This window comes from Serratia sp. 22278, assembly GCF_052045405.1.
GTDB classification, from domain to species: domain Bacteria; phylum Pseudomonadota; class Gammaproteobacteria; order Enterobacterales; family Enterobacteriaceae; genus Serratia; species Serratia marcescens.
Genome location: NZ_JBQEOW010000007.1, coordinates 1 through 55,488 on the forward strand (window position 1 = coordinate 1; position 55,488 = coordinate 55,488).

The following is a 55,488-nucleotide window of genomic DNA, read 5'->3' on the forward strand; positions in this document are numbered from 1 at the left end:
AAGGTCAGCACCGCCAGCACGGCGCACAGCTTGCGCGCCAGCGAGGCGGCGGGGCCGCTGCGGGCGGCGCGGGCGGCGGTGAAACCGTTGGGGAACGCCGGGATGAGCGGCAGGCAGCACAGCATGATGGCCGCCAAAATCAGGTAGACCGCCATCAGGCCGAAGTGCGCGAATAGCGGCGGCAGCACCAGCAGCCCGACCGCGCCCAGCACCAGCTGGCCGAGCACCCAGAAGGCATAGACGCGGCTGGGATTGGCGGTGCCGGCGGCGCAGGTGATGCACAGGATCATCAGGGTACCGCCCGCCAGCGAGGCGATAAAGCGCAGCGGCAGCAGCAGGGTGAAATCCTGCACCAGCGCCGAAGCCAGGTTGCCGGCGATAAACACCAGCGCCGACAGCGTAGCGACCCGCCGCCAGTTGATGCGCCCGATCCACCACCACGCCGGCAGCGTGGCCAGGCTCATGGCACCGAGTTCGGTGGAGAACAGGTGGCCAATCTGCGCCGGACCGAGCTGCCACTGCGCGGCGAGCTGGGCGGCCACGGCGGGGGCGGTCATCAGAATGCCCGGCGCGATGGCGGCGAAGACGATAATGGCGGTCAGCAGCCGCGGCGGGCAGGGGAGCGCCGCGCCGACGGTGGGCGCGGAAACCGAATCACTGGACATAAACCTTATTCCCCAAGCGTTAAGTGACGATGAAATATCCCGCTCGGCCCGATTGCGGGCAGGGGGAAGCCGCGCCATAAATGGCGAATACGTTCTGGCGTTATTTTTCGGCCGTCGGCAGCGGCGGCCGCTATCGGGCGTTAACCGTGGGCGAGAAAACCGCCGGCGACCAGTTCGGTGCGGTTCACCACGTCGGTTTTGGCGAAAATATTGCGCATATGGGTTTTCACCGTGGACAGCGAAATGCCCAGCTTCAGGGCGATGCGCTTATTGCTGGCGCCTTCGCGCACCAGGTTGACGATCTCTTGCTCTTTGGCGGTCAGCAGCTGCGCCTCGCCGTCGGGCAGCAGATCGCGCGTCGCCAGCTCGATCAGCGGCAGCACCGCGCGCAGTCGGCCGCGCTCCGCTTCGGTAAACGGCGTATCGCGGATCAGCGATACCCCGGCGACGATGCGCTTGCGCTGGCGGATGAAGATCTCCGTCATGTCGCGCATGTCGTTCGGCAGCATAAAGTCGTGGTAATAGCGGCGGTTGCCGGCGATCGCCGCCGGGCTCATGCCGACCATGGTGATGTCCTGGCGATGGAAATTGGCCGGCTGCAGCGGGTCTATCTGCTGGAAGTGGTTCAGGTACTGCTGATGCGTTTTATCGGGCATGCCGTGCAGGATGTAGTGATCCGGCCGCAGGTCGCGATCGACCAGATAAAACACCCCGGCGGACACCGGGATCAGGTGCGTAATGGTCGCCAAACAACTGTTGATAAAGGCATCGGATGCGGTGCTGTGCATGATTCGTGTTCCTCCCTTTATCGTTCAACTGGAGAATGTTGGCGGTCAATATATGAACGATACAAGCATAGTTGTAGCAATTTGGCAACACAATAAAAACATATTAACAACGTGAGGCCGATTGCAATAAAACACATAAATAACAAGATGACACTGCGTTAGTCAGGGCTTTTCAGGCTGTATTCATCGCGATTTTCATTAATAGGTTAATGAAATAATTCACCGCTTTTCCCGCTGAATTTACAGCGCTTTTCAATGCTTGCCTGGGCGAGGCCCTCGCCGCTCTGCGCGTGCTACAACCGGCGCGACCGTCGCCGTCCCTCGTTCTTAAGAACGATAGCCAGGCTTTTCCACCGCTTCCTACACTGCGAATTGAAGATAGCGCCAGGCGGCGCCAAACGTATAAGACGAAAAAATGATGACCTTTCTCGGGCTGAGGCGTCGGGTTGTTCAGTCCACATGACCATACGGGGAACGAACGATGCAGAAAAAAACGCTGGCGGTGGCGTTGAGCGGCGCCTTATCGGGCCTGGCTCAGGGGGCGGACGCCGATCGCCCCAATGTGCTGATCATTCTGGTGGACGACATGGGCTACTCCGACATCAGCCCGTTCGGCGGCGAGATACCGACCCCCAACCTGCAGGCGCTGGCCGAGCGGGGCGTGCGCATGAGCCAGTACTACACCTCGCCGATGTCGGCGCCGGCGCGGTCGATGTTGATGACCGGCAACACCAACCAGCAGGCCGGCATGGGCGGCATGTGGTGGTATGAGAGCACCGCCGCGCAGCCGGGCTATGAAATGCGGCTGACCGACCGCGTGACCACATTGCCGGAGCGCTTTCGCGACGCGGGTTACGCCACCATGATGGCGGGCAAATGGCACCTGGGCTATGTCGACGGCGCCAAACCGACCGATCGCGGCTTCGAACGCGCCTTCGCTTTCATGGGCGGCGGCACCAGCCATTTCGACGATGCGAAACCGCTGGGCACCGTGGAGGCGTTCCACACCTTCTACACCCTGAACGGCAAACGCGTGTCATTGCCCAAAGATTTCTACTCCAGCAAGGCCTATGCCGATCAACTGGAACAGTGGATCCGCGAGACGCCGCAGAATAAGCCCGTCTTCGCTTATCTGGCGTTCACCGCGCCGCACGATCCGCTGCAGGCGCCGGATGACTGGATCGCCAAATTCGACGGCAAATACGACGCCGGCTACCAGCAGGCCTATCAGCAGCGCATTCAACGCCTGAAAGCGCTGGGGTTGATTTCCGATCGCACGCCGATGCCGACGCTGGCGCTGGATAAGGCCTGGAACGCGCTGACGCCCGAGCAACAAAAATATGAAGCCAAGACCATGCAGGTGTACGCGGCGATGATTGCCTATATGGACGATCAGGTCGGCGCGGTGCTGAACACCCTGAAGCAGACCGGTCGCGATCAAAATACGGTGATCGTGTTCGCCACCGACAACGGCGCCAACCCCGCCAGCGGCTTCTACTACGGCTCGAAGCCGGAGTATTGGCGGCAGTTCGACAACAGCTACGCCAACCTCGGCCGCAAGGGATCGTTCATCTCCTACGGGCCGCACTGGGCCAACGTCAGCAATGCGCCGTATGCCAACTACCACAAAACCACCAGCGCACAGGGCGGCATCAATACCGATTTCATCATCTCCGCGCCACAGCTGAAAGGGCGCGGCGGCATCGACCGCACGCCGATGGCGGTGTATGACATCGCCCCGACGCTGTACGACTATGCCGGCATCGATGCCAACAAACCGCTGAAGGCCAAACCGACGCTGCCGATGGTCGGCGTCAGCTTCAAGCGCTATTTCAGCGGCGAGGCCAACGGCGTGCCGCGCGCGACCTACGGCGTGGAGCTGCATAACCAGGCCGCCTATGTAGACGGCATCTGGAAGCTGCGGCGGTTGGTGAAGGCCGGGCCGACGGCGCAGATGGCGCCGTGGGGGCTGTTCAACCTGCATGACGATCCGCTGGAAACGCGCGATCTGGCCGCCGCTAACCCGGAACGGGTCAAACGGCTGAGCGAAGCGTATCGCCGCTTTGCGCAGCAGAGCATGGTCATTGAAGCCAAAGGCGCAGCGATCGACTATCTCGGCGTTGACGCCAGCACCGGTGGCTACATCGGCCTGGATCCGCAGACCCACAAACCGTTGCCGCAGGCGGCGCCATGAATCTGGCCCAGCTGCGCGCGCAGCAGATCCCGGTGGAGAGCGAACCGCGCGCGGCGGCGCCTTTTCATTTGCTGGTGAAGCCGATCGGCGCCGGCTGCAACCTGGGTTGCCGCTACTGTTACTACCCGCAGCGCCAGCAAGAGCGGACGCGCAAGATGGACGACGACCTGCTGGCGGAGTTTATCCGCGGCTACATCGCCGCCCAACCGCGTTACAGCCGCGAGATCAACTTCGTCTGGCAGGGCGGTGAGCCGCTGCTGGCGGGGATCGGTTTTTACAAGCGGGCGCTGGCGTTGCAGCGCCGCTATGCGCCGCCGGGCGTGCGGATCAGCAACAGCCTGCAGACCAATGGCACACTGCTGAACGACGCCTGGTGCCGGCTGTTCCGGCAGCATCACTTTATCCTCGGCGTCAGCCTGGACGGCGATCGCGAGGTGCAGGACGCCCACCGGCCGGACAAGCGAGGCGGCGCCAGCTATGACGCCGCGCTGCGCGGCATTGCGTTGTTGCAGCGTCATCAGATCGACTTCAACCTGCTGATGGTGGTGCACGACGGCGTCGCGGATCGCGCCGAGGCGATCTACGATCATGCGGTGGCGATCGGGGCGCGTTATTTGCAGTTCCAGCCGCTGATGCTGGAAGGGGATGCGCCCACCGCCGGTTACGGACTGAGCGCCGCCAACTGGGGGCGCTTCATGCTGGCGGTATACCGCCGCTGGCGCAGCCGCGGGCACGTCGGCCAGGTGTTTGTGATGAATATTGAGCAGGTCTACGCGCAGTATTTCACTCACGTCAGCCCCAGCTGCGTGCACGCCGAACGCTGCGGCGGCAATCTGGTGATGGAGCCGGACGGTCGCCTCTACGCCTGCGATCACCTGATCAATGCGCAGCACCTGCTCGGCCATGCCGATCGCCACACGCCGCTCGCCACCCTGGCGGCAAGGGCGGCGGAGATGCCGTTCGGCAAGAACAAAAGCCTGCGCCGCGAGTGCCAACGCTGCAGCGTGAAAAGCGTCTGCCAGGGCGGTTGCCCGGCGCATGTGGGCGAAGATCGCTACAACCGGCTGTGCGCCGGCTATTACGCCTTCTTTTCCGCGCTGCTGGCGCCGCTGCGCGCCTACCCGCGCAGCCCGCAGGGGGCAATGCAGTGGCGCGCCGCCGTGAGCGCGGCCGCAGGTTGAAAGCGTCTCGTCCTTAAGGACGATAGTCAGCATTTTCCTTTCCTCTCTATAGTGAGATGACCGCCGCTGGCGGTGAAAAACCTGCAAGCACCTGCATGCATCAGGCCAAAACTATAAGAGGAAATAACCATGAACCTGTCGTCGCGGTTGCACGCCCACCTGGCTCGAGGCAAGGTCGGCTTTCCCACCACCCTGGCCAGTTCGGTCGGGGTGATCATGGCCAGCCCGGTGATCCTGACGGTCACCAGCGGCTTCGGCATCGGCGGCGATACCTTCGCGCTGGCGATGCTGATCGCCTTCATCATGATGCAGGCGCAGCTCACCACTTTCTCCGAAGCGGCGGCGCTGTTGCCGACCTCAGGTTCGGTTTACGACTACATCTCCTGCGGCATGGGGCGCTTTTTCGCCATCACCGGCGCGCTGTCGGCCTACCTGATCGTGCACATCTTCGCCGGCACCGCCGAGACCATTCTCTCCGGCATCATGGCGCTGGTGAACTTCGAGCATCTCAACACCCTGATGGAAAGCCACAACGCCTCCTGGATGGTCGGCGTCGGGCTGGTTGTCGTGTTCGGCATGCTCAACGCGTTCGGCATCGAGGCCTTCGGCAAGGCGGAGATCGTGCTGACCTTCGCCATGTGGAGCACGCTGGTGTTTTTCGGCATCGTCGGGCTGCTGTCGCCGCATGCGGTGCCGCTCGAGGGCTGGTTCGGCAGCACGCTGAGCCTGAACGATCCCTTCGCGGTGTTCAGTCTGATCGGCATGGCGATGTTCATGTTCGTCGGCTGTGAGCTGGTGACGCCGATGGCGCCGGAGATCAAACGCTGCGATCGGGTGATCCCGCGGGCGATGGCGCTCGGGCTGTGCGGCGTGGCGGTGTGCATGGCGCTTTACGGCGCGGCGCTCAGCCACCAGGTGGAAAACGTGGTGATCGACGCCGCCAGCGGCACGCGCCTGCTGGAAACGCCGATGGCCATCCCGGCCTTCGCCGGCCAGGTGATGGGCCAGTTCGGCAAATACTGGCTGGGCGTCGGCCTGCTGCTGGCGGGCGCGGCGACCATCAACACGCTGATGGCGGCGGTGCCGCGCATTCTGTACGGCATGGCGCTGGACGGCGCGTTGCCGCGCATGTTCGCCTATCTGCACCCGCGCTTTAAGACGCCGGTGGTCGGCATTCTGGTGGCGGTCCTGATCCCCTGCGTACACGCCTTCGCCATTCAGGGCAACCTCGACAAGATCATTCCGCTGGTGCTGGCGGCGGTGTGCGCCTGGGGCGTGGCCTACCTGCTGGTGACCTGCTCGGTGGTGCTGCTGCGCCTGCGCCGCCCCGATCTGCCGCGCGCCTATAAATCGCCGTGGTTCCCGCTGCCGCAGATCGTCTCCAGCGTCGGCATCGTGCTGGCCATCGTCTACATCACGCCGCCGGGGATGAATCCGCGCGACGTCTACATTCCCTTCGGCTGGATGATCGGCCTGACCGCCGCCTATGCGCTGTTCTGGACGCTGTGCGTGCAGAAAGTGAATCCGTTCAAGCCGGTGCCGGTCGAACAGGTGCTGGAGAACGCGTTCGCCAAGGGTGAAAACGAGGAGGCGCAGTTTGATCGGCTTACTTCCCTCACTTAATCGCGCCTGGCGGCGAGCGCCGTCGGGCTATCGGCCGGGCGCCGCGCTGGATCGTCTGGCGCGCAACCTGGAACCCTACGCGTGCGAACGCCTGGCGCCGGGCCTGCTGCGGCTGACGCTGCCGCAGGGGACGCAGATCGAGGTCAGCGAACAGGTGCAGGGGCTGTTTATGGCGCATATCGTCAGCCACCGTTTTCGGCTGCAGGGCGCATGCGCAGCGCAGCCTCCGCTGACGCTGGACGTGGTGGCCGGCGGTTGGCTGCGGCGGCGCGGGGTGCGCTATCTGCTGCGTCAGCGCCATACGGCCGTGCAGCGGTTGCTGGCCGGCCTGCAGCGCTACCCGCAGATCGGCGAGACGCTGGCGCAGCTGGATTTTCGCCGCGTGCGGCTGACGGTGAACGACGGGCGCTGGCAGGTGGATATCGAGCATTTCGCCGCCTCGGAGGTGGTCAGCCGCGTGCCGGCCGGCCGCCGCTATCTGCGGCTGGATACCGAACAGCGGCGGCTGCTGTTGAGCAGTCTGCTGATGATCGGCCAACTGATGGAGAAGCTGAATCATGAATAGAGTGGTTGTGATTACCGGCGGCGGCACCGGCGTCGGCGCCGCCTGCGCCCGTCTGCTGGCGGCGCAGGGCGATCGGGTGTTCATCATCGGCCGCCGTCCGGAACCGCTGACGGCGCTGGCGCAAGAGATCGGCGCGCAGGCGCTGGTGGGCGACGCCGCCAGCGGCGAGAGCTGGGCCCACACGCTGCTGCCGGCCATTCTGCGCGACGCCGGGCGTATCGACTGCCTGATCGGCAGCGCCGGCGGCATGGGCTTCAAGCGCATTACCGAGATGACCGACGCGCAGTGGCAAGGGGCGATGGACAGCAACCTCAACAGCGCTTTCGCCAGTGCGCGCGCCTGCCTGCCGGAGCTGATCAAGAGCGGCGGCAACCTGCTGTTCGTGGCCTCGATCGCCTCGCTGGCCGCCGGGCCGGAGGTTTGCGGCTACGTTACCGCCAAGCACGCGCTGATCGGGCTGATGCGTTCCATCGCCCGCGACTATGGCCCGCTGGGCGTGCGCGCCAACGCGGTGTGCCCGGGCTGGGTGACCACGCCGATGGCGGACGAAGAGATGCAACTGCTGATGGACGCCCATCAGATTTCGCTGGAGCAGGCCTACCAAATGGTCTGTCGCGATGTACCGCTGCGCCGGCCGGCCAGCGCCGAGGAGATCGCCCGCGTCTGCCGTTTCCTCTGTTCCAGCGAAGCTTCCATCATTACCGGCGCGGCGCTGGTGGCCGACGGCGGCTCCACCATTGTCGATGTGCCGACCCTGGCTTTCACTTCCCTGTAAGGAGCATTTCCATGAGTTCAGAAGCGGTATTCATTCAGGTTGGCGCGCTGGCGGAAGGTTTTGCGCCGCACAGCAACACGCTGGAACGGCAGCACGGCCTGGCGGGCGCCACGTTGACGCTGCGCTTTAGCGACGGCGCGACGCAGCGCTGTCGGTTTACCGATGAGCAGACGCTGGAGTGGGGGGAACGGCGCGGTATCGCCTATCGCGCCACCAGCATTCGCCCCGGCGTGTTGTTCATCGATTTTCTCGATCCCGCCCGCGCCAACGCCAGCATTACGCTGGTGTACGACCGCAATCAGGGCAACTTCAGCGCGGTGTACGGCCAACTGCCGGACGAAGCGCAGGCGCGGCTCGACGCCTTCAGCCGGGTTGAGCAGGGGCTGCCGCTGACCGCAGTCGAGGCCGAATTCCGCTTCGGCACGCTGGATGACGCCGACGCGGCACCGCCGGGCTTTACCGATGAGCTGATCGGCATGCGCAACATGTACACCTACAGCCCGACCGAGCGCTACGAGCACATCTACCTGAACGACAACTTCTACGCCTGGCAGTGTCTGGACGGGGTGGAGAAAGGACTGGCGGACGTGGATCGCTGCCACTACGTGAAGGTGGCGGAGCAGCTTTATCTGTTTGTCTGGCGCGAGAAGATCATTCCGACGCTGGGCGTGGTGATGATCGATCTGCAGGGCATGCGCACCGACGGCAAGATCCTCGGTTATCAGGGCAGCGATTTCAGCGCGCTGAGCAACTTTGCGGTCGGCGCCCACGCGCAGGTGCTGAACACCACGCGCCACCCGCGAGGATAGGCCGATGAGCGCAACCTATGCGGCCGACGCCTTTGCCGGGCAGGCGGTGCTGGTGACCGGCGGCGCGCAGGGCATCGGGCTGGCGATCGTCAGCGCCTTCGCCCGGCTGGGCGCCGAGGTGACGATCGCGGACGTGCAGCTGCCGCAGGCGCAGGCGGCGGCGCAAATGCTGCGGGACGAAGGGCTGAGCGTGCAGGCACTGGCTTGCGATCTGGCCGAGCCGGGGCAGGTCGCCGAGTTGGTGGCGGCGGTGGGCGAGCGGCATCAACGGTTGGATGTGGTGATCCACAACGCTGCCTATTTTCCGCTGACGCCGTTCGCTGCCATCGACGCGGCCCTGTTGCAACGCACGCTGAGCGTCAATCTGATGGCGCCGTTCTTTCTGGCGCAGGCGGCGCTGCCGTGGATGCGCCGCGCCGGCGGCGGCAGCCTGCTGGTGACCTCGTCGGTGACCGGCCCGCGGGTGGCGTATCCGGGGCTGGCGCACTACGCCGCCTCCAAGGCCGGGGTGAACGGGTTTATTCGCGCGGCGGCGCTGGAGCTGGCGGCGGAGAATATTCGCGTCAACGGCGTGGAGCCGGGGATGATCCGCACGCCGGCGATGGCCAACCTGGGCGATGCGCAGGTGAATCAGGCGATCGCCGCCGCGGTGCCGCTCGGGCGGCTGGGGGAACCGGAAGACATCGCCGCGGCGATGGTGTTTCTCGCCTCGCCGGCGGCGGCCTATATCACCGGCCAGACGCTGGTGGTGGACGGCGGCGCGCTGTTGCCAGAAACGAATGCTCCGCTTGCTTGATGCAGCCACGCCCCCCAGTCGCTTACTTGAGTAAGCGACTGGGGATTTACGCCTTGGCCGCCTGGCTGCAACGCCAATTAATGTGAGAATTCCGGTGGGTTAAATCACTGCTTGGCGGGATGCGCGGTGACGTTGGCGGGCAGGCTGTCGCCTAGGGTGATCAGCTCGTCCAGCAACGTCATCAGCTGGTCCATTTTCTGCCGCGAGAAAGCGGCTTCAATCTCGGCGTAGCCCTGTTCCACCTGGTGGCGCGCCACTTCATACAGATCCTGACCCTGCTGGGTCAGCGACACGTACAGCTTGCGCTGATCGTTGACCGGCTTGAGGCGGAAGATCAGTTTGTCGCGCTCCATGCGCGACAGAATGCCGGTCAGGCTGGGGCGCAGGATGCAGGTTTCCGCCGCCAGTTCGTGGAATTCGATCGAGCGGCTGTTGGCCAGCACGCGGATGATGCGCCACTGCTGCTCGGTGAGATTGTGGCTTTTCAGGATCGGGCGGAAGAACCCCATGGCGGTTTCACGCGCCTGCAGCAGGGCGATGGTTAACGATTCATGCATAAGTTTGGCCTTAGCTATCAAGGTGTTCGCTGTTACGGCGCTCGTCATGGGGGCGCCTGCCCCGCAAAGCCCGATTTGTTAATAACTTAATAGTAGCCAAAGTTACCCGCAGGGATAAAGCAAAAATGTGTGGCGCAGCGAAAAATGGCGAGAAAAATGATTAATGCGTTGAATAATCACGCCAATGTTTGTTGTTTGTGAATATTTTGTTATCACGATCACAAATCATTCCAAGCGCGTTGCGTAAAAGCTGCACAGCGTATAAAAGTAATCATTAATATATTAATGAATGCCGGTTGTCATGTTTTGCCATTGGAGGAGTTCGCATGAAAGGCACCGTATTTTCCGTTGCGCTGAACCACCGCAGCCAACTGGACGCCTGGGATCAGGCGTTTCACCAGCCGCCGTACCAGACCCCGCCCAAAACCCCGGTGTGGTTTATCAAACCGCGCAATACCCACCTCGCCAACGGCGGGGCGATCCCGTTTCCGGCCGGTGAAACCGTGCAGAGCGGCGGCACGCTGGCGGTGATCATCGGCGACACCGCGCGCAAGGTGCCGGCGGCGCAGGTGAGCCGTTATCTGGCCGGTTACGCGTTGGCCAACGACGTCAGCCTGCCGGAAAGCAGCTTCTATCGCCCGGCGATCAAGGCCAAATGCCGCGACGGCTTCTGCCCGCTGGGAGAGATAGGCCAACTGGAGAATGCCGATCGGCTGGAGATCGTCACCGAGATCAACGGCGTGGAGCAGGATCGCTGGTCCACCGCCGATCTGGTGCGCTCGGTGCCGGAGCTGATCGCCGCCATCAGCGATTTCATCACCCTGCAGCCGGGCGATGCGGTGCTGATCGGCACCCCGCACCAGCGGGTGGCGATCAAACCGGGGGATGAGGTGACGGTGCGCGCCGCCGGCCTGCCCACTCTGAGCAACCGCGTCACCCAGGCAGGAGCCGCATCATGAAACATGCCCGTATTCGCCATCATGGCCAGATCGTCAACGTTCCGGTGGACGACCAGCTGCGCGTCACGTTGCCGAACGGCGAGGTGCTGCAGGAGCGCGAAGTGGAATGGCTGCCGCCGGCGCAGGGCACGGTGTTCGCCCTGGGGCTGAACTATGCCGACCACGCCAGCGAGCTGGAATTCAAGGCGCCGGAAGAGCCGCTGGTGTTCCTCAAGGCGCCGAACACTTTGACCGGCCATCGTCAGGTATCGGTGCGTCCGGCCGACGTGGAGTACATGCATTACGAAGCCGAGCTGGTGGCGGTGATCGGCAAGACCGCACGCAACGTCAGCCGCGAGCACGCCATGGAGTATGTGGCGGGTTACACCCTGTGCAACGACTACGCCATCCGCGACTACCTGGAAAACTACTACCGGCCGAATCTGCGGGTGAAGAGCCGCGATACCCTGACGCCGATCGGGCCGTATATCGTCGATCGCGACGACGTCGCCGATCCGCACCGGCTGGCGCTCAGCACCTACGTCAACGGCGAGCTGCGCCAGCGCGGCAGCACCGCCGACATGATTTTCGACATTCCGTTCCTGATCGCCTACCTGAGCGAATTCATGACGCTTCAGCCGGGCGACATGATCGCCACCGGCACGCCGAAAGGGCTGGCCGACGTGCGGCCGGGCGACGAAGTGGTGGTGGAGATCGAAGGCATCGGCCGTTTGGTTAACCACATTATCAGTGAAAAAGATTACGAGGAGAGCCTGCGATGAAAACCATCAACCACTGGATCAACGGCAAGAACGTCGCCAGCAAAGAGTATTTCACCACCACCAACCCGGCGAACGGCGAGGTGCTGGCGGAGGTGGCCTCCGGCGGCCAGCTGGAGATCGACCAGGCGGTGGCGGCCGCGAAAGAGGCGTTCCCCAAGTGGGCGAATACGCCGATGAAAGAGCGCGCGCGCCTGATGCGCCGTCTGGGTGAACTGATCGACCAGAACGTGCCGCAGATCGCCGAAATGGAAACCGCCGACACCGGCCTGCCGATCCATCAGACCAAAAACGTGCTGATCCCGCGCGCCTCGCACAACTTCGAATTCTTCGCCGAGGTGTGCCAGCAGATGAACGGCAAGACCTACCCGGTGGACGACAAGATGCTCAACTACACGCTGGTGCAGCCGGTGGGGGTCTGCGCGCTGGTGTCGCCGTGGAACGTGCCGTTCATGACCGCCACCTGGAAAACTGCGCCTTGCCTGGCGCTGGGCAACACGGCGGTGCTGAAAATGTCCGAACTGTCGCCGCTGAGCGCCGATCGCCTGGGCGAGCTGGCGCTGGAAGCCGGCATTCCGGCCGGGGTGCTGAACGTGGTGCAGGGCTACGGCGCCACCGCCGGCGACGCATTGGTGCGCCATAAAGACGTGCGCGCGGTCTCCTTCACCGGCGGCACCGCCACCGGCCGCCGCATCATCGAAAGCGCCGGGCTGAAGAAATTCTCCATGGAGCTCGGCGGCAAGTCGCCGGTGCTGATCTTTGAAGACGCCGACATCGAGCGGGCGCTCGACGCCGCGCTGTTCACCATCTTCTCGATCAACGGCGAACGCTGCACCGCCGGTTCGCGCATCTTTATTCAGGAGAGCATCTACCCGGAATTCGTCAAACGCTTCGCCGAGCGCGCCAACCGTCTGCGCGTCGGCGATCCGCAAGATCCCAACACCCAGGTGGGGGCGCTGATCAGCCCTCAGCACTGGGAAAAAGTTTCCGGCTATATCCGCCTCGGGGTGGAGGAAGGGGCGACCCTGTTGGCCGGCGGCCCGGATAAACCGGCCGGCTTGAGCCACGGCAACTTCCTGCGCCCGACGGTGCTGGCGGATGTCGACAACCGGATGCGCGTGGCGCAGGAGGAGATCTTCGGGCCGGTGGCCTGCCTGCTGCCGTTCAAATCAGAAGAAGACGGCCTGCGCATGGCCAACGACGTGGAGTACGGCCTGGCGTCGTACATCTGGACGCAGGATGTGAGCAAGGTTCTGCGCCTGGCCCGCGGCATCGAAGCGGGCATGGTTTTCGTCAACACCCAAAACGTACGCGATCTGCGCCAACCGTTCGGCGGCGTGAAAGCCTCCGGCACCGGCCGCGAAGGCGGCGAATACAGCTTCGAAGTGTTCGCCGAAATGAAGAACGTGTGCATTTCCATGGGTGACCACCCGATCCCGAAATGGGGCGTCTGAGCCTCAGGCCACAATAATAACGAAAGAGATGAGAACAATGACGACAAAACTGACCACTAATGCTGTCCCTGCTCCCGACGTCGTGCGCTGTGCCTACATGGAGATTCAGGTCACGAACCTTAAAGCCGCACGCGAATTTTACGTCGATATCCTCGGCCTGGTCGTAACCGCCGAAGATGACAAAACCCTCTACCTGCGTTCGATGGAGGAGTTCATTCACCATAACCTGGTGCTGCGCGAAGGCCCGGTCGCCGCCGTGGCGGCGTTTGCTTTCCGCGTGCGCACGCCGGAAGACGTCGATCGCGCCGAAGCGTATTTCAAGGCGCTTGGCTGCCGCACCGAGCGGCGGGTGAACGGGTTCGCCAAAGGCATCGGCGATGCGGTGCGGGTAGAAGATCCGCTCGGTTTCCCGTATGAGTTTTTCTACGATGTGCAGCACGTCGAGCGTCTGGCCTGGCGTTACGATCTGTATACGCCGGGCGCGCTGGTGCGCCTCGACCACTTTAACCAAATCACCCCTGATGTGCCGCGCGCCGTGGAATATATCCAGGGGCTGGGTTTCCGCGTGACGGAAGACATCCGCGATGAAGACGGCGTGGTTTACGCCGCCTGGATGCGCCGCAAGGCGACGGTGCACGATACCGCGATGACCGGCGGCGCCGGGCCGCGCATGCACCACATCGCCTTCGCCACCCATGAAAAACACAACATTTTGGCCATCTGCGACAAGCTCGGCGCGCTGCGCAAATCCGATTTGATCGAACGCGGCCCTGGCCGTCACGGCGTCTCCAACGCGTTCTATCTCTACCTGCGCGATCCTGATGGCCACCGTGTGGAAATCTACACGCAGGATTACTACACCGGCGATCCGGACAACCCGACCGTGACCTGGGACGTGCATGACAACCAGCGCCGCGACTGGTGGGGTAATCCGGTGGTGCCGAGCTGGTACACCGAAGGATCGCTGGTGTTGGATCTCGATGGGCAGCCGCAGCCGGTCATCGAACGCAGCGCGCCCAGCGAAATGGCCGTCACCATCGGCGCAGACGGTTTTTCCTATACCCGCGAGGGCGATACGGAAAAAGGTTTCAAACTTGGCAATACGCTGTAAATGCTGCTGCGCGGGCCTCGCCCGCGCCTATGCGCCGTGTGGAGAACGCTATGCCCCATTTTTACGCTGAATGTACCGACAACATCCGCCGCGAGGCGGATTTGCCCACCCTGTTCGCCAAGGTCAACGAGGCGCTGGCGGCGACCGGCATCTTCCCTCTGGCCGGCGTGCGCAGCCGCGCCATCTGGCTCGATACCTGGCAAATGGCCGACGGCAAGCAGGATTACGCCTTCGTGCACATGACGCTGAAGATCGGCCACGGTCGCAGTCTGGAAAGCCGGCAGCAGGTGGGCGAGATGCTGTTTGCGCTGATCAAGGAACACTTCGCCGCGCTGATGGCGCAGCGTTACCTGGCGCTCTCTTTCACCATGGAAGAGCTGGATCCGGTGCTGAATTACAAACAGAACAATGTCCACGCGCTGTTCAACAAGGCGTGAATAAGGGGTCGTAAATGCTGGATAAAGAGCAGGTTAACCGCGCCGTGCAGCGCCTGCATCAGGCGGAAAAGAGTCGTGAACAGATCCGCGCCCTGTCGCTCGATCATCCCGAGATCACCATTGAAGACGCCTATGCCATTCAGCGGCAGTGGGTAGAACTGAAGATCGCCGAGGGGCGCACGCTCAAAGGCCACAAGATCGGCCTGACCTCACGGGCCATGCAGGTGAGCTCGCAGATCACCGAGCCGGATTACGGCGCGTTGCTGGACGACATGTTCTTCAACGACGGCAGCGACATTCCGATCGATCGCTTTATCGTGCCGCGGGTGGAGGTGGAACTGGCGTTCGTGCTGGCCAAGCCGCTGCGCGGGCCGAACTGCACGCTGTTCGACGTCTACAACGCCACCGACTACGTCATTCCGGCGCTGGAGATCATCGATGCGCGCAGCCACAACGTCGATCCCGAGACGCAGCGGCCGCGCAAGGTGTTCGACACCATCTCCGACAACGCCGCCAACGCCGGGGTGGTGATGGGGGGGCGGCCGATCAAGCCGGATGCGCTGGATCTGCGCTGGATCTCCGCGCTGCTGTACCGCAACGGCGTGATTGAAGAGTCCGGCGTGGCGGCGGCGGTGCTCAACCACCCGGCCAACGGCGTGGCCTGGCTGGCCAACAAGCTGGCGCCGTATGAGGTGGAGCTGGAAGCGGGGCAGGTGATCCTCGGCGGTTCCTTCACCCGGCCGGTGCCGGCGCGGCGCGGCGATACTTTCCACGTCGATTACGGCCCGATGGGCTGCATCAGCTGCCGCTTCGTCTAATAAGCAGGCTCGGCGAACCGAGCCGCAATAACCGGGCGGGGGCCACGCGCCGCGCCCGCTTGTCAGGGAGAATGCGATGTTAACCAACCACTTCAAGCGAGCGCTGCAGGAAAAACGCCCGCAGATCGGGCTGTGGCTCGGGTTGTGCAGCAGCTACAGCGCCGAGCTGCTGGCCGGCGCCGGTTTCGACTGGCTGCTGATCGACGGCGAACATGCGCCCAACAACGTGCAGACGGTGCTGGGGCAGCTGCAGGCGGTCGCCCCTTACCCCAGCCAGCCGGTGGTGCGGCCGCCGTGGAACGACGCGGTGATCATCAAGCAACTGCTGGACGTCGGCGCGCAAACCTTATTGATCCCGATGATTCAGAACGCCGAACAGGCGCGCGACGCGGTGCGCGCCACGCGCTATCCGCCGCATGGCGTGCGCGGCGTCGGCAGCGCCCTGGCGCGCGCTTCGCGCTGGAACCGGGTGCCCGATTACCTGCAGCAGGCCGACGAGCAGATGTGCGTGCTGGTGCAGATTGAAACCCGCGAGGCGGTGAAAAACCTCGACGCCATTCTGCAGGTGGAAGGGGTGGACGGCGTGTTCATCGGCCCGGCGGATCTCAGCGCCGACATGGGCTTCGCCGGCAATCCGCAGCACCCGGAGGTGCAGCGCACCATCGATGACGCCATCGCGCGCATCCGCGCCGCCGGCAAGGCGCCGGGCATTTTGATGGCCAACAAGGCGCTGGCGCAGCGCTATCTGGAAGCCGGCGCGCTGTTCGTCGCGGTAGGGGTGGATACCACCCTGCTGGCGCGGGCGGCGGAAGCCCTGGCGGACGAGTTCAAACAGGGCGGGGCGCAAGCACCTTCATCGGGAGTCTACTGAACCATGAACCACGTCGATTCGCTGCCGCCGGCCAACCCGGCGCAGCAACATAAAGCGTTAACCGCCGCCGAGCAATCGGTGATTAAAAAGTTGTTTCGGCGCCTGATCATTTTCCTGTTCGTGTTGTTTGTTTTCTCTTTCCTCGACCGCATCAACATCGGCTTCGCCGGGCTGACGATGGGCAAAGATCTCGGCCTCAGCTCGACCATGTTCGGGCTGGCGGCGACGTTGTTCTATGTCACCTACGTGATCTTCGGCATTCCCAGCAACATGATGCTGAGCAGGGTCGGCGCGCGGCGCTGGATCGCCACCATCATGGTGCTGTGGGGCGTCGCCTCCACCTGCACCATGTTCGCCACCGGACCCACCAGCCTGTACGTGCTGCGCATGATCGTCGGCATCACCGAGGCCGGCTTTCTGCCGGGCATTCTGGTGTACCTCACCTACTGGTTCCCGGCGTTCTACCGCGCCCGCGCCAACGCCTTGTTCATGATCGCCATGCCGGTGACCATGGCGATCGGCTCGCTGGTCTCCGGCTATATTCTGGCGCTGGACGGGGTGATGAACCTGAAGGGCTGGCAGTGGCTGTTCCTGCTGGAAGGCATTCCGTCGGTGCTGCTGGGCGTGGTGGTGTGGTTCTACCTCGACGACACGCCGGCTAAGGCCAAGTGGCTGACCGACGAGGAAAAAGCCAGCCTGAAGGCGATGATGGAGGCCGACAAGCTGCAGCTGGTGCAGCCCAACGGGCCGAGCAGCCACCGCGCGCTGCAGCAGCGCAGCCTGTGGCGCGAGATTTTCACGCCGATTGTGTTGATGTATACGCTGGCCTATTTCTGCCTGACCAACACCCTGAGCGCGATCAATATCTGGACGCCGCAGATCCTGCAGAGCTTCAACCAGGGCAGCAGCAACGTGACGATCGGCATTCTGGCGGCGATCCCGCAGATCTGCACCATCGCCGGCATGGTGTGGTGGAGCAAACGATCCGACCGGCTGCAGGAGCGCAAGCATCACACCGCGCTGCCGTACCTGTTCGCCGCCGCCGGCTGGCTGCTGGCGTCCGCCACCGATCACAGCCTGATCCAACTGCTGGGGATCGTGATGGCGTCGGTCGGTTCCTTTACCGCCATGGCGATCTTCTGGACCACGCCGGATCAGTCGATCAGCCTGGAAGCGCGGGCGGTGGGGATCGCCGTGATCAACGCCACCGGCAACATCGGTTCGGCGCTCAGCCCGCTGTTGATCGGCTGGTTCAAGGACATGACCGGCAGCTTCAACTCCGGGCTGTATTTCGTCTCGGCGCTGTTGATCGTCGGTGCCGTGCTGGTGTGGCGCATCCCGATGAAGGATTCGCGCCCGAGAGCGACGCCTTGATACGCAGACAGGCAGGATTGCAGGAGGTCATGAGGTGCGGAAAAGTACCGGTTTTATCGCCAACATCGATATTTGCAAAGAGTATGACGCGCGCTACGCCGCCGACGAGGTGCACTACGAAACCTTCGCCGGGCTGGCGGCATTCTTCGGCCGCGACATGCAGGTGCACTGGCACGACTGCTTCTTCCAGGTGCATTTTCTGGAGACCGGCAAGATAGAGCTGCAGCTCGACGATCAGCACTATTCGGTGCAGGCGCCGCTGTTCATCCTCACGCCGCCGTCGGTGCCGCATGCGTTCTTCACCGAACCGGACAGCGACGGCCACGTGCTGACGGTGCGTCAGGAGTTGATTTGGCCGCTGCTGGAGCGCCTGTACCCCGGCAGCAACCTGGCGCTGGACATGCCGGGCATCTGCCTGTCGCTGGCCGACGCGCCGCAGGAGCTGACGGCGCTCAGCCACTATTGGGCGCTGATCCGCCGCGAGTTCGCGCAGAACCTGGCCGGGCGCGAACAGACGCTGGCGCTGCTGGCGCAGGCGGTGTTCACGTTGCTGTTGCGCAATACCGCGCTGGAAGACAGCGCCAACAGCGGCGTGCGTGGCGAACTGCAGCTGTTCCAGCGCTTCAACAAGATGGTGGACGAGCGTTTTCGCGAGCACCTGCCGGTGCCGGAGTATGCGCAGGCGTTGGGGGTGACCGAATCGCGGCTCAACGACCTGTGTCGGCGCTTCGCCAACCGGCCGCCCAAGCGGCTGATCTTCGATCGGCTGCTGCGCGAGGCCAAGCGCATGCTGCTGTTCAGCGCCTGCACGGTGCATGAAACCGCCTACAGCCTCGGCTTCAAGGATCCGGCCTATTTCGCCCGGTTTTTCAATCGGCTGGAAGGCTGTTCCCCCTCGACCTACCGCGCGGCGCAACACGCCCTTTCGTAACCGCGATCACAGTTTGCCGCGAAAGCGGCAAACTGACCTGAAAAGTACCGGCGATTGCCGCAAAAGTCTCTTCTCGAAACCGGCTTTGGCAGCTTCAATTAAGCAACCAAAAGAAAACATTATTTTAACAAATGGCCGACTCCACGGCCTGAAAAATGCCGATTACGAGGAAGACCCGATGAAACCAGAAGACTTTCGTGCCGACAGTAAACGCCCGTTCACCGGCGCCGAATACCTGAAAAGTTTGCAGGACAGCCGTGAAATTTACATTTACGGCGAGCGCGTGAAAGACGTCACCACTCACCCGGCGTTCCGCAATGCGGCGGCCTCGGTCGGCCAGCTGTACGACGCGCTGCACGATCCGGCCAGCCAGGATCGCCTGTGCTGGAATACCGACACCGGCAACGGCGGTTACACCCACAAGTTCTTCCGCTATGCCCGCAGCCCGGAAGAGATGCGCCAGCAGCGTGACGCCATCGCCGACTGGTCGCGCCAAAGCTATGGCTGGATGGGGCGCACGCCGGATTATAAGGCGGCCTTCGGCTGCGCGCTGGGCGCTTACCCGGAGTTCTACGGCCAGTTCGCCGACAACGCGCGCCACTGGTACAAACGCATTCAGGAAACCGGGCTCTATTTCAACCACGCTATCGTCAACCCGCCGATCGATCGTCATAAGCCGGTCAACGAGGTGAAGGACGTCTACATTCAGGTGGAGAAAGAGACCGACGCCGGCATCATCGTCAGCGGCGCCAAAGTGGTGGCCACCAACTCGGCGTTGACCCACTACAACTTCATCGGCTTCGGTTCGGCGCAGGTGATGGGCGATAACCCGGACTTCGCGCTGATGTTCGTGGCGCCGATGGACGCCGAAGGGGTGAAGCTGATTTCGCGCGCCTCCTACGAGCTGGTGGCCGGCGCGACCGGTTCGCCGTTCGACTACCCGCTGACCAGCCGCTTCGACGAGAACGACGCGATCCTGATCATGGATCATGTGCTGATCCCGTGGGAAAACGTGCTGATCTACCGCGATTTCGACCGCTGCCGCCGCTGGAGCACCCAGGGCGGTTTCGCCCGGCTGTTCCCGCTGCAGGCCTGCGTGCGCCTGGCGGTGAAGATGGACTTCATCACCGCGCTGCTGCAAAAGAGCCTCTCGTGCACCGGCGTGCTGGAGTTCCGCGGCGTGCAGGCCGATCTGGGCGAAGTGGTGGCCTGGCGCAACCTGTTCTGGTCGCTGAGCGACGCGATGTGCGCCGAAGCCACTCAATGGGAAAACGGCGCCTACCTGCCGGATTCCGCCGCGCTGCAAACCTACCGCGTGATGGCGCCGATGGCCTACACCAAGGTGAAACACATCATCGAGAAGAACGTCACCAGCGGCCTGATCTACCTGCCGTCCAGCGTGCGCGACATGAACAACCCGGAGATCGACAAGTACCTGGCGCGCTACGTGCGCGGATCGGACGGTATGGATCACGTCGAGCGCATCAAGATCCTCAAACTGATGTGGGATGCGATCGGCAGCGAGTTCGGCGGGCGCCACGAGCTGTATGAGATCAACTACGCCGGCAGCCAGGATGAGATCCGCCTGCAGTGCCTGCGCCACGCGCAGGGATCCGGCAACATGGATCGCATGATGCAGATGGTCGACAAGTGCCTGGCCGATTACGATCAGCACGGCTGGAAGGTGCCGCACCTGCGGAACAATGACGATATTAATCAGTTGGATAATCTGCTGAAGTAATTCAGGAGGAGGTTGTATGTCTCAGGAAAATGAACAGCGGCTGCGCTTTCGCGACGCGATGGCCAGCCTGTCGGCGGCGGTGAATATCGTCACCACCGACGGCCCGGCGGGGCGCTGCGGCATCACCGCCACGGCGGTGTGCTCGGTGACCGATACGCCGCCGACGCTGCTGGTGTGCATCAACCGCAACAGCGCGATGAACCCAGTGTTTCAGGAAAACCGCAGGCTGTGCGTCAACGTGCTTAACCACGAGCAGGAGCTGATGGCGCGCCACTTCGCCGGCATGACCGGCGTCAGCATGGAAGATCGTTTCCGGCTGGAAGAGTGGCAGCTCGGCGCGCTGGGGCAGCCGGTGCTGCGCAATACCCTGGCCAGCCTGGAAGGGGAGATCGAGCAGATCCAGAGCATCGGCACCCACCAGATGTACCTGGTGCAGATCAAGCAGATCGCGCTGAGCGAAGCGGGCAACGGCCTGATCTACTTCAAGCGCAACTTCCATTCGGTGATCCACCAGATGGCGGTGCCGGCCTGAGGCGCGGGGGCGCAGTTGGCTGCGCCCCTCATCTCAACTCTTGTTGGCCGCCAGATCGCTCACCAGGCGGTTGACCGGATCGCTCATGTTGGTGAACTTGCTCAGCTCCGAACGGGTCACCACCACGAACACCCCGACGTTTTTCGCCGGGATCATCGCCATGTAGGTAATGAATCCGCCGCCGCCGCCGGTCTTCTGAATGATGCCCGGCAGCCCGTCCTTCGGCGCCATATACACCCAACCCAATCCCAGCGCATCCGCTTGCCCCGGCACGTCCATGCCCTTCAGCGACACCAGATCGTGGCGCTGGAAGTACATGGTTTGCTCGCTGGCGGCGGTGGCTTTGCGCGGGCCGCTGGCGCTGGAGGAGAGGAACTGCTGCATCCAGCGCTGCATGTCGCGCGGGGTGGAGTAGACGCCGCCGCTGCCGGCTGCGGCGGTGGTGTCGCGACAGGCGCTCGGGCCGGCCGCCGCCACCATCAGGCGCGAGCACTGTTCGGGGCTCGGCGTCAGCGTGGTGTCGACCATGCCGAGCGGCGCGGTGATTTTCTCTTTCAGCAGCGCGCTGTAAGGCTTGCCCGCGGCGCGCGAGAGCGCGTCGGCCAGCAGATCGTACGCCAGGTTGGAATACGCGGCGCGCACGCCCGGCGGCACCGTGACGTTGGCATGCGCCAGCCATTGCCAGCGCTGAGCCTTGGTCGGCCAGGTGAATACCGGCGTTTTCGGCGGCTTTTTGCCCGGCTGCTCGCGCGGCAGCGCGCTGGTGTGGGTCGCCAGGTTCAATAAGGTGATCGGCTGGCCGGCGTTGTAAGACGGCACATAGGCGCCCTTGGGAGCGTACTTGCGCAGCGGGTCGGTCAGCTTGACCTGGCCTGCCGCCGCCATTTTCACCATCACTTCGCTGGTCATCAGCTTGGTGATCGAGGCGATGCGGATCAGCGAATCCGGGCGCGGGCGCAGGTTATTGCCGGGCTTGGTGTCGCCGAAGCTGCGGTTAACCACCTGATTGCCGTCGATCACCACCAGCGCCATGCCGGTGGCGCCGCTGTTGTAGAAAATATGTTCGGCATACTGGTCGACGATTTGCGAAGCCAGCTGCGGGGGCGCGGCCTGCACGGCCAGCGGCGCGGCGCACAGGCCCAGCGCCAGCAATAAAGCGGAGACAGAGTTCTTCAACGGTCGTTATCCATTTAACAATGCAGCGGGAAAGGGCGTAATCCATCGCCCAGTGTAATGTGCCCGCCCCCCCGCTGCATGTAGAAAAAAGAGCGGTGGCGATAAAATTTTTTCACCGCCGGCGGCTTACTGCGCGCGGGCGAAAATGGCGATCACTTCATCCAGGTGCGCCTTCATCGCTTTGCGGGCGCCGCGCACATCGCGCGCTTCGATCGCCGCCAGGATCGCCCGGTGTTCCAGCTCGGAACGGTGCGGCATGTCGTCCGGCGTATAGTGGCGCTGCAGCACGCGGAACATGCTGCCGTAGCGGTGGCCGAGCAGATGGCCGATGATGAACGCGTAAGCCGGGTTGCCGCTGGCCTGGGCGATACGGATGTGGAACAGTCGATCGCCGGGGTGGGTGGCGGAGCCGGCGCGGTTATCGCGGCAGTTCTGCTCATAGGCGGCGCGGATGCCCGCCAGCTCCTCGTCGGTGGCGTGGCGCGCGGCCAGCGCAGCGGTCTCCGGTTCAATCAGCAGGCGGGTTTGCAGCAGTGAAAACGGCGGCAGCTCGGCGTTGAAATCCAGCTCGATATTCAGTTCGTCGTCGATCTCCGCCCACTGGTTGCGGCCGGCCTGGGCCATCACCGACTCCTGCGACGCCGCCGGCGGCGTTTGCGAACGCACGATCACCCCGTTGCCCACCTTGACGTCCACCAGGCCGATCACTTCCAACGCGATCAGCGCCTCGCGCACCGACGCGCGGCTGACCTGCAACTGCTGGGCGAGATCGCGCTCCGAGGGCAGGCGGCTGCCCGGCGGAAATTCGTTGTTCTCGATAAGACGTTTGAGTTGATCGGCTATCTGCCTGTAAATCCTTGGGTTTTCCAGTCGGGTAATCGGCATTTTTGACCTTAGACGATTCGGCGTTCAGTGATTTGGCGCACAATTATGCGACAAGGCGCTTGAGTAATCGTTATTCAAGTGTAAAAAAATGGTTAATTGAAATGTGGTTTCAAGGCTGTTTTATTAACTTCTTCCCCCAACGATAACGCGTAAAGCGTCTTTTGTCATGTTAGAGGCCTGACCTTTAATCGCCCTTAGTGGCCTGACCATTAGACCTTTAGGCCGAGGAGTCAAGATGGATTTAACCGGGAAACGCGTACTGATCACCGCCGCCGGGCAAGGGATCGGTTTTACCACCGCCAGGCTGTTCGCCGCCGCCGGCGCCGAAGTGATCGCCAGCGACATCAACCTCGAGCGCCTGCAGGGCTGCGCCGGGATCCGCGCGCTGGCGCTGAACGTCACCGATCCGGCCGCCATCGCGGCGGCGGCGGAGGCGATCGGCCCGATCGACGTGTTGTTCAACTGCGCCGGCGTAGTGCACAGCGGATCGATCCTCGATTGCAGCGAAGATCAGTGGGCGTTCGCGCTCGATCTCAACGTGACCGCGATGTTCCGCATGATCCGCGCCTTCCTGCCGGGCATGTTGGCGCGCGGCAAAGGCTCGATCATCAACATGTCTTCGGTGGCCTCGAGCGTGAAAGGGGTGCCGAACCGCTTCGCCTACAGCGCCAGCAAGGCGGCGGTGATCGGCCTGACGCGCTCGGTGGCGGCGGATTACGTCACCCAGGGCATCCGCTGCAACGCCATTTGCCCCGGCACGGTGGAATCGCCGTCGCTGCGCCAGCGCATCGCCGAGCAGGCGCGCGAACAGGGGCGCAGCGAGCAAGAGGTGTATCAGGCGTTCGTCGCCCGCCAGCCGATCGGGCGCATCGGCACCACCGAGGAAATCGCCCAATTGGCGCTGTATCTGGCCTCCGACGCCAGTTCGTACACCACCGGCACGGTGCAGATCATCGACGGCGGCTGGAGCAACTGATCCGCCATTTTTGAGAGAGGAACGCATGAAACTTTTACGTTATGGGCAACCTGGGCAAGAGCGCCCCGGCATGTTGGATGCACAGGGCCGCCTGCGCGATCTGTCGCAGCATATTGCCGACGTGGGCGGCGCCGCGTTATCGCCGGCGTCGCTCGCCAAACTGCGCGCGCTGGACAGCGCCGCATTGCCGCTGGTCGAGGGGCAGCCGCGCCTCGGCGCCTGCGTCGGCGGCATCGGCAAGTTCATCTGCATCGGCCTGAACTACGCCGATCACGCGGCGGAAACCGGCGCGGCCATTCCTGAAGAACCGGTGGTGTTCAACAAATGGACCAGCGCGGTGGTCGGTCCCTACGACCGGGTGGAGATCCCGCGCGGCTCGCAGAAAACCGACTGGGAAGTGGAGCTGGGCGTGGTGATCGGCCTGGGCGGGCGCTACATCAGCGAAGCGGATGCGATGCGCCACGTCGCCGGTTATTGCGTGATCAACGACGTCTCAGAACGCGAATATCAAATTGAGCGCGGCGGCACCTGGGACAAGGGCAAAGGCTGCGACACCTTCGGGCCGATCGGGCCCTGGCTGGTGACCGCCGACGAGATCGCCGATCCGCACAGCCTGAATTTGTGGCTGGAGGTGGACGGCAAGCGCTATCAGGACGGCAACACCAGCACCATGATCTTCCGCATTCCGCAGATCGTCAGCTACCTCAGCCGCTTTATGAGCCTGCAGCCGGGCGACGTGATCTCCACCGGCACGCCGCCGGGCGTCGGCATGGGGCAGAAACCGCAGCCCATCTACCTGCGGGCGGGCCAGACGATGCGTCTGGGCATTGAAGGGCTGGGCGAACAGCGCCAGCAAACCGTACAGGCTTAACCGGGAGCGCCGCCATGACCACCATTACCGCACTGCGGGTTGAAGACATTCGTTTCCCCACCTCGCTGGGGCTGGACGGATCCGACGCCATGAATCCGGATCCCGACTATTCCGCCGCCTACGTGATCCTGGAGACCGATCGCGCGGATCTCAGTGGCCACGGACTGACGTTCACCATCGGCCGCGGCAACGAGATCTGCTGCGCGGCGATCCGCGCGCTGGAACATCAGATCGTCGGTGAGCGGCTGGAGACGATCGCCGCCGACATGGGCGCCTTCTGGCGGCGCTTCACCAGCGACAGCCAGCTGCGCTGGATCGGGCCGGACAAAGGCGCCATTCACCTGGCGACCGGCGCGGTGGTCAACGCGGTGTGGGATCTGTGGGCCAAATCGGTCGGCAAACCGGTGTGGCGGCTGGTGGCAGAGATGACGCCGGAGGAGCTGGTGCGCTGCATCGACTTTCGTTACATCACCGACTGCATCACGCCGCAGGAAGCGCTGGCGCTACTGAAACAGCGGGCCGAGGGCAAAGAACGGCGCCTGGAGCGGCTGCTGCAGGAAGGTTACCCCTGCTACACCACTTCGGCAGGTTGGCTGGGGTATCCGGACGACAAGCTGCGCCGCCTGTGCCAGGAAGCGGTCGACGCCGGTTTCTCCTACCTGAAACTGAAGGTCGGGCGCGATCTGGAAGACGACATTCGCCGGGTGCGCATCGCCCGTGAGGTGATCGGCCCGGATCGCCGGCTGATGATCGACGCCAACCAGGTGTGGGAGGTGGACGAAGCCATTCCGTGGGTGAAACATCTGGCGTTCGCCAAACCCTGGTTTATCGAAGAGCCGACCAGCCCGGACGACGTCGAAGGGCATCGCCGCATCCGCGAAGGGGTGGCGCCGGTCAAGGTGGCTACCGGCGAGATGTGCCAGAACCGCATCATGTTCAAACAGTTCATCATGCGCGGCGCGGTGGACGTGGTGCAGATCGACGCCTGCCGTCTCGGCGGCGTCAACGAAGTGCTGGCGGTGATGCTGATGGCGGCCAAATACCAGCTGCCGGTCTGCCCGCACGCCGGCGGCGTCGGGCTGTGCGAATACGTGCAGCACCTGTCGATGATCGACTACCTGTGCATCGCCGGCACCCACGAAGGCCGGGTGATCGAGTACGTCGATCATTTGCATGAACACTTTGTCGATCCCTGCGTGATCAACGGCGCGGCCTACATGCCGCCGAGCCGGCCCGGTTACTCGATCGAGATGCATCCGTCGTCGATCGAGCAATACCGGTTCCGCGGGTGAAGCGGGAGGATCGCATGCCGCGCATCGACGCTCACCAGCACTACTGGCGCTACCACCCGCAGCATTACCCGTGGATCGACGAGCGGATGCGCATGCTGCGGCAGGATTTCGATCCGCCCCGGCTGCGGCCGCTGTTGCAGGAACACGGTTTCGACGGCGCGCTGGCGGTGCAGGCGCGCCCCAGCGAGGAAGAGACGCTGGCCTTGCTGGCGCTGGCTGAACGGAGCGAAGGCGTATGCGGCGTGGTGGGCTGGTTGGATATCGCCGCGCCGCAGCTGGCGCAGCGTCTGGAGGCCCTGAGGCCGCGCGCTGCGCTGCGCGGGGTGCGTCATCAGGTGCAGGACGAAGCGGATCCGGCGGCCTGGTTGGCGCGGCCGGAGGTGGAACGTGGCATGCAAACGCTGCAGCGCGCCGGGTATGTGTACGAGATCCTGGTGACGCATCGGCATCTGGCGGCCGTGGCGTCGTTCGCCGCCCGCCATGACGAGCACTGGCTGGTGCTGGATCACCTCGGCAAGCCGGACATCGCGCGCGGCGCGCGGCACTGGGCGCAGCAAATCCGGCCGCTGGCGGCGCTGCCGCACGTGGCCTGCAAGCTTTCGGGCCTGATCACCGAGGCGCCGGGCGGCCGGTGGCGGGCGGAGGAACTGCTGCCGTTCTTCGACGCCGCGCTGGAGGCGTTCGGCCCGCAGCGGCTGATGTTCGGCTCCGACTGGCCGGTGTGCCTGCTGGCCGGCGACTACCGCCAGGTGGTGCAACTGTGCGAACGGGCGCTGTCGACGCTGGGGGCTGCCGAGCAGGCGGCGATTTGGGGCGACACCGCCTGGCGAATTTACGGTTTAACGGAGTCTGGTTATGGATTTGTATCTGCAAGATAAGGTGGTGCTGGTCACCGGCGGCGGTGCCGGCATCGGCGCGGCGATTTCTCATGTGCTGGCTGAAGAGGGGGCGATCCCGGTGCTGGTCACCAACGCCGCGCCGGAGGCGGCGCTGCTGGCCGATTTGCAGCGGCTGCAGCCGCGCACCGAGGTGATCCTCACCGAATTGTGCGATGAGGCGGCCTGCCGCCGCGCGGTCAGCCAGACGCTGGCGACCTTCGGCCGCATCGACGGACTGGTGAATAACGCCGGGGTCAATGACGGCGTCGGGCTGGAGGCGGGGCGTGAAGCGTTCGTCGGTTCGCTGGAAAAGAACCTGGTGCACTACTACCTGATGGCGCACCTGTGCCAGGCGGCGCTGCGGGAGAGCCGGGGCGCTATCGTCAACATCGCCTCCAAGACCGCGCTCAGCGGCCAGGGCGGCACCAGCGGCTACACCGCCGCCAAGGGCGCGGTGCTGGCGCTGACGCGCGAATGGGCGGTATCGCTGCGCCATGACGGGGTGCGGGTGAACGCGGTGGTGCCGGCGGAGGTGATCACCCCGCAGTACCAGCGCTGGCTCAACACCTTCGCCGAGCCGCAGCGGCAGATGGAGAAAATCACCGCGCGCATTCCGCTCGGGCAGCGCATGACCACGCCGCAGGAGATCGCCGATACCGTGGCGTTTCTGCTGTCGTCGCGGTCATCGCATACCACCGGGCAGTGGCTGTCGGTGGACGGCGGCTACCTGCATCTCGATCGGGCGCTGACGTGAGCGGCGCGGCGGCAGGGCGGCGCCGTTTCTGCCAGGCGCTCGATCTGATTGACTCACCGTCGCTGATTGCGGAGTACCAGCAGCATCATCAGCGCATTTGGCCGGGCATCGCCGCGCATTTGCGCGAGCACGGCATTCTGGACATGGAAATTTACCGGTTGGGCACCCGGCTGTTCATGATCGTGGAGGTCAGCGCCGATTTCGACGCCGCGCGCTTTGACGCCGCCAGCCTGAACAACCCCGAAGTACAGCGATGGGAAGCGCTGATGTGGCACTACCAGGCCGCCACCCCCTGGACGCCGCAGGGCGAAAAATGGGTGGAAATGGCGCGGATTTTCTCTCTGCAACAACAATAACGCCAACATCATCATCGCCAGACGATACGAGGGTATCACCATGCTTGCTGAAAAAAGTGCGGCCTCCGCGCAGCCGGGCGTCCCCGTGACCGCCAATCTGCGCTGGGCCTTTATCCTGGTCACCAGCCTGTTCTTCATGTGGGGGCTGTCCTACGGCCTGCTGGACGTATTAAACAAACATTTTCAGGAGACGTTGCACGTCACCAAGGCGCAGTCGGGGCTGCTGCAGGCGGCCTACTTCGGCGCCTATTTCCTGGTGGCGCTGCCCGCCGGGTACTTTATGGATCGCAAGGGTTATAAGGCGGGCATTCTGGTCGGGCTGTGCCTGTACGCGCTGGGGGCGCTGCTGTTCGTGCCGGCGGCGTCGGCCAACAGCTTCGGCGTATTCCTGTTTGCGCTGTTCGTTATCGCCAGCGGCCTGGGCTGCCTGGAAACGGCGGCCAACCCGTACGCCACGGTGCTGGGCGACGCGCAGGGCGCCGAACGGCGGCTCAACCTGGCGCAGTCGTTCAACGGCCTCGGGCAGTTTATCGGCCCGCTGATCGGCGGCACGCTGTTCTTCTCCGCCAGTCAGTCCGCCGGCGACGGCGATCAGAGCGCGGTGAAGATGACCTATGTGGCGATCGCCGCGCTGGTGCTGCTGATCGCGCTGTTGTTCAGCCGCACCCGGCTGCCGGCGATCCGCGAAGAGGAAAAGCCGGTGCATGGCGTGATAGCGCAGGGATTGTGGCAGCATCCGCATTTCGTCGGCGGGGTTATCACACAGTTCTTCTACGTGGCGGCGCAGGTGGGCGTCGGGGCGTTCTTCATCAACTACGCCACCGAGCACTGGCGCGAGGTGTCTAACCAGAGCGCCTCTTACCTGCTGTCGATCGCCATGATCTGCTTTATGGTCGGGCGCTTCTTCAGCACCTGGCTGATGGGGCGAGTCAAACCGGCGACGCTGCTGGCGGTCTATGCGCTGATCAACATCGCGCTGTGCGGCGTGGTGATGCTGAGCGTCGAAGGCGTATCGGTGGTGGCGCTGATCGCGGTGTTCTTCTTTATGTCGATCATGTTCCCGACCATTTTTGCCCTGGGGGTGAAAAATCTGGGCAAGCACACCAAGCGCGCCAGCTCGTTCATGATCATGGCGATCGTCGGCGGCGCCATCATGCCGTACTTTATGGGGGCGCTGGCCGACCGTTACAGCACCGCGCTCTCTTATCTGCTGCCGCTGCTGTGCTTCGCGGTGGTGCTGGTTTACGGCCTGCGGCAGCGCCGCGCCTGATTCAACCCGGCGGCGAATCGGCCTTCGCCGCCGTTGTCAGCGTCTGCGGGCGGGTTCGCATCAGGATCGCCAACGCCAGCAGCAGCACCATGCCGGACAGCACGCCGTTTATCGTCAGGCCTCCGGCGTCCACCACCAGCCCGCCCGCCAGCGAACCGCAGGAAATTGCCAGATTAAACAGCGCGATATACAGCGAAGAGGCGACCTCGACCGCATCGGGCGCCGCCTTGAGCATCCACGCCATCAACGCAACGGAAACGCCGCCGTAGGCGATGCCCCACAGCAGGAGGAAGGCGCCGCCGCTCAGCGGCGCGTGGCCCAGCAGCGGCAGCAGCAGGACGGCGAGCGCCAGCCCGAGGGCGATCAGCGCCAGGGTGCGGCGCAGCCGTTTGGCGGCGGCCTGGCCGGCGATGAAATTCCCGGCGATACCGGCGACGCCGTAGGCGAACAGCAGCGGCCCCACCCAGCGGCTCTCGATGCCGGCGACCGTCTGCAGCAGCGGGCGGACAAAGGTGTAAGCCATAAAGTGGCCGGCGACCAGCAGAAACGTCAGCAGCAGCCCGGTCAGCAGCCGGCGATTCGTGCGTTGCGCGGTGAACGACCGCCAGCTTATCGCCTGCGTGACCGGCAGCGGCGGCAGCACGTACATTAGCAGCAGCAGGGTCAGCGCCGCCAGAACGGCGACCGCCAGAAACGCCATGCGCCAACCCAGCGCCTCGCCGAGGAATACCCCGAGCGGCACGCCGAACACCGAGGCCGCCGCTACGCCGCCGAAGATGACGGACAGGGCCAATCCGACGGAGGCCGGCGGCACCAGGCGTTCCGCCAACCCGCCGGCGATGGCCCAGATACCGCCGATGCAAAAGCCCAGCAGGATGCGCGCGGCGAACAGCAGGGCCAGGGAGGTGGCGGCGGCGGCCAGCAGGTTGGCGGCGATCAGCAGCAGCAGAAAGCCCACCAACAGGCTGCGGCGATCCGTGCGCCGGGCGCCCAGCACCACCAGCGGGGCGAACAGCGCGGCGAACAGGGCCGGCAGGGAAATCAGCAGCCCGGCACGGCCTATCGATGCGTTCAAGGTGCTGACGATCGGAGTCAGCAGCCCGACGGGCAGCATTTCTGCGGTGACGACGGTAAAGGTGGACAGGCCGATGGCGAAGGTCGCCAGCCAAGACTTTGCGCCGCCGCCGGCGTGTAAGGCACTCATAAGGATCCTCCCAACAGATGAAGAACCTCAGTGTATCCGCGCCAAAATGGCTGATAAACTGGCCTAATTGCGCAACATTGGGGACAAATCGTGGCTAATTTACCGTCTATGCCGTTGGATAATCTGACTGACCTGCTGGTGTTCATCCGCGTCGCCGACGCCTGCAGCTTCACGCTGGCGGCCGAGAGGCTGGGCATCTCCCGATCCGCGGCGGGAAAATGCGTGAACCGATTGGAGGCGCGATTGGCGACCCGGCTGCTGCAGCGCACCACGCGCAGCGTCAGCCTGACCGAAGACGGCGCGGTGTTTTACGAGTATGCGCAGCGCATCCTGTCGCAGGCCGAAGAGGCGGAAACGGCGCTCAATACGCGGCGGCAAACCCCGCGCGGGCGGCTGCGGCTGGATCTACCGGTCTCGCTGGGGCGGTTGCATATCTTGCCGATTTTACGGGAGTTTTTGGCACAGTGGCCGGAGGTGGACGCCGACGTCAGCTTCTCCGACGATTACAGCGATCTGGTGCGCGACGGCATCGACGTGGCGATCCGCGTCGGCGGCAGCGACGACAGCCGGCTGGTGCGGCGAGTGCTCGCGCCGCATCGCCTGATCACCTGCGCGGCGCCGGATTATCTGGCGCGGCACGGCGCGCCTGCAAAACCGGAGGCATTGGGCGATCACGAGACGCTGGTCTTCAGCCACCAGGGATTGCCGGCGCCTTGGCGCTATCGGGTTAACGGCCAACTACACGAACAGCCGGTGCGCGGCCGGATGCGTTTCAACAACGTCGAGGCCTTGCGGGATGCCGCCGTCGCCGGGGCCGGTCTGTGTCAGGTGGGGGCGTTTCTGGTCGGCGAGCAGATTGCGGCCGGCACGCTGGTGCCGGTGCTGGAACGCTATTGTCGCCCTGGGCCGCCGATCTGCGCCGTCTATCCCAGCCGGCGCCATCTCTCCCCCAAGGTGAAACTGTTCCTGGCGGCGATCGAACGGCGCTGGCAGGGCAAGGCGATTTGGGAAAGCGCTTAGTGTGTCAATTCCTGCGGTTGCAGCAGAGCGGGCTCGACGTTTTGCGCCAGCTGAATATTGTTGCGGCCGCTGTGCTTCGCCAGATAGAGCGCGGCGTCGGCCGCGCCGATCGCTGATTCGACGTCCAGCTTTTCCAATGCCGAGATGCCCGCGCTGAGCGTCAGCGTGCCGCTGTGCTGCGGGCTGGCGCCGTGCGGGATATTCAGTTCCGCCACGCGTTGACGCACCCGTTCGGCCAACTGCGCCGCATAGCCTTCGTGCACGTTGGTCAACAGCACCAAAAACTCTTCCCCGCCGTAGCGCACCACGATGTCGCGCGAACGCACCGCATCGCGGATGGCGATCGCCACCTGCACCAGCGCCCGGTCGCCCATGGCGTGGCCGTAGCTGTCGTTGTAGACCTTGAAGTGGTCGATATCCAGCAGCAGCACGTAGTGGCGGCCGGTTTGCGGTTCCAGCAGCATAGTGATCTTATTCTCCAGCCCTCGACGGTTATAAAGGCCGGTCAGGGGATCGAGCATGCTCAAATTATTGAATTTGTCCCGCTCGTTATACAGGTTGGCCACCAGCGCGTGGGTAAAGATTTCACTGCGTTTCAACATCAGGTGATGAATGGAGAAAGCGATAATAGGTAATAGCGTGGTGAATAATATCCGCAGGGTATTATGCATACCGTCTAAAGCCAGGATCATCATTGCGGAAGGTACGGCGTGTAAACAAAAGGCGGTAAAGTTATCCGTCAGAGAAATAGCGCTGATAAAAAAGATGCTAAACAAACTAATTAATAAAAAATCTTGGTTATTCGGTAGGCAATATTGACTTTTAACGTAAATATGTGCGGCCCAGAGCAGGCCGAGCACGCTGGCGAACAGGTTGAGTTTACACAAATATTTACGTGGCGTTTGCAGAGAAAATAGCGCTGCTACCAGACAAAATAGCGGTATACATAATAAAGGTAGGGTAAATGCGGGCGTATCCCTAAAAGGGAACAATAATGTAAATACGGAAGAGGCGGCATTCATTATCAGAAAAAGAAATAATGCCAGGCGCTGCTTGCTGTTCAGTAATTCCTGATAAGAACGGGCGTTCATACGGAGGTCACTCTTTGCAAAGTCGTTCTGTCGAATAATTAAGGTTGAGAAGCATTCCCTTGGCGCGAATATCCACTTGAATTGCATGGTTGAGGGTTGTGATTATTATCATGCAAACAGGACTAGGAATTTTCTTATGTCAAATTATCATTTTTTCCTGCTGGTGTCATCTGAGTTTGGTCAGCGCAGTGAAAATGATGCGGCGGCCAAAAAAGTGTTATATGATATTGGTTATCATTATCACTTAAGGAGGTTGTCATGCTCACTGCCATGATTGCCGCGTGCGGGCTGTGGGGCGTCAGTTGGTGCCTCGGGGATCGCCTGGCCAGCGCCTGGGGCGTTTTGCTGCCTTGTGCTTTGATGCCGCTGCTGGCCCTGATCAACCTGGATATGCTGCAGTTGCGCACCCTGATCGTGATAGCGATGTTGGCCACGCTGGTGATGCTGTTCAACAGCCGGCTGCGCCACTATCTGCTGTTGCCTTCCTGCATGGCGCTGGCGGGCGGCCTGGCGGCAGTCAGCCTCAACTTCAGCTTTGGGTGAAACGCCAGAAACGGCAAAACCACGCTTAAGCGTGTTTATCATCAATGCGTTGGGATTTTTTCGAAGGAACCGCCGAAGAGATCATCAATTGGTGCGAAGAGAGGGACTTGAACCCTCACGTCCGTAAGGACACTAACACCTGAAGCTAGCGCGTCTACCAATTCCGCCACCTTCGCACAGTCGATGTTGTTGCTTTGATTTATATTACGTCGCCAGCTTGGTGCGAAGAGAGGGACTTGAACCCTCACGTCCGTAAGAACACTAACACCTGAAGCTAGCGCGTCTACCAATTCCGCCACCTTCGCATCGATGCTGAGTGCAATATAAATCATGTGGTTATTTGGTGCGAAGAGAGGGACTTGAACCCTCACGTCCGTAAGGACACTAACACCTGAAGCTAGCGCGTCTACCAATTCCGCCACCTTCGCGTACCAGAAACATTACCGGAGTAACGTTACCACGGAGGCGAATTCTAGAGATTTTGGCGGGCACGTCAACAGTTATTTCCCCGCTTTGCGGGCGTTTGCTGGAAAAACAGCCATATCGCCGCTTTTCTGCTGGTCAAACAGCCAAATCAGCCAATCAATCAACACCCTGACCCGTGGTGCCAGGAAACGGCCGGGTGGATACATGATGTAAATCGGCATCGGCGGGGGCGGTGTGTCCGCCAACACTTCCACCAGTTCGCCCTGTTCCAGCCAGGGGGCAAGCGAATAGCGCGCCGCCTGAATCAATCCCATGCCGGCCCGCGCGCCGGCGATGTAGGCGTCGGCGCCGCTGACGCTGAGCCGCGCGGGCAGCTCGCGCAGTTCCAGCTTGCCGCCGCGGCAGAATTCCAGCGGGTAATCGCGGTTGTTGGCCAGGGAAAAATACCCCACAGCGCGATGCGGCTCCAGGCGATCGATGTCGAGCGGCGTGCCGTGGGCCTGCAGATAAGCGGGGGAAGTGCAGGTGACCTGCGGCAGCTGGGCGATGCGCCGCGCTACCAGACTGTCGTCTTCGGTTTCCCAGGCGCGCAGCACGCAGTCCACGCCTTCGCGCAACAGATCGACGTGGGTGTCGTTGGCGCCCAGTGCCAGGGTGATGTCGGGATAACGCCGGTAAAAGTCGTCCAACGCCGGAATGACGATCTGGCGCGCCAGCGAATGGGGCATATCGATGCGCACCTTGCCGGACGGCTGCAGCTTATGGTGACTGAACAGCGTGTCCGCCTCCTCCAGCGCCCCCAGCAACTGCACGCAGCGTTGATAGTAGAGGCTGCCTTCACTGGTCACCTGCACCTGGCGGGTGGTGCGGATCAGCAGGCGCACGCCCAGCCGCTGTTCCAGCCGTTTCAACGCGTTGCTGACCGTAGCGCGCGGCAGCTGCAGGCGTTCGGCCGCTCGACTGAAACTGCCCAGTTCGACGATGCGGGTAAAAATGCGCATGGCTTGAACCTGATCCATGTCCACTCCGGATTGTTGGTGATTTTTGAACAGTGATGTGCAATCTGCATTATTTATCTTTGTCGCGTAAACAACCAGACTTTGCTGCGTTATCCATTCACCGCATGAGGGCAGCACAATGCAACAACGTAAACTCGGTTCCAACGGTCCCGTCGTCTCCGCCCTGGGGCTGGGGTGCATGGGCATGAGCGACTTCTACTCCACCGGCGCCGATCGGCAGGAAGCCATCGCCACGCTGCACCGGGCGCTGGAGTTGGGCGTCACGCTGCTCGACACCGCCGACATGTACGGGCCGCACACCAACGAAGAGCTGGTGGGGGAGGCGATCAAGGGCAAGCGGCAACAGGTGTTCCTGGCCACCAAGTTCGGCATTCTGCGCGATCCGGCGGATCCGTCGGCGCGCGGCGTCAGCAGCCGGCCCGAGTATATCCGGCGCTCGGTGGAAGGCAGCCTGCGGCGCTTGGGCGTGGAGGAGGTCGATCTCTATTATCAGCACCGGGTCGATCCGCAAGTGCCGATCGAAGACGTCGTGGGCACGATGGCGGATCTGATCCGCGAAGGCAAGATCCGCCACATCGGCCTGAGCGAGGCGTCGGTCGCCACGCTGGAGCGGGCGCACAAGGTGCATCCGATCACCGCGCTGCAGACCGAGTATTCGCTGTGGACGCGCGACGCCGAGCAGGGCGTACTGGCGGCCTGCGAGCGCCTGGGCATCGGCTTTGTGCCTTACAGCCCGTTAGGGCGCGGTTTCCTCACCGGCGCTATCCGGCGGCCGGAGGATCTGGCCGAGGACGATTTCCGCCGCGGCAACCCGCGTTTCCAGGGGGAAAACTTCGCCCGCAACCTGGCGCTGGTGGAGAAGGTGGGCGAGCTGGCGGCGCAGAAGGGCGTCAAGCCTTCACAGCTGGCGCTGGCCTGGGTGTTGGCGCAGGGGGAACACATCGTGCCGATCCCCGGCACCAAACGCCGTCGCTATCTGGAAGAGAACGTCGCTGCGGCGGAGATCGCGCTGAGCGCGGCTGAACTGGCGGCGATAGAAGCGGTGTTTCCGCTGAGCGCGGCGGCCGGCGATCGCTACGGCGCGGAGTCGATGACCTACATCAACGGCTAAAAAAAAGCGCGGCCTCGGGCCGCGCTCTGTCGTTTTCCGCCAACGGCGAATTATTTCTTCTTCGGCGCGCGCGGCGGGCGGCCGACGGTGGCCTGGTACACCTTGAAGCGGCCGTTTTGCGCCAGTACTTCGTGGCTGCCGAAGGTGGCGTCCAGAATGTCCGGGTATGGCAGGAAGGCGTTGGCGACGATGCGCAGCTGACCGCCGATCGGCAGGTGCTTCACCGCGCCGCGGATCAGGGTTTCGGCGGCGGTCAGGCTGGTCTGCAGCCCGTCGTGGAACGGCGGGTTGGAGATGATCATGTCGAAACGGCCGGTGATGTCGGAGTAAACGTTGCTGACGATCACTTCGCCTTCGATGCCGTTGGCGGCCAGCGTCGCGCGGCTGGACTCCACCGCGGCGGCGTTGACGTCGCTGAGGGTCAGTTTCACCTTCGGCGACAGCTTGGCCATCACCGAGGCCATCACGCCGGCGCCGCAGCCGATGTCCAGCACCTTGCCTTTCATGTGTTTTTCCAGCGTCGACAGCAGCAGCGAGCTGCCGACGTCCAGACCGTCGCGGCTGAACACGCCCGGCAGCGTTTTCACTTCCAGATCGTGCAGCTGATAGCTGTCCCACCAGTCGTTCAGGTCGAACTCGGTCTGCGCGTCCAGGCGGCCGTGATACAGGCCACAGCGGCGTGCGCTGTCGATTTTCACCAGCGTGACGTGGCCTTCCAGCGTCGGCTCGGCGCTGCGCACGCCGCTGCGGTTTTCACCGACCACGAACACGTCCGCGCCCACCGGCAGCAGCGCCAGGAGGTTGCACAGCTGGAATTGCGCTTCCTGTTTGCTCTTCGGCCAGTAGTACACCAGCGTGTCGCAGTCGGCGACGAAAGCGGGATCGACGGTCAAACCGAACTGCACGTTATCGCCCATCGTCCGGTTCAGTAACTGCCAGTGATGGTATTGCTGAGTGTGGACGCGCACGTCCGCGGCCTCGAATTGGGCCGGCAGGCTGTCCTGCAGGTCGCCGGCAAACAGCACGCGGCGTTCGATAAATTCATCACTGTGGCGCAGCATGACTTCACTGGCGGGGGTTAATGCAGACATCAGATATTGGCTCCTGGAAATGAGACCGGGGATTATAGAGCTTTGTGGCGATATGTTCGACGGGTTTGTTGGCGCGGGCTGCGCGGGTTTGTTAGCATAGCGCGGCGCATGGCAGGCATGGCGCACCACAACGGGTAGGAATCGGCATGGCATCAAAACGCGACTGGCTGTTACAACAACTGGGTATTACGCAGTGGACATTGCGCCGCCCGGGCGTGTTGCAGGGCGAAGTGGCGGTCAGTCTGCCGCCCGAGACGCGCCTGCTGGTGGTGGCGCAGACGCTGCCGGCGCCCGACGATCCGCTGTTTTGCGACGTGCTGCGCAGCCTGGGGCTGACGCCGGCGCAAACTTACAGCCTGACGCCGGAACAGGTGGCGATGCTGCCTGCAGAGACCGCATGCAACAGTTGGCGGATGGGCGTGGCGGAGCCGCTCGCGGTCGCCGGCGCGCAGCTACACAGCCCGGCGCTGGCCGAGCTTTCTCAAGACGCGGGGGCCAAACGCGCCCTCTGGCAGCAGATTTGTCATCATGAACACGATTTCTACCCTGACGGCGGCCGACCTGGCCACGGCCTTCACCATTGAGCAAGCCAGCCACGCTTTCCCCTGGACGGAAACCACCTTTGCCAGCAATCAGGGCGATCGCTACCTTAACCTGAAGCTGAGCGCCGATGGGGAGATGGCGGGGTTCGCCATCACGCAGATCGTGCTGGACGAAGCCACGCTGTTCAACATCGCCATTCATCCGCAGCACCAGCGCCGGGGCTTTGGCCGCCTGCTGCTCAACGCGTTGATCGAACAGCTGGAGAGCCGCGGCGTGGTCACGCTGTGGCTGGAAGTCCGCGCCTCCAACCAGGCGGCGATCGCGCTGTATGAAGATCTCGGTTTCAACGAAGTCACCGTGCGCCGCAATTATTACCCGAGCGCCCACGGCCGCGAAGACGCGATCGTGATGGCGCTGCCGCTGGGGTAATCAGCCCGGTCGGAAAAAGCATTGATTGTCACCGGTTGGCAAATCGGCGAAAATGCCCGGCTGTTATCTTTTATTCACCGCTTTGCCCGGCGCCGCGATCGGCGCGTTCTGATGATGTCGCAGGGCGGACTAACCGTAGAACCTGAAAACCATGTCTCCTAGTGAATTTGCCCGCGAAGTCTCCAAAAGAAGAACTTTCGCCATCATCTCGCACCCCGATGCCGGTAAAACCACCATTACCGAAAAAGTGCTGCTGTTCGGACAGGCGATCCAGACCGCCGGTACGGTAAAAGGCCGCGGCTCCAGCCAGCACGCCAAATCCGACTGGATGGAAATGGAAAAGCAGCGTGGGATCTCGATCACCACCTCGGTGATGCAGTTCCCGTATCGCGACAGCCTGGTCAACCTGCTGGACACCCCGGGGCACGAAGACTTCTCCGAAGATACGTATCGCACCCTGACCGCGGTCGACTGCTGTCTGATGGTGATCGACGCCGCCAAGGGCGTTGAGGATCGCACCCGCAAGCTGATGGAAGTCACCCGCCTGCGCGACACGCCGATCCTGACCTTCATGAACAAGCTGGACCGCGACATCCGCGATCCGATGGAGGTGATGGATGAAGTCGAACGCGAACTGAAGATCGCCTGTTCGCCCATCACCTGGCCGATCGGCTGCGGCAAGCTGTTCAAGGGCGTTTACCACCTGTACAAGGATGAAACCTACCTGTACCAGACCGGTAAAGGCCATACCATTCAGGAAGTGCGCATCGTCAAGGGCCTGAACAACCCAGAGCTGGATGCGGCGGTGGGTGAAGATCTGGCGGCGCAGCTGCGCGATGAGCTGGAATTGGTGCAGGGCGCTTCTCACGAGTTCGATCAGGAGGCTTTCCTGAGCGGCGAGCTGACGCCGGTGTTCTTCGGTACCGCACTCGGCAACTTCGGCGTGGATCATATGCTGGATGGCCTGGTGGCCTGGGCGCCGGCGCCGATGCCGCGCAAAACCGACACCCGCGAAGTGACGGCGGCGGAAGAGAAATTCACCGGCTTTGTGTTCAAGATCCAGGCCAACATGGATCCGAAGCACCGCGACCGCGTGGCCTTTATGCGCGTGGTTTCCGGCCGTTATGAGAAGGGCATGAAGCTGCGCCAGGTGCGCACCGGCAAAGACGTGGTGATCTCCGACGCGCTGACCTTTATGGCCGGCGACCGTTCGCACGTGGAAGAAGCCTACCCGGGCGACATCATCGGTCTGCACAACCATGGCACCATTCAGATCGGCGATACCTTTACCCAGGGTGAAGACATGAAGTTCACCGGCATCCCGAACTTCGCGCCGGAACTGTTCCGCCGCATTCGCCTGCGCGATCCGCTGAAGCAGAAACAGTTGCTGAAGGGGCTGGTGCAGCTGTCCGAAGAAGGCGCGGTGCAGGTATTCCGCCCGATCGCCAACAACGATCTGATCGTCGGTGCGGTCGGCGTGTTGCAGTTCGACGTGGTGGTGGCGCGATTGAAGAGCGAGTACAACGTGGAAGCGTTGTACGAGTCGGTTAACGTGTCGACCGCTCGCTGGGTCGAGTGCGACGACGTGAAGAAGTTCGAAGAGTTCAAGCGCAAGAACGAGATCAACCTGGCGCTGGACGGTGGGGACAACCTGTCCTACATCGCGCCGACCATGGTGAACCTCAACCTGACGCAGGAACGTTATCCTGACGTGACCTTCCGCAAAACCCGCGAACACTGATCAATCGGCAGGGCGCCCGGTGCGCCCTGCACGCTCCTCCCACCCTAACCGCGCTAATTAATAAACCTTACTCATATTTTACCCTGCGAACCGATGTCGCCAGGCGGCGTTCGTTCGGCCTGCATTTTCCGTCTGATGGTCTATCTTTAACAGGATGTTCGCACATTGCTTGAGAGTAAATCACTGAAATACGTTGCTTGTTTGGTGAGTTATTCTGATGTGTTGCCGATAGGAGACAGTTAGTGTCTTTAAATATCAATAAGATAGGTATGTTTCAGTTTTGTGTGGCTTAGTCTGTCGTCAATAGACGACAGTTTGTTGATTAAAAATCCAACTGAAAAATTTTTATCTTTGATAAATAAGGTGTTTTTTGGATTGGCACGGCCGTTGCAAGACTCCTGTCGTGAACGCTTAATCGTATAGCGATGATGAAGTATTTACCGAGAGGCCGCGTGAAGGCGGCTGAAGGGTTCCGGCGCTCTGGCGCTGCGAGCCCCCAACAAAAGGAAGAGATCGATGAAAAAGACCAAATTTGCACACTCGCTGATGGCTGTTGTTTTGGGTTCTGCTCTGGTGAGCGGCACTGCACTGGCCGAAGACAGCCTGTTAAACAAGGCGTCTAACGCCGCGGATAGTGCCGGTGCCAAAATCGATAGCTCCATGAAAAAAGTTGACGGTTACATGGATGACAGCGCGATAACGGCTAAAGTTAAAAGTGCGTTGGTGGAAGATAAGACCATCAAAAGCGCTGACATTTCGGTGAAAACCGAAAAAGGCGCCGTGATCCTGAGCGGCTTTGTCGGCAGCCAGGCGCAGGCGGAACATGCGGTCGCGGTTGCCGGTAAGGTGGAAGGCGTCAAGACCGTCAGCGACAAGCTGCACGTGAAGGACGAAGCCAACCAGTCGATCAAATCGTATGCCGGCGACACTGCCACCACCAGCGAGCTGAAAGCCAAGCTGCTGGCCGATGACATCGTGCCGTCGCGCAATGTGAAAGTGGAAACCACCGATGGCGTGGTGCAGCTTTCCGGTGAGGTGAAAACGCAGGCGCAGTCTGAGCGTGCCGAAAGCATCGCCAAGGCCATCGACGGCGTGAAAAGCGTGAAAAACGACCTGGTGGTCAAGCCGTAATCCCGCCAGGCGCCCGTAACAAGTAACAACAAGCCGCATCTGTCGGGCCGTGAAGGCGGCCCGACGTGTACCACCAAAAAAAGAAACTGATTTGCCGTCGACGTCCCGCTGTCGGGGCGGCAGACAGCAGAGAATTTTTTCACAATGGTAAGGAGAAGCTTATGTTTCGTTGGGGCATTATCTTTTTAGTTATCGCGCTTATCGCTGCGGCACTGGGATTCGGTTCGCTGGCGGGCACCGCCGCCTGGGCCGCCAAGGTGGTGTTCGTTGTCGGCATCATCCTGTTCCTGGTCAGCCTGTTCACCGGCCGTCGGCGCCCTTAGCCGGCCGGCATTTTCCCGTAAACTGTAACAAAGCTTAATTCCTTTTCTCACCTCGGGGAGGGCCGGCCATGAACAGCGACATCATCGTCGGGCGCTGGAAACAGCTGAAAGGCCAGGTATGGCAGGCGTGGGCCGAATGGTCCGGCAGCGATTGCGCCTGGCTGGCCGGCAGCAACGATTTCCTCGCCGGTGTACTGCAAGAGGATTACGGAAGAGAGCGAGACGCGGTATCCTCGGAGAAAACGTCTCACTGAGGATGCCAAGTTGGGATACAGAATACCCATCACGCTCGGCAATATAGAACCGCTGGCGTCTAAACCCTTTCGGCCAGGCAAGATGGCGCTGGTCTGCGAAGGCGGCGGCCAGCGCGGCATTTTCACCGCCGGCGTGCTGGACGAGTTTCAGCGCGCGGGCTTTAACCCTTTCGATCTGCTGATCGGCACATCGGCCGGCGCTCAGAATCTGTCTGCCTATATCTGTGGGCAGATGGGCTACGCGCGCCGGGTGATCACCCGTTACACCACTTCGGCACAGTTCTTCAATCCGCTGCGCTTCGTGCGCGGCGGGCATCTGATCGATCTCGATTGGCTGGTTGATACGGCGGCGGCGCAGATGCCGCTGGCGATGGACGTGGCGGAACAGCACTTTATCGACGGGCGCGAATTCCTGCTGTGCGCCTGCCGCAGCGACGATTTCGAACCGGCCTATCTGCCGGCGCAGCGCGAACGCTGGCTGCCGGCCATCAAGGCGTCCAGCGCCATTCCCGGCTTCTACCGTCAGGGCGTGGAGTTGGACGGCGTCAGCTATCAGGACGGCGGCATCAGCGATGCGATTCCGGTGGAAGAGGCCTATCGCCGCGGCGCCGACACCATCGTGGTGATCCGCACCGTGCCTTCGCAAATGTACTACACCCCGCAGTGGATGAAGCGTATGGAGCATTGGCTGAGCGACAGCAGCCTGCAGCAGATGGTGCGCATCCTGCAGCATCATGAGCAAAGCTATCACCGCATCCAGCGCTTTATCGAGAAGCCGCCGGGCAAGCTGCGTATCTTCGAGATCTTCCCGCCTAAGCCGCTGGCCAGCAATGCGCTGGGCAGCCGACTGGGGGCGCTCAATCAGGATTATCACCTGGGGCGCCGCTGCGGCCGCTACTTCCTGGCCACCGTCGGCCAGTGGATGGCGCAGCAGGAACCGGACGGCATAAAGGTGCGAAAATCGCTGTCGCGCCGCCTGATCCAGCCCGAGAATGTCAGAATGCCTTCGCCGATCGTGACCGACATCGCCATGTCGCCCGATCTCACGGCGCAGCCGGAGGCTGCGGTGGCGGCGCCGAAACTCATTCTGCCGGGCGATCTGCCGCCGGGTGAAGGGGGCGCGCTGTGAGCTACGCCTTTACCGACACCCACTGCCATTTCGATTTCCCACCCTTTACCGGACACGAGGCCGAAAGCCTGACGCGGGCGGCAAGCGCCGGCGTGCAGCGCATCATCGTCCCGACGGTCACTGCCGATCGCTTTGCGCGGGTGCTGCGGCTGGCGCAGGATCACGCGCCGCTGTTCGCCGCGCTGGGGCTGCACCCGCTGTATATCGCGCAGCATCATGAGCCGCAGCTGGAACAGTTGGCGGCGCTGTTGGCCGAACGGCCGCGCAAGCTGGTGGCGGTGGGGGAGATTGGGCTCGATCTGTATATGGACAACCCGCAGTTCGAGCGCCAGCAAAGCGTGCTGTTGGCCCAGCTGAGGCTGGCGAAACAGCATGACCTGCCGGTGATCCTGCACTCGCGCCGCACCCACGATCAGCTGGCCGCGGCGCTGCGGCGCATGCAACTGCCGCGCCGCGGCGTGGTGCACGGCTTCGCCGGCAGCCTGTCGCAGGCGCAGGCGTTTATCCGCCTCGGCTATTACATCGGCGTGGGCGGCACCATCACCTATGAGCGGGCGCAGAAAACGCGCGGCGTGATGGCGCAACTGCCGCTTGAGGCGCTGCTGCTGGAGACGGATGCGCCGGACATGCCGCTGGCCGGCTATCAGGGGCAGCCGAATCGCCCCGAGCGCGCCGCCGAGGTGTTTCACACGCTTTGCGCGCTGCGGCCGGAACCGGCCGACGAGATCGCCGCTCACCTGCAACGCAATACCCAGTCACTGTTTGCCATGCCGGATTGATGGGTTTATAACGTGACCTGCGTCACGTTATAAGATTTTCATTTGCGTCTCGTTGTATACATTTGTGACATAAATCGGTGCGAGGGTGACCTCGCTCAGTATAATCCCCCCGAAACTCTCCAATAGCAGACCTCTCTTCATGAGCAGGGATGTATTTTATTTTTTGCAACAGGGAAACTTTGCATGCAACTCATCATGAGTCTGGTCGGTATGGCGGTGCTGATCGCCATTGCGGTGCTGCTCTCCAGCAACCGTCGGGCCATCAAATTGCGTACCGTCGTGTGGGCGTTCATCATTCAGGTCGGCATCGGCGCGCTGGTGCTGTACGTGCCGCTGGGCCGCAGCATCCTCGGCAGTATGTCTAACGGCGTGGCAAACGTTATCGCCTACGGCAATCAGGGCATTTCGTTCATTTTCGGCGGGCTGGTGTCCGACAAGATGTTCGAGGTGTTCGGCGGCGGCGGCTTCGTGTTCGCGCTGCGCGTCCTGCCGGTGATCGTGTTCTTCTCCTCGCTGATTGCGGTGCTGTACTACCTCGGCATCATGCAGTTGGTGATCCGCGTGCTGGGCGGCGGCCTGCACAAGCTGCTGGGCACCTCGCGCACCGAATCGCTGTCGGCGACCGCCAACATTTTCGTCGGCCAGACCGAAGCGCCGCTGGTGGTGCGCCCCTATATCGCCACCATGAGCCAGTCAGAACTGTTCGCCGTGATGTGCGGCGGCCTGGCTTCGGTAGCCGGTTCGGTGTTGGCGGGGTACGCGCAGATGGGCGTGCCGCTGGAATACCTGATCGCCGCATCCTTCATGGCCGCGCCGGGCGGGCTGCTGTTCGCCAAGCTGATGGTGCCGGAAACCGAGCAGACCCACGATAAAGACGATGCGATGAAGCTGATCGCCGAAGAGGATCGTCCGGCCAACGTGATCGATGCGGCGGCTTCCGGCGCGGCTTCCGGCATGCAGCTGGCGCTGAACGTCGGTGCGATGCTGCTGGCGTTTATCGCGCTGATCGCCTTGCTTAACGGCATTCTCGGCGGTATCGGCGGCTGGTTCGATTATCCGCAGCTGTCGCTTGAGCTGATCCTCGGCTGGGTGTTCTCACCGATCGCCTTCCTGATCGGCGTGCCGTGGAGCGAAGCGATGACCGCCGGTTCGTTCATCGGACAGAAGATCATCGTCAACGAGTTCGTCGCCTACATGAACTTCGGCGCCTATCTGCGCCCGGATGACGTGGTGGCGGCGGAAGGCCTGCAGGTACTGTCGACGCACACCAAGGCGATCATCTCCTTCGCGTTGTGCGGCTTCGCCAACCTCTCCTCGGTGGCGATCCTGCTGGGTGGTCTGGGCAGCATGGCGCCCAACCGTCGCCACGACATCGCGCGCTTCGGTCTGAAGGCCGTGGCGGCGGGCACGCTGTCCAACTTGATGAGTGCCACCATCGCCGGCTTCTTCCTGGCGCTGTAAGCCATCACGGAGCCCGCGACGGCGCGACCGATCGCGGGACTCCGCCTATACTCTAAGCAACGCGGGTGCTTGCCGCATCCGCGATCTTCAGCCGCTTCTTTAGCGAATTTGTGAACGATATCGCGTTATTTTGTGATGTTCTTCACATATAATTCCGGTCTGTTACAGTGCTATTTCATATAGTGTGACGATGAACGCGAATCGCCTGCGGCATTCGTGTTCAAATAGCTATTACTGGCCGGCCGCAAGGCGGGTGGCCATGTGCGGTGAGAAGGATCTCAGTTGCCGCCGCGGGAACGCCGTTCCCCAGCGCTATCTTCATGGAACCAAGTCCGCTCGCCAACACCCAGGTACTCAGTTGGAGAGTTTTATGACCGAATTAACCGCAGCAGCGCAACGTGCGCTGAACTTGATGGATTTAACCACGCTGAATGATGATGACACCGACGAGAAAGTGATCGCGCTCTGTCGTCAGGCCAACAGCCCGGCCGGCCACACGGCGGCCATCTGCATCTACCCGCGTTTTATCCCGGTGGCGCGTAAGGCGCTGCGCGAGCAAGGCACGCCGGACATCCGCATCGCCACCGTGACCAACTTCCCGCATGGCAATGACGATATCGACATCGCGCTGGCGGAAACCCGCGCGGCGATCGCCTATGGCGCGGATGAAGTGGACGTGGTGTTCCCATACCGCGCGCTGATCGCCGGCAACGAACAGGTCGGCTTCGAGCTGGTGAAACAGTGCAAGCAGGCTTGCCAGGCGGCCAACGTGTTGCTGAAAGTGATCATCGAAACCGGTGAGCTGAAACAGGCCGATTTGATCCGCAAGGCGTCCGAGATCGCCATCAAGGCCGGGGCGGACTTTATCAAGACCTCCACCGGCAAGGTGCCGGTCAACGCCACCCTGGAGAGCGCCGAGCTGATGATGTCGGTGATCCGCGATATGGGCGTGGCGAAGACGGTGGGCTTCAAGCCGGCCGGCGGCGTGCGCACCGCGGAAGACGCGCTGCATTATCTGCAACTTGCCGATCGTATTCTGGGCGAAGGGTGGGCCGATGCGCGGCATTTCCGCTTTGGCGCTTCCAGCCTGCTGGCCAGCTTGCTGACCGCGCTGGGCCACCAGACCCAGACCGCCGGCGGCGGCTACTGATCGATTTCGTTGGCGGGCGCCAGGCGCGCCCGTCTGCACCGACTCTCGGCGACACAGGGGGATGCCTTGTTCCTGGCTCAAGAAATTATTCGTAAGAAACGCGACGGCCAGCCGTTAAGCGAAGCGGAAATCCGCTTTTTCATCAACGGCATTCGCGACAACGTGGTGTCGGAAGGGCAGATCGCCGCGCTGGCGATGACCATTTATTTCCATGACATGAGCATGCCGGAGCGCGTGGCGCTCACCATGGCGATGCGCGATTCCGGCACCGTGCTGGACTGGAAGAGTTTGGCGCTGAATGGCCCGATCGTTGACAAGCATTCGACCGGCGGCGTGGGTGACGTGACCTCGCTGATGCTCGGCCCGATGGTGGCGGCCTGCGGCGGCTATGTGCCGATGATCTCCGGCCGCGGCCTGGGGCATACCGGCGGCACGCTGGACAAACTGGAAGCCATTCCGGGCTTCAATATTTTCCCGGACGATAACGCCTTCCGCAAAATCATTCAGGACGTCGGCGTGGCGATCATCGGCCAGACCAGTTCGCTGGCGCCGGCGGACAAGCGTTTTTACGCCACCCGCGACATCACCGCCACCGTGGATTCGATCCCGCTGATCACCGCCTCTATTCTGGCCAAGAAACTGGCGGAAGGGCTGGATGCGCTGGTGATGGACGTGAAGGTTGGCTCGGGCGCCTTTATGCCGACCTATGCCCTGTCGCAAGATTTGGCGCAGGCGATCGTCGGCGTGGCCAACGGCGCGGGCTGCAAGACCACCGCGCTGCTGACCGACATGAACCAGGTGCTGGCTTCCAGCGCCGGCAACGCGGTGGAAGTGCGCGAAGCGGTACGCTTCCTGACCGGCGAATACCGCAACCCGCGCCTGCTGGAAGTGACGCTGGCGCTGTGCGTGGAGATGCTGCTGTCCGGCGGCCTGGCGCAAGACGAGGCCGATGCGCGCGCCAAGCTGCAGGCGGTGCTGGACAACGGCAAAGCGGCTGAGGTGTTTGGCCGCATGGTGGCGGCGCAGCAAGGGCCGATAGACTTCGTCGAACGTTATGATAGCTATCTGCCGGCGGCAACGCTGAGCAAGCCGGTGTATGCTGAAAAGCCGGGCATCATCAGCGCCATGGATACCCGCGCGCTGGGTATGGCGGTGGTGTCGCTGGGCGGCGGCCGCCGCCGGGCGAGCGACGCCATCGATTACAGCGTTGGCCTGACCGAGGTAGCGCGTCTGGGCGATAAGGTGGATACCCAGCAACCGCTGGCGATGATCCACGCCAACGATGAAGAGAGCTGGCAGCTGGCGGCCGATGCGGTGCGCAGCGCAATGACGCTGAGCGACAAGGCGCCGGAGGCGACGCCGGTGGTGTATAAGCGCATCACTCAAGCGTGATGACCCTCGTCTTTCAAGCCGTAGCGTTGTTGGCTGCACGCGTGCACCCCAGTCACTTACTTGAGTAAGCTCCTGGGGATACACGCGCTAGCCGCCTAGCTACAACTTGAAATCCATTGGGTATAAATTTAGAGAATAAGGGCGATTGCAGTTTTGCGGTCGCAATAGCGTGAGAACACGCAGGAGAGCACAGATGAAACGCACATTTATTATGGTATTGGACTCCTTCGGCATCGGCGCCAGCGAAGACGCCGAACGTTTTGGCGACCAGGGGTCCGACACCCTGGGCCACATCGCCGAGGTTTGCGCGCGCGGTGAAGCCAACGTGGGCCGCCAGGGCCCGCTGACGCTGCCTAACCTGAGCCGTCTGGGCCTCGGCAAAGCGGCGGAGGAGTCCACCGGCAACTTCCCGCAGGGGCTGGATCGCAACGCCGACATCATCGGTGCTTACGCTTACGCCAGCGAGCTCTCTTCCGGTAAAGACACGCCGTCGGGCCACTGGGAAATCGCCGGCGTGCCGGTGCTGTTCGACTGGGGCTACTTCAAGGACGAGCACAACAGCTTCCCGCAGGCGCTGCTGGACAAACTGGTCGAACGCGCCAATCTGCCGGGCTACCTGGGCAACTGCCACTCATCCGGCACCGTGATCCTCGATCAGCTGGGCGAAGAGCACATTAAAACCGGCAAGCCGATTTTCTACACCTCCGCCGACTCGGTGTTCCAGATCGCCTGCCATGAAGAAACCTTCGGCCTGGATCGTCTGTATGAGCTGTGCGAAATCGCGCGTGAAGAGCTGACCGAAGGCGGTTACAACATCGGTCGCGTGATCGCGCGTCCGTTCGTCGGCGATAAGCCGGGCCACTTCCAGCGCACCGGCAACCGCCACGATCTGGCGGTAGAGCCGCCGGCGCCGACCGTGCTGAAAAAGCTGGTGGACGAGAAGGGCGGCGAAGTGGTGTCGATCGGTAAAATCGCCGACATCTACGCCAACGTCGGCATCACCAAGAAGGTGAAGGCGACCGGCATCGATGCTCTGTTTGACGCGACCCTGATTGAAATGGAAAAGGCCGGCGACAACACCATCGTGTTCACCAACTTCGTGGACTTCGACTCCTCTTACGGCCACCGCCGCGACGTGGCGGGCTACGCCGCCGCGCTGGAGCTGTTCGACCGCCGCCTGCCGGAGCTGCTGAAGCTGGTGAAAGACGAAGATATCATCATCTTCACCGCCGACCACGGCTGCGACCCGACCTGGCCGGGCACCGACCACACCCGCGAGCACATCCCGGTGCTGGTTTACGGTCCGAAAGTGAAACCGGGTTCGCTGGGCCACCGCGAGACCTTCGCCGACATCGGCCAGACCGTCGCCAATTATTTTGGCCTGTCGCCGATGGATTACGGTAAGACCATGTTCTAAGCCCTGTCTTTCAAGCCGCAGCGTTGTTAGCTTCACGCGTGAACCCCAGTCGCTTACTCAAGTAAGTTCCTGGGGATTCACCCGCTAGCTGCCTGGCTGCAACTCGAAATTCAAGGCTTGGATGTTTGACGTTTTTATTAAATAAGATTTCTAAAGGAAGAAAATTATGGCTACGCCGCACATTAATGCTGAGATGGGTGATTTCGCTGACGTAGTACTGATGCCGGGCGACCCGCTGCGCGCAAAATACATCGCCGAAACCTTCCTGGAAGGCGCGGTGGAAGTGAACAACGTGCGCGGCATGTTGGGCTTCACCGGCACCTACAAAGGCCGCCGCATCTCCGTAATGGGCCACGGCATGGGCATCCCGTCCTGCTCCATCTATGCGCGCGAGCTGATTGCCGAATTCGGCGTGAAGAAGATCATTCGCGTGGGTTCCTGCGGCGCGGTGCGTGACGATATCAAACTGCGTGACGTGGTGATCGGCATGGGCGCGTGCACCGACTCCAAGGTGAACCGTCTGCGCTTCAAGGATAACGACTACGCGGCGATCGCCGACTTCGACATGGTGCGCAACGCGGTCGACGCGGCGGCGGCGCAGGGCATCCCGGCGCGCGTGGGCAACATCTTCTCCGCCGATCTGTTCTACACCCCGGATCCGGACATGTTCCAGGTGATGAAGAAGTACGGCATCCTGGGCGTGGAAATGGAAGCGGCCGGCATCTACGGCGTGGCGGCGGAGCTGTACGAAGAGTTCGGCTGTAAGGCGCTGACCATCTGCACCGTGTCCGACCACATCCTGCGTCACGAAGCGACCACGGCGGCGGAACGCCAGACCACCTTTAACGAAATGATCGTTATCGCGCTGGAATCCGTGCTGCTGGGCGACAAAGCGTAATACCGCGGCGGGCGTCGTCATGGCGCCCGCCCGTCAATCTATTCATTCCGCACGGCCGTTTTTGGCTAACGCTTTACCTTTCAATTGATTATGGGTGTAGCCGTTACGGGCAATCTATTCACTGAAAGGACAATAAAACGGCGAGAACGCATTCAGCGCCTGGCCTGAGTTACTCCTTCTTCGGCGCTTCCTGCTTTATCTCCGGCGCATCCTCTTCGTCGTCTTCCACCGTATTGCCTTCTTCCAGTGGCGTGTTGGCGGTCAACAGGTACGGCGACTGCTGCCAGCGGCTGCGGCGGTGTTGCAGCAGGGTACGCGCCAGAATGATGCCGATCGCCAGCGCCAGCAGGATCATCAGGCGCAGCAGGTTGGTGGTGTTGTCCACCTGCTTGGATTCGGTCGCCAGCACGTGGGTGTCGAGGGTGATGCGGATAAAGCCGATCGGGCCGTCTTTGCCCTGAATGGATTCGACCAACTGGTGGTTGAAGTAGCTGCCGGCGCGTTTGCCGTCGAGCGACAGGCGGTCGCGTATACTTATCTGTTCCCCGGCGTGGGAGACCAGCGTGCCGTCAAGCTGATACACGCTGACGTCGAGAATGCGGCTGTGATCGGTGAGCTGCTTGAGGATGGCGTCGATGCGCGGGTTGTTGCCGTCGTCGTCCAGCAGCGGCGCCAGGCTGTAGGCGACCTGTTTGGTCAGCGTCTGCGCCAACTCTTCCACCTGCTCGGATCGCGCCATTTGGTGACTCAGGCTAAAATAAGAGGCGCCCTGCATCAGCAGCACCAGCAAAGCCAGGCAAATCAGGATAATAGCGGTGCGGTGCAGGCGAAATTTCAGTTTAGCGCGAGCCATGCAGGTTCCTTGGGCATCGGGGACACTTTATGTTGCCAGAACCGCTGGCGATAGGATAGCTTGATGCGTCGTTTTATCATGCAGCGTTTTTGTCCATTCAGGAGTCAATGATGTCAAACAGTCTGACCTATTGCGATCTTCCGGCGGAGATCTCTCAATGGCCGGGTCTTCCCCTTTCGCTCAGCGGCGACGAAGTGATGCCGCTGGACTACCGGGCGGGCAATACCGGGTGGCTGTTATACGGCAGAAAGCTGGACAAGGCGCGGATTACGCAATTCCAACGCAAGCTGGGCGCGGCGATGGTGATCGTCACCGCCTGGGGCGTGGACGACTATCAGGTCGTGCGCCTGGCGGGCACCTTGACGCCGCGCGCCAAGCTGCTGGCGGCGGAGAGCGGGCTGGACGTGGCGCCGCTCGGCAAGATCCCGCACCTGCGCACGCCGGGGCTGCTGGTGATGGACATGGATTCGACGGCGATCGAGATCGAATGCATCGACGAGATCGCCAAATTGGCGGGCGTCGGCGAGCAGGTGGCGGAAGTCACCGAACGCGCGATGCGCGGCGAGCTGGACTTTACCGCCAGCCTGCGCCAGCGCGTCGGCACGCTGAAAGGGGCCGATGCCAACATCCTCAAGCAGGTGCGCGACGAGCTGCCGTTGATGCCGGGGCTGACCAGCCTGGTGGGCAAGCTGCAGGCGATGGGCTGGCATGTGGCGATCGCCTCCGGCGGCTTCACCTACTACGCCGAATACCTGCGCAACCGGCTGCGGCTGGTGGCGGCGGCGGCCAATGAGCTGGAGATCCGCGACGGCAAGCTGACCGGCGAAGTGCTGGGGCCGGTGGTGGACGCGCAGTTCAAAGCCGACACGCTGCTGCGGCTGGCGGAGAAGCTGGAGATCCCGCTGGCGCAAACCGTGGCCATCGGCGACGGCGCCAACGATTTGAAAATGATGCAGGCGGCGGGGCTGGGCATCGCCTACCACGCCAAGCCGAAAGTGTATGAAAAAGCGCAGGTATCGATCCGGCATGCGGATCTGATGGGCGTGCTGTGTATTCTCACCGGCAGCCTGAAACACGAAGTGCGATAACGAAAGATTGAGGTAAGACGTGGCAAAAGCGGCAAAACGGGCATTTGTGTGCAATGAGTGCGGGGCGGACTATCCGCGTTGGCAGGGGCAGTGCAGCGCCTGTCATGCCTGGAACACCATCACGGAAGTGCGTTTGGCCGCGTCGCCCGCAGCGGCGCGCAACGATCGCCTCAGCGGCTATGCCGGCGACGCCGGCGTCAGCAAGGTGCAGAAGCTGTCGGAAATCAGCCTGGAGGCGCTGCCGCGCTTCACCACCGGCTTTCTCGAGTTCGACCGCGTGCTGGGCGGCGGCGTGGTGCCCGGCAGCGCCATTCTGATCGGCGGCAACCCCGGCGCCGGCAAGAGCACCCTGTTGCTGCAGGTGCTGTGCAAGCTGTCTGAACAGATGAAAACCCTGTACGTCACCGGCGAGGAATCGCTGCAGCAGGTGGCGATGCGCGCCCACCGTCTGGGGCTGCCGACCGGCGGCCTGAACATGCTGTCGGAAACCAGCATCGAGCAGATCTGCCTGATTGCCGAGCAGGAACAGCCGAAGCTGATGGTGATCGACTCGATTCAGGTGATGCACATGGCGGACATTCAGTCTTCGCCGGGCAGCGTGGCGCAGGTGCGGGAAACCGCCGCCTACCTGACGCGCTTCGCCAAGACGCGTGGCGTGGCGATCGTGATGGTCGGCCACGTCACCAAAGACGGCTCGCTGGCCGGGCCGAAAGTGCTGGAACACTGCATCGACTGTTCGGTGCTGCTGGACGGTGACGCCGATTCCCGCTTCCGCACCCTGCGCAGCCACAAGAACCGCTTCGGCGCGGTCAACGAGCTGGGGGTGTTCGCCATGACCGAACAGGGGCTGCGCGAAGTCAGCAACCCGTCGGCGATCTTCCTTAGCCGCGGCGATGAAGTCACTTCCGGCAGCTCGGTGATGGTGGTGTGGGAAGGCACCCGGCCGCTGCTGGTGGAGATCCAGGCGCTGGTGGATCACTCGATGATGTCCAACCCGCGCCGCGTGGCGGTGGGCCTGGAGCAGAACCGGTTGGCGATCCTGCTGGCGGTGCTGCACCGGCACGGCGGGCTGCAGATGTCGGATCAGGACGTGTTCGTCAACGTGGTCGGCGGGGTGAAGGTCAGCGAGACCAGCGCCGACCTGGCGCTGCTGATGTCGCTGGTCTCAAGCCTGCGCGATCGGCCGCTGCCGAACGATCTGGTGGTGTTCGGCGAAGTGGGGCTGGCGGGGGAGATCCGCCCGGTGCCGAGCGGCCAGGAGCGCATCTCCGAAGCGGCCAAGCACGGCTTCAAGCGCGCCATCGTGCCGCACGGCAATATGCCGAAAAAGCCGCCGGCCAACATGCAGGTGTTCGGGGTCAAGAAGCTGGCGGACGCGCTGGACGTGCTGGAAGGGTTTTATTAATGTCGCCGACGGCGAGCAAGATATGCTATTTTGTTTAGCATATTAAACGGAGGTGGCCATGCCGCAATTTGATTACCTGAAGACGTCCATCAAGCAAAAGGGCTGCACGCTGCAGCAGGTGGCGGATGCCAGCGGCATGACCAAGGGCTATCTGAGCCAGCTTTTGAACGACAAAATCAAAAGCCCGAGCGCGCAAAAACTTGAGGCGCTGCACCGTTTTCTCGGGCTGGAGTTCCCGCGTAAAGAGGTTAAAGTCGGCGTGGTGTTTGGTAAATTTTACCCGCTGCATACCGGCCACATCTATCTGATCCAGCGCGCCTGCAGCCAGGTGGACGAGTTGCACGTTATTTTGTGCCACGACGAACCTCGCGACCGCGAGCTGTTCGAGAACAGTTCAATGTCGCAACAGCCGACGGTCAGCGATCGCCTGCGCTGGCTGCTGCAGACCTTCAAGTACCAGAAAAACATCCATATCCACTCGTTCGACGAGCAGGGCATCGAACCCTATCCGCACGGCTGGAACGTGTGGAGCGACGGCATGAAGGCCTTTATGGAACAGAAGGGCATCGTGCCGAGCTTCATTTATTCCAGCGAAGCGCAGGATGCGCCGCGCTACCGCGAGCATCTGGGCATCGAAACCATTTTGGTCGATCCCGAGCGTTCGTTCATGAACATCAGCGGCAATCAGATCCGCCAGGATCCATTCCGCTATTGGGACTACATCCCGACCGAGGTGAAGCCGTTCTTCGTGCGCACCGTGGCGATCCTCGGCGGCGAGTCGAGCGGCAAATCGACGCTGGTCAACAAGCTGGCCAACATCTTCAACACCACCAGCGCCTGGGAATATGGCCGCGATTACGTGTTCTCGCACCTGGGCGGCGACGAGATGGCGCTGCAATACTCCGACTACGACAAAATTGCCCTCGGGCAGGCGCAATACGTGGATTTCGCGGTCAAGTACGCCAACAAGGTGGCGTTTATCGATACCGATTTCGTCACCACCCAGGCGTTTTGCAAAAAGTACGAGGGGCGTGAACACCCCTTTGTGCAGGCGCTGATCGACGAATACCGTTTCGATCTGGTGATCCTGCTGGAAAACAACACGCCGTGGGTGGCGGATGGCCTGCGCAGCCTCGGCAGCACCGCCGATCGTCTGGCGTTCCAGCGCCTGCTGGAGGAAATGCTGCGCGCCAACGACATCGAGTATGTGCACGTTGAGTCCAGCGATTACGAAGAGCGTTTTCTGCGCTGCGTCGAGCTGGTGCAACAGTTGCTGGCGGCGGACGCCGGCCGGTTGGCGAACGCGCCCGCCCAGCATCACGCCGCAGGCTGAGAAAATTAGCGGAATGTGCGGTCGCGGCGGCAGAAACGGCCGCCCGGGCGCATATTTAACGGCTTGTTTAAACATGGTTCATTCGACAGCGACTACGGTAAGATTTTCTTTACAATAACGCTCAGAAGAAGACATGTCTTATCGCTTGCTCGCTCTTTGGTTGGTCTGCTATGCCGCAGCCTGGACGCTGCTGACTGTTCATCTCGATCCTACCCTGCCTTACGACGCCGTCGAGGCGCTCAACTGGGGCCTCAACGGCGAGTGGGGCTCACCGAAAAACCCGTGGCTGGTCGGGGCGGCGATGCAGCCGGCGATCGGGTTCTCGTGGCTGCCGCTGAACCTGTACTGGTATGGCGGGCACTTCATCGCCATCGCCATCGGCATGCTGGGTGTCTGGCTGTTGGCGCGCCGGCTGAGCGGCAGCACCTCGCTGGCCTGGATGGCGCTGTTGACGCTCAACCTGTCCGGCATCATCAATTTCGACATCATTCCCTACAACGACAATTACCTGTTGGTGATGCTGTGGCCGTGGATGGCGCTGTTTTTCCACCTGGCTATTTCGCGTTCGGCCAACTGGTGGCCGGCCTTCGCGTTGGCCGCCGGGCTGGCGATGATGGCGAAGTACTCGACCTTCGCCTTTGTCTATTTCGCTGCGCTGTCGACGCTATTCGTGCCGCAGATCCGCCGCTGCTATCGCCAGCCGCAGTTCTATCTGGCGGTGGCGATCTGGTTGGCGCTGGTGCTGCCGAACGTGTTCTGGTTGTGGAACCACGACTTTGCCGCCTTCAAGTGGGTGGATTCGCAGATCAAGATGCAGCTCAACCTCGATATGCTGCAGTCGCTGCTGCTGGTGTTCTATCCGTCGCTGGTGCTGTGGGGGATCCTGCGGCGTAGCGGGGCGGTGCTGGCCTGGCCACCGGCGTTGCCGATGCGGGTGTTGCTGTGGGTCTATCTGTTGCCGCTCGGCATCATTACCTTCTGGTTCTCTTTCAACGTCGGCGGCCGGCTGACCGAATGGCTGCAGCCTTTCTTCATGCTGGCGCCCGCGCTGCTGGTCGGTTGCGTGCGCCAGCCGCCGGTGCGTTCGCTGCGCGCGGCAACCATTGGGCTGATGTGTGCGGCGCTGGCGGTCTATCTGGGGTATGCCGCGGTGATGCTGGGCAACGTGCGCAACGCCGGTCAGAAAATGGTGGGTATCAAGGCGTTCAGCGCCGGGGTGGAGCGGCAGTGGCAAGAGCGGTATGGCGTTGAACTGCGCTA

General features: G+C 62.5%; 55 protein-coding genes and 3 tRNA genes (1 of these 58 only partly in view). 45 read left to right on the forward strand and 13 right to left on the reverse strand.

Annotated features, from left to right (window positions below; translation table 11 throughout):
• Together ACTJJ6_RS14215 and ACTJJ6_RS14220 are read right to left on the reverse strand one after the other, a co-directional pair.
• Positions 1-665, reverse strand: a 665-nt coding sequence (locus ACTJJ6_RS14215; protein ID WP_440827407.1) for an MFS transporter, incomplete at its 3' end; no start/stop codon positions are given.
• 140 nt (positions 666-805) lie between these two features.
• Entirely contained in the window at positions 806-1,453 is a 648-nt protein-coding gene (locus tag ACTJJ6_RS14220) for a helix-turn-helix transcriptional regulator (RefSeq protein WP_016929201.1), read from the reverse strand.
• Positions 1,454-1,934: 481 nt separating this feature from the next.
• Between ACTJJ6_RS14220 and ACTJJ6_RS14225 the strand changes: the two genes are divergently transcribed.
• The 7 genes from ACTJJ6_RS14225 (at position 1,935) to ACTJJ6_RS14255 (ending at position 9,396) form a co-directional block, all read left to right on the forward strand.
• Positions 1,935-3,647, forward strand: coding sequence for an arylsulfatase (locus ACTJJ6_RS14225; protein ID WP_116404115.1), 1,713 nt, complete (start codon positions 1,935-1,937; stop codon positions 3,645-3,647).
• Positions 3,644-4,828 carry an anaerobic sulfatase maturase gene (locus ACTJJ6_RS14230; protein WP_049194547.1) on the forward strand — a complete coding sequence of 395 codons (1,185 nt, stop codon included), beginning with the start codon at positions 3,644-3,646 and terminating at the stop codon, positions 4,826-4,828. Before ACTJJ6_RS14225 ends, ACTJJ6_RS14230 begins: the two co-directional genes overlap by 4 nt.
• A gap of 129 nt (positions 4,829-4,957) precedes the next feature.
• Positions 4,958-6,451 (forward strand): APC family permease, encoded by a 1,494-nt coding sequence (locus ACTJJ6_RS14235; protein WP_440802778.1) that lies wholly within the window; start codon positions 4,958-4,960, stop codon positions 6,449-6,451.
• A complete protein-coding gene (locus ACTJJ6_RS14240) occupies positions 6,426-7,016 on the forward strand; it encodes a DUF3156 family protein (RefSeq protein ID WP_176063709.1) in 591 nt (196 codons plus the stop codon). The genes ACTJJ6_RS14235 and ACTJJ6_RS14240 overlap by 26 nt, the downstream gene beginning before the upstream one ends.
• On the forward strand, positions 7,009-7,791 hold the full coding sequence (locus ACTJJ6_RS14245; protein ID WP_025305180.1) for an SDR family NAD(P)-dependent oxidoreductase: 783 nt from the start codon (positions 7,009-7,011) through the stop codon (positions 7,789-7,791). Before ACTJJ6_RS14240 ends, ACTJJ6_RS14245 begins: the two co-directional genes overlap by 8 nt.
• Before the next feature lie 11 nt (positions 7,792-7,802).
• On the forward strand, positions 7,803-8,600 hold the full coding sequence (locus tag ACTJJ6_RS14250; protein WP_143779188.1) for a MoaF C-terminal domain-containing protein: 798 nt from the start codon (positions 7,803-7,805) through the stop codon (positions 8,598-8,600).
• 4 nt (positions 8,601-8,604) lie between these two features.
• Positions 8,605-9,396 (forward strand): SDR family oxidoreductase, encoded by a 792-nt coding sequence (locus ACTJJ6_RS14255; protein WP_176063708.1) that lies wholly within the window; start codon positions 8,605-8,607, stop codon positions 9,394-9,396.
• Between the two features lie 104 nt (positions 9,397-9,500).
• Here the strand turns inward: ACTJJ6_RS14255 and hpaR are convergent, their stop codons facing one another.
• Positions 9,501-9,953, reverse strand: a complete 453-nt coding sequence (gene hpaR / locus ACTJJ6_RS14260; RefSeq protein ID WP_004933183.1) for a homoprotocatechuate degradation operon regulator HpaR — start codon at positions 9,951-9,953, stop codon at positions 9,501-9,503.
• 326 nt (positions 9,954-10,279) lie between these two features.
• Between hpaR and ACTJJ6_RS14265 the strand changes: the two genes are divergently transcribed.
• The 11 genes from ACTJJ6_RS14265 (at position 10,280) to hpaC (ending at position 20,939) form a co-directional block, all read left to right on the forward strand.
• Positions 10,280-10,912 carry a fumarylacetoacetate hydrolase family protein gene (locus ACTJJ6_RS14265; RefSeq protein ID WP_143779186.1) on the forward strand — a complete coding sequence of 211 codons (633 nt, stop codon included), beginning with the start codon at positions 10,280-10,282 and terminating at the stop codon, positions 10,910-10,912.
• Entirely contained in the window at positions 10,909-11,673 is a 765-nt protein-coding gene (locus tag ACTJJ6_RS14270) for a fumarylacetoacetate hydrolase family protein (protein WP_143779185.1), read from the forward strand. Before ACTJJ6_RS14265 ends, ACTJJ6_RS14270 begins: the two co-directional genes overlap by 4 nt.
• Positions 11,670-13,124, forward strand: a complete 1,455-nt coding sequence (gene hpaE / locus ACTJJ6_RS14275; RefSeq protein WP_033631722.1) for a 5-carboxymethyl-2-hydroxymuconate semialdehyde dehydrogenase — start codon at positions 11,670-11,672, stop codon at positions 13,122-13,124. The genes ACTJJ6_RS14270 and hpaE overlap by 4 nt, the downstream gene beginning before the upstream one ends.
• 37 nt (positions 13,125-13,161) lie before the next feature.
• On the forward strand, positions 13,162-14,235 hold the full coding sequence (hpaD, locus tag ACTJJ6_RS14280; RefSeq protein WP_004933173.1) for a 3,4-dihydroxyphenylacetate 2,3-dioxygenase: 1,074 nt from the start codon (positions 13,162-13,164) through the stop codon (positions 14,233-14,235).
• Positions 14,236-14,285: 50 nt separating this feature from the next.
• Positions 14,286-14,672, forward strand: a complete 387-nt coding sequence (locus ACTJJ6_RS14285) for a 5-carboxymethyl-2-hydroxymuconate Delta-isomerase (RefSeq protein WP_004933172.1) — start codon at positions 14,286-14,288, stop codon at positions 14,670-14,672.
• A 14-nt stretch (positions 14,673-14,686) separates the two neighbouring features.
• Complete coding sequence (hpaH, locus tag ACTJJ6_RS14290; protein ID WP_004933170.1) at positions 14,687-15,490, forward strand: 2-oxo-hept-4-ene-1,7-dioate hydratase; 804 nt, start codon at positions 14,687-14,689, stop codon at positions 15,488-15,490.
• A 76-nt stretch (positions 15,491-15,566) separates the two neighbouring features.
• Positions 15,567-16,361, forward strand: coding sequence for a 4-hydroxy-2-oxoheptanedioate aldolase (gene hpaI / locus ACTJJ6_RS14295; protein WP_033631724.1), 795 nt, complete (start codon positions 15,567-15,569; stop codon positions 16,359-16,361).
• Between the two features lie 3 nt (positions 16,362-16,364).
• Positions 16,365-17,735 carry a 4-hydroxyphenylacetate permease gene (hpaX, locus tag ACTJJ6_RS14300; protein WP_420277163.1) on the forward strand — a complete coding sequence of 457 codons (1,371 nt, stop codon included), beginning with the start codon at positions 16,365-16,367 and terminating at the stop codon, positions 17,733-17,735.
• A gap of 34 nt (positions 17,736-17,769) precedes the next feature.
• Positions 17,770-18,666: a 4-hydroxyphenylacetate catabolism regulatory protein HpaA gene (hpaA, locus tag ACTJJ6_RS14305; protein ID WP_004933161.1), complete on the forward strand. Its 897-nt coding sequence runs from the start codon at positions 17,770-17,772 to the stop codon at positions 18,664-18,666.
• 178 nt (positions 18,667-18,844) lie between these two features.
• A complete protein-coding gene (hpaB, locus tag ACTJJ6_RS14310) occupies positions 18,845-20,407 on the forward strand; it encodes a 4-hydroxyphenylacetate 3-monooxygenase, oxygenase component (protein WP_004933158.1) in 1,563 nt (520 codons plus the stop codon).
• 16 nt (positions 20,408-20,423) lie between these two features.
• A complete protein-coding gene (gene hpaC / locus ACTJJ6_RS14315) occupies positions 20,424-20,939 on the forward strand; it encodes a 4-hydroxyphenylacetate 3-monooxygenase, reductase component (protein WP_004933156.1) in 516 nt (171 codons plus the stop codon).
• A gap of 33 nt (positions 20,940-20,972) precedes the next feature.
• Here the strand turns inward: hpaC and ampH are convergent, their stop codons facing one another.
• Positions 20,973-22,115 carry a D-alanyl-D-alanine-carboxypeptidase/endopeptidase AmpH gene (ampH, locus tag ACTJJ6_RS14320; RefSeq protein ID WP_015376541.1) on the reverse strand — a complete coding sequence of 381 codons (1,143 nt, stop codon included), beginning with the start codon at positions 22,113-22,115 and terminating at the stop codon, positions 20,973-20,975.
• A gap of 126 nt (positions 22,116-22,241) precedes the next feature.
• Entirely contained in the window at positions 22,242-23,000 is a 759-nt protein-coding gene (locus ACTJJ6_RS14325) for a FadR/GntR family transcriptional regulator (protein WP_004933150.1), read from the reverse strand.
• Between the two features lie 235 nt (positions 23,001-23,235).
• Between ACTJJ6_RS14325 and ACTJJ6_RS14330 the strand changes: the two genes are divergently transcribed.
• From ACTJJ6_RS14330 to fucP, 7 genes are read left to right on the forward strand one after another with little or no spacing between them, the layout of a single operon-like run.
• Complete coding sequence (locus ACTJJ6_RS14330; protein ID WP_240293866.1) at positions 23,236-23,976, forward strand: SDR family oxidoreductase; 741 nt, start codon at positions 23,236-23,238, stop codon at positions 23,974-23,976.
• Positions 23,977-24,001: 25 nt separating this feature from the next.
• Positions 24,002-24,847: a fumarylacetoacetate hydrolase family protein gene (locus ACTJJ6_RS14335; RefSeq protein ID WP_028127877.1), complete on the forward strand. Its 846-nt coding sequence runs from the start codon at positions 24,002-24,004 to the stop codon at positions 24,845-24,847.
• A gap of 14 nt (positions 24,848-24,861) precedes the next feature.
• Positions 24,862-26,139, forward strand: a complete 1,278-nt coding sequence (locus ACTJJ6_RS14340) for an L-fuconate dehydratase (protein WP_025305193.1) — start codon at positions 24,862-24,864, stop codon at positions 26,137-26,139.
• 14 nt (positions 26,140-26,153) lie between these two features.
• On the forward strand, positions 26,154-27,017 hold the full coding sequence (locus ACTJJ6_RS14345) for an amidohydrolase family protein (protein ID WP_440802770.1): 864 nt from the start codon (positions 26,154-26,156) through the stop codon (positions 27,015-27,017).
• Entirely contained in the window at positions 26,995-27,771 is a 777-nt protein-coding gene (locus tag ACTJJ6_RS14350; RefSeq protein ID WP_033638791.1) for an SDR family oxidoreductase, read from the forward strand. Before ACTJJ6_RS14345 ends, ACTJJ6_RS14350 begins: the two co-directional genes overlap by 23 nt.
• Positions 27,768-28,127: an L-rhamnose mutarotase gene (locus ACTJJ6_RS14355; RefSeq protein WP_115435513.1), complete on the forward strand. Its 360-nt coding sequence runs from the start codon at positions 27,768-27,770 to the stop codon at positions 28,125-28,127. Before ACTJJ6_RS14350 ends, ACTJJ6_RS14355 begins: the two co-directional genes overlap by 4 nt.
• A 40-nt stretch (positions 28,128-28,167) precedes the next feature.
• Positions 28,168-29,397, forward strand: coding sequence for an L-fucose:H+ symporter permease (gene fucP, locus ACTJJ6_RS14360; RefSeq protein WP_049300733.1), 1,230 nt, complete (start codon positions 28,168-28,170; stop codon positions 29,395-29,397).
• Between the two features lies 1 nt (position 29,398).
• Here fucP and ACTJJ6_RS14365 read toward each other — a convergent pair whose 3' ends face one another.
• Entirely contained in the window at positions 29,399-30,601 is a 1,203-nt protein-coding gene (locus ACTJJ6_RS14365) for an MFS transporter (RefSeq protein ID WP_176063700.1), read from the reverse strand.
• A gap of 108 nt (positions 30,602-30,709) precedes the next feature.
• On the opposite strand from ACTJJ6_RS14365, the gene ACTJJ6_RS14370 reads away from it, so the two are divergent.
• Positions 30,710-31,621: a LysR family transcriptional regulator gene (locus tag ACTJJ6_RS14370; RefSeq protein WP_116404120.1), complete on the forward strand. Its 912-nt coding sequence runs from the start codon at positions 30,710-30,712 to the stop codon at positions 31,619-31,621.
• Here the strand turns inward: ACTJJ6_RS14370 and ACTJJ6_RS14375 are convergent.
• Entirely contained in the window at positions 31,618-32,712 is a 1,095-nt protein-coding gene (locus tag ACTJJ6_RS14375) for a GGDEF domain-containing protein (RefSeq protein WP_049300729.1), read from the reverse strand. The two genes, ACTJJ6_RS14370 and ACTJJ6_RS14375, sit on opposite strands and share 4 nt — an antisense overlap.
• A 258-nt stretch (positions 32,713-32,970) precedes the next feature.
• On the opposite strand from ACTJJ6_RS14375, the gene ACTJJ6_RS14380 reads away from it, so the two are divergent.
• Positions 32,971-33,255 carry a DUF1435 domain-containing protein gene (locus tag ACTJJ6_RS14380; protein ID WP_004933115.1) on the forward strand — a complete coding sequence of 95 codons (285 nt, stop codon included), beginning with the start codon at positions 32,971-32,973 and terminating at the stop codon, positions 33,253-33,255.
• An 89-nt stretch (positions 33,256-33,344) separates the two neighbouring features.
• Here the strand turns inward: ACTJJ6_RS14380 and ACTJJ6_RS14385 are convergent.
• From ACTJJ6_RS14385 to ACTJJ6_RS14400, 4 genes are all read right to left on the reverse strand, one after another.
• Positions 33,345-33,431, reverse strand: a tRNA-Leu gene (locus tag ACTJJ6_RS14385).
• A gap of 42 nt (positions 33,432-33,473) precedes the next feature.
• Positions 33,474-33,560, reverse strand: a tRNA-Leu gene (locus ACTJJ6_RS14390).
• A gap of 36 nt (positions 33,561-33,596) precedes the next feature.
• A tRNA-Leu gene (locus tag ACTJJ6_RS14395) sits at positions 33,597-33,683 on the reverse strand.
• Positions 33,684-33,755: 72 nt separating this feature from the next.
• Positions 33,756-34,700: a LysR family transcriptional regulator gene (locus ACTJJ6_RS14400; protein ID WP_143779178.1), complete on the reverse strand. Its 945-nt coding sequence runs from the start codon at positions 34,698-34,700 to the stop codon at positions 33,756-33,758.
• Between the two features lie 118 nt (positions 34,701-34,818).
• Between ACTJJ6_RS14400 and ACTJJ6_RS14405 the strand changes: the two genes are divergently transcribed.
• Positions 34,819-35,811: an aldo/keto reductase gene (locus tag ACTJJ6_RS14405; protein WP_440802764.1), complete on the forward strand. Its 993-nt coding sequence runs from the start codon at positions 34,819-34,821 to the stop codon at positions 35,809-35,811.
• A 50-nt stretch (positions 35,812-35,861) separates the two neighbouring features.
• Here ACTJJ6_RS14405 and rsmC read toward each other — a convergent pair whose 3' ends face one another.
• The gene (rsmC, locus tag ACTJJ6_RS14410) at positions 35,862-36,902 is read right to left on the reverse strand and encodes a 16S rRNA (guanine(1207)-N(2))-methyltransferase RsmC (RefSeq protein WP_028127873.1); all 1,041 of its coding nucleotides are present in this window, start codon (positions 36,900-36,902) and stop codon (positions 35,862-35,864) included.
• Between the two features lie 146 nt (positions 36,903-37,048).
• Here rsmC and ACTJJ6_RS14415 point away from each other — a divergent pair, with 146 nt between their 5' ends.
• From ACTJJ6_RS14415 to deoD, 13 genes are all read left to right on the forward strand, one after another.
• The gene (locus ACTJJ6_RS14415; RefSeq protein WP_440802760.1) at positions 37,049-37,486 is read left to right on the forward strand and encodes a DNA polymerase III subunit psi; all 438 of its coding nucleotides are present in this window, start codon (positions 37,049-37,051) and stop codon (positions 37,484-37,486) included.
• Positions 37,431-37,874: a ribosomal protein S18-alanine N-acetyltransferase gene (gene rimI, locus ACTJJ6_RS14420; protein WP_044029730.1), complete on the forward strand. Its 444-nt coding sequence runs from the start codon at positions 37,431-37,433 to the stop codon at positions 37,872-37,874. The genes ACTJJ6_RS14415 and rimI overlap by 56 nt, the downstream gene beginning before the upstream one ends.
• A gap of 151 nt (positions 37,875-38,025) precedes the next feature.
• Entirely contained in the window at positions 38,026-39,615 is a 1,590-nt protein-coding gene (prfC, locus tag ACTJJ6_RS14425; protein ID WP_004933094.1) for a peptide chain release factor 3, read from the forward strand.
• A gap of 516 nt (positions 39,616-40,131) precedes the next feature.
• The gene (gene osmY / locus ACTJJ6_RS14430) at positions 40,132-40,746 is read left to right on the forward strand and encodes a molecular chaperone OsmY (protein ID WP_016929169.1); all 615 of its coding nucleotides are present in this window, start codon (positions 40,132-40,134) and stop codon (positions 40,744-40,746) included.
• A 161-nt stretch (positions 40,747-40,907) separates the two neighbouring features.
• Positions 40,908-41,069, forward strand: coding sequence for a DUF1328 domain-containing protein (locus ACTJJ6_RS14435; RefSeq protein ID WP_004933089.1), 162 nt, complete (start codon positions 40,908-40,910; stop codon positions 41,067-41,069).
• A 68-nt stretch (positions 41,070-41,137) separates the two neighbouring features.
• On the forward strand, positions 41,138-41,323 hold the full coding sequence (locus ACTJJ6_RS14440; RefSeq protein ID WP_025305210.1) for a CsbD family protein: 186 nt from the start codon (positions 41,138-41,140) through the stop codon (positions 41,321-41,323).
• Between the two features lie 10 nt (positions 41,324-41,333).
• Positions 41,334-42,452, forward strand: a complete 1,119-nt coding sequence (locus ACTJJ6_RS14445) for a patatin-like phospholipase family protein (protein ID WP_028127872.1) — start codon at positions 41,334-41,336, stop codon at positions 42,450-42,452.
• Complete coding sequence (locus ACTJJ6_RS14450) at positions 42,449-43,231, forward strand: metal-dependent hydrolase (RefSeq protein WP_016929166.1); 783 nt, start codon at positions 42,449-42,451, stop codon at positions 43,229-43,231. Before ACTJJ6_RS14445 ends, ACTJJ6_RS14450 begins: the two co-directional genes overlap by 4 nt.
• Positions 43,232-43,414: 183 nt before the next feature.
• Entirely contained in the window at positions 43,415-44,692 is a 1,278-nt protein-coding gene (locus ACTJJ6_RS14455; RefSeq protein WP_004933076.1) for a NupC/NupG family nucleoside CNT transporter, read from the forward strand.
• A gap of 370 nt (positions 44,693-45,062) precedes the next feature.
• Complete coding sequence (gene deoC, locus ACTJJ6_RS14460; RefSeq protein WP_016929165.1) at positions 45,063-45,842, forward strand: deoxyribose-phosphate aldolase; 780 nt, start codon at positions 45,063-45,065, stop codon at positions 45,840-45,842.
• A gap of 66 nt (positions 45,843-45,908) precedes the next feature.
• Positions 45,909-47,234, forward strand: coding sequence for a thymidine phosphorylase (gene deoA, locus ACTJJ6_RS14465; RefSeq protein ID WP_048796556.1), 1,326 nt, complete (start codon positions 45,909-45,911; stop codon positions 47,232-47,234).
• A gap of 193 nt (positions 47,235-47,427) precedes the next feature.
• Positions 47,428-48,651: a phosphopentomutase gene (gene deoB / locus ACTJJ6_RS14470; protein WP_440802752.1), complete on the forward strand. Its 1,224-nt coding sequence runs from the start codon at positions 47,428-47,430 to the stop codon at positions 48,649-48,651.
• A gap of 166 nt (positions 48,652-48,817) precedes the next feature.
• Positions 48,818-49,549, forward strand: coding sequence for a purine-nucleoside phosphorylase (gene deoD, locus ACTJJ6_RS14475; protein ID WP_004933059.1), 732 nt, complete (start codon positions 48,818-48,820; stop codon positions 49,547-49,549).
• Positions 49,550-49,718: 169 nt separating this feature from the next.
• Here deoD and ACTJJ6_RS14480 read toward each other — a convergent pair whose 3' ends face one another.
• Positions 49,719-50,402: a YtjB family periplasmic protein gene (locus tag ACTJJ6_RS14480; RefSeq protein WP_151254331.1), complete on the reverse strand. Its 684-nt coding sequence runs from the start codon at positions 50,400-50,402 to the stop codon at positions 49,719-49,721.
• 110 nt (positions 50,403-50,512) lie between these two features.
• Between ACTJJ6_RS14480 and serB the strand changes: the two genes are divergently transcribed.
• From serB to ACTJJ6_RS14500, 4 genes are all read left to right on the forward strand, one after another.
• Positions 50,513-51,490, forward strand: coding sequence for a phosphoserine phosphatase (gene serB / locus ACTJJ6_RS14485; protein WP_004933052.1), 978 nt, complete (start codon positions 50,513-50,515; stop codon positions 51,488-51,490).
• Between the two features lie 19 nt (positions 51,491-51,509).
• Positions 51,510-52,895: a DNA repair protein RadA gene (radA, locus tag ACTJJ6_RS14490; protein ID WP_094143784.1), complete on the forward strand. Its 1,386-nt coding sequence runs from the start codon at positions 51,510-51,512 to the stop codon at positions 52,893-52,895.
• Between the two features lie 58 nt (positions 52,896-52,953).
• On the forward strand, positions 52,954-54,228 hold the full coding sequence (gene nadR / locus ACTJJ6_RS14495; protein ID WP_016929160.1) for a multifunctional transcriptional regulator/nicotinamide-nucleotide adenylyltransferase/ribosylnicotinamide kinase NadR: 1,275 nt from the start codon (positions 52,954-52,956) through the stop codon (positions 54,226-54,228).
• A gap of 133 nt (positions 54,229-54,361) precedes the next feature.
• Positions 54,362-55,488: the 5' portion of a glycosyltransferase family 39 protein gene (locus tag ACTJJ6_RS14500; RefSeq protein ID WP_049300119.1), read on the forward strand. It continues 307 nt past the right edge of the window; the window shows 1,127 of its 1,434 coding nt (coding positions 1-1,127); its start codon is at positions 54,362-54,364; its stop codon lies off the right edge, out of view.

Bases quoted from the DNA above. Each gene is read 5' to 3' on its own strand.
- ACTJJ6_RS14350 (WP_033638791.1), top strand. From the start codon at position 26,995: ATGGATTTGTATCTGCAAGATAAGGTGGTGCTGGTCACCGGCGGCGGT.
- ACTJJ6_RS14245 (WP_025305180.1), top strand. From the start codon at position 7,009: ATGAATAGAGTGGTTGTGATTACCGGCGGCGGCACCGGCGTCGGCGCC.
- ACTJJ6_RS14235 (WP_440802778.1), top strand. From the start codon at position 4,958: ATGAACCTGTCGTCGCGGTTGCACGCCCACCTGGCTCGAGGCAAGGTC.
- ACTJJ6_RS14440 (WP_025305210.1), top strand. From the start codon at position 41,138: ATGAACAGCGACATCATCGTCGGGCGCTGGAAACAGCTGAAAGGCCAG.
- ACTJJ6_RS14435 (WP_004933089.1), top strand. From the start codon at position 40,908: ATGTTTCGTTGGGGCATTATCTTTTTAGTTATCGCGCTTATCGCTGCG.
- hpaX (WP_420277163.1), top strand. From the start codon at position 16,365: ATGAACCACGTCGATTCGCTGCCGCCGGCCAACCCGGCGCAGCAACAT.
- ACTJJ6_RS14405 (WP_440802764.1), top strand. From the start codon at position 34,819: ATGCAACAACGTAAACTCGGTTCCAACGGTCCCGTCGTCTCCGCCCTG.
- hpaB (WP_004933158.1), top strand. From the start codon at position 18,845: ATGAAACCAGAAGACTTTCGTGCCGACAGTAAACGCCCGTTCACCGGC.
- ACTJJ6_RS14345 (WP_440802770.1), top strand. From the start codon at position 26,154: ATGCCGCGCATCGACGCTCACCAGCACTACTGGCGCTACCACCCGCAG.
- ACTJJ6_RS14225 (WP_116404115.1), top strand. From the start codon at position 1,935: ATGCAGAAAAAAACGCTGGCGGTGGCGTTGAGCGGCGCCTTATCGGGC.
- prfC (WP_004933094.1), top strand. From the start codon at position 38,026: ATGTCTCCTAGTGAATTTGCCCGCGAAGTCTCCAAAAGAAGAACTTTC.
- ACTJJ6_RS14335 (WP_028127877.1), top strand. From the start codon at position 24,002: ATGAAACTTTTACGTTATGGGCAACCTGGGCAAGAGCGCCCCGGCATG.
- serB (WP_004933052.1), top strand. From the start codon at position 50,513: ATGTCAAACAGTCTGACCTATTGCGATCTTCCGGCGGAGATCTCTCAA.
- deoD (WP_004933059.1), top strand. From the start codon at position 48,818: ATGGCTACGCCGCACATTAATGCTGAGATGGGTGATTTCGCTGACGTA.
- ACTJJ6_RS14400 (WP_143779178.1), bottom strand. From the start codon at position 34,700: ATGGATCAGGTTCAAGCCATGCGCATTTTTACCCGCATCGTCGAACTG.
- ACTJJ6_RS14230 (WP_049194547.1), top strand. From the start codon at position 3,644: ATGAATCTGGCCCAGCTGCGCGCGCAGCAGATCCCGGTGGAGAGCGAA.
- fucP (WP_049300733.1), top strand. From the start codon at position 28,168: ATGCTTGCTGAAAAAAGTGCGGCCTCCGCGCAGCCGGGCGTCCCCGTG.
- osmY (WP_016929169.1), top strand. From the start codon at position 40,132: ATGAAAAAGACCAAATTTGCACACTCGCTGATGGCTGTTGTTTTGGGT.
- ACTJJ6_RS14220 (WP_016929201.1), bottom strand. From the start codon at position 1,453: ATGCACAGCACCGCATCCGATGCCTTTATCAACAGTTGTTTGGCGACC.
- deoB (WP_440802752.1), top strand. From the start codon at position 47,428: ATGAAACGCACATTTATTATGGTATTGGACTCCTTCGGCATCGGCGCC.
- rsmC (WP_028127873.1), bottom strand. From the start codon at position 36,902: ATGTCTGCATTAACCCCCGCCAGTGAAGTCATGCTGCGCCACAGTGAT.
- hpaD (WP_004933173.1), top strand. From the start codon at position 13,162: ATGACGACAAAACTGACCACTAATGCTGTCCCTGCTCCCGACGTCGTG.
- ACTJJ6_RS14480 (WP_151254331.1), bottom strand. From the start codon at position 50,402: ATGGCTCGCGCTAAACTGAAATTTCGCCTGCACCGCACCGCTATTATC.
- hpaE (WP_033631722.1), top strand. From the start codon at position 11,670: ATGAAAACCATCAACCACTGGATCAACGGCAAGAACGTCGCCAGCAAA.
- ACTJJ6_RS14250 (WP_143779188.1), top strand. From the start codon at position 7,803: ATGAGTTCAGAAGCGGTATTCATTCAGGTTGGCGCGCTGGCGGAAGGT.
- ACTJJ6_RS14455 (WP_004933076.1), top strand. From the start codon at position 43,415: ATGCAACTCATCATGAGTCTGGTCGGTATGGCGGTGCTGATCGCCATT.
- ACTJJ6_RS14340 (WP_025305193.1), top strand. From the start codon at position 24,862: ATGACCACCATTACCGCACTGCGGGTTGAAGACATTCGTTTCCCCACC.
- ACTJJ6_RS14330 (WP_240293866.1), top strand. From the start codon at position 23,236: ATGGATTTAACCGGGAAACGCGTACTGATCACCGCCGCCGGGCAAGGG.
- ACTJJ6_RS14255 (WP_176063708.1), top strand. From the start codon at position 8,605: ATGAGCGCAACCTATGCGGCCGACGCCTTTGCCGGGCAGGCGGTGCTG.
- hpaC (WP_004933156.1), top strand. From the start codon at position 20,424: ATGTCTCAGGAAAATGAACAGCGGCTGCGCTTTCGCGACGCGATGGCC.
- ACTJJ6_RS14285 (WP_004933172.1), top strand. From the start codon at position 14,286: ATGCCCCATTTTTACGCTGAATGTACCGACAACATCCGCCGCGAGGCG.
- ACTJJ6_RS14265 (WP_143779186.1), top strand. From the start codon at position 10,280: ATGAAAGGCACCGTATTTTCCGTTGCGCTGAACCACCGCAGCCAACTG.
- ACTJJ6_RS14270 (WP_143779185.1), top strand. From the start codon at position 10,909: ATGAAACATGCCCGTATTCGCCATCATGGCCAGATCGTCAACGTTCCG.
- ACTJJ6_RS14415 (WP_440802760.1), top strand. From the start codon at position 37,049: ATGGCATCAAAACGCGACTGGCTGTTACAACAACTGGGTATTACGCAG.
- ACTJJ6_RS14380 (WP_004933115.1), top strand. From the start codon at position 32,971: ATGCTCACTGCCATGATTGCCGCGTGCGGGCTGTGGGGCGTCAGTTGG.
- hpaR (WP_004933183.1), bottom strand. From the start codon at position 9,953: ATGCATGAATCGTTAACCATCGCCCTGCTGCAGGCGCGTGAAACCGCC.
- rimI (WP_044029730.1), top strand. From the start codon at position 37,431: ATGAACACGATTTCTACCCTGACGGCGGCCGACCTGGCCACGGCCTTC.
- hpaI (WP_033631724.1), top strand. From the start codon at position 15,567: ATGTTAACCAACCACTTCAAGCGAGCGCTGCAGGAAAAACGCCCGCAG.
- ACTJJ6_RS14370 (WP_116404120.1), top strand. From the start codon at position 30,710: ATGCCGTTGGATAATCTGACTGACCTGCTGGTGTTCATCCGCGTCGCC.
- hpaH (WP_004933170.1), top strand. From the start codon at position 14,687: ATGCTGGATAAAGAGCAGGTTAACCGCGCCGTGCAGCGCCTGCATCAG.
- deoC (WP_016929165.1), top strand. From the start codon at position 45,063: ATGACCGAATTAACCGCAGCAGCGCAACGTGCGCTGAACTTGATGGAT.
- ACTJJ6_RS14365 (WP_176063700.1), bottom strand. From the start codon at position 30,601: ATGAGTGCCTTACACGCCGGCGGCGGCGCAAAGTCTTGGCTGGCGACC.
- nadR (WP_016929160.1), top strand. From the start codon at position 52,954: ATGCCGCAATTTGATTACCTGAAGACGTCCATCAAGCAAAAGGGCTGC.
- ACTJJ6_RS14325 (WP_004933150.1), bottom strand. From the start codon at position 23,000: ATGCCGATTACCCGACTGGAAAACCCAAGGATTTACAGGCAGATAGCC.
- ACTJJ6_RS14375 (WP_049300729.1), bottom strand. From the start codon at position 32,712: ATGAACGCCCGTTCTTATCAGGAATTACTGAACAGCAAGCAGCGCCTG.